A 57275-nucleotide genomic window follows, 5' to 3' on the forward strand; every position below is an offset into this window, starting at 1 on the left:
TCCCTCGACCGCCACCCAGTTCGTGTTCACCGATCCCAACGTCGTCGTGCCCGAACCCTCCGCCCGGGATTACACTGTCTATGCCGGCTATGACGACACCGCGCCGGCGGCGGTGGACAAGAAGTCCGGCAAGAAAAAGAAGCGCGCTCCGGCGACGAACTAAGCGCCTGGGCGCCGTCGCTGCTGCGACGGTGCCGGTCAACTCTTTGAAAGATCCAAACGATCCGATCGTAATCCTGCAGGCGTGCGCCTGCGGCAGGTCGCGTCTGCGCTTTAATCTCGATCCATTCCGCCAGCGCACTTGACTCATCCATATCCCGGCGGTTATACGTCAATCAATAGCTCGCAGGTTATTGATCTCGATGCCGGACGCCCACGATACTTTGTTCAGAACGCTTGCCGACCCGACCCGGCGGGCCATCTTCGAGCGCTTGTGCCGCCAAGGTGAGCAGACCGTGGGGGCGCTGACGGCGCAGTCCGGGGTCTCGCAACCGGCGGTGTCGAAGCATCTCGGCGTCCTGAAGCTGGCCGGCCTGGTGCGTGACCGCCACGCCGGACGCCAGACCCACTACAGCGCGCAGCCCGAGGCACTTGGTCCGCTGACCAACTGGACAGTTCAAATGACAGGATTCTGGGAGAGCCGCTTCGATGATCTCGAGAACCTGCTGAAAAGGATGGACCAGTGAGCAATCCCGAGCTGCGCACCGTCGTCGTCGAACGTGAAATATCCTGGCCGGCGGAGAAGATCTGGCGCGCGTTGACGCAGCCGCATCTGATGGAGGATTGGCTCATGAAGAATGATTTCAAGCCTGTCGTCGGCCACAGCTTCAATCTTCGCGGCGACTGGGGCGGCGTGCTCGACTGCGAGGTGCTGGCCATCGAGCAAAACAGGACGCTGTCCTACAGCTGGGATTTTGCGCATGAGGATGCCGCCTACAATCTGAAGAGCGTGGTGACGTTCACGCTCACACCCACGAGCTCGGGAACCCATCTGCGCGTCGAGCAGTCGGGCTTCCATCCGAGCCAGAAGCAGGCCTATGGCGGCGCCAGGGCCGGGTGGCAGCAATTCCTCACCAAGCTGGAGCAGGTCCTGGCGAAGCCGGATTGAAGCCTGCCGGTACCATGCCCTGATCGCGGGGCACCGAATGCAAAAAGGAGGAAATCGATGAAGATCAAGCTGACCAGCGTCTATGTGGACAACCAGGACAACGCACTGCGCTTCTACACCGACGTGCTGGGCTTTGCTGTGAAGGCCGACTTCAGCAATGGGGCTTTTCGTTGGCTGACCGTCATCTCACCCGATGAGCCCGAGGGAGCCGAGCTACAGCTGGCGCTCAACGACAACCCGGCAGCCAAGGCCTACCAGCAGGCCATCTTCAAGCAGGGGCAGCCCGCGCTCATGCTGTTCACCGACGACGTCAAGGGTGATTACGAGCGCATCAAGGGACGCGGCGGTGCGTTCGCCATGGCGCCGACAGAAGTGACCGGCTCGACCATCGCCCAGCTCAACGACAGCTGCGGCAATCTCATCCAGATCACCCAACTGGCGCGTTGGTAGGCGCTGGTTTCAAGAGGAAGTTGCAATGAACTTGAGCAAATGGATACGTCAAACCCATCGTTGGCTGTCGATCATCTTCACGCTGACCGTGGCAGCCAATTTCATCACCATGGCGTTCGGGCAACCTCCGGCCTGGGTGGTCTATTCGCCGCTGCTGCCGCTATTCCTGCTGCTGTTCAGCGGCCTCTACATGTTCGTGCTGCCTTACGTCGCGAGATCGCGTGGCGAGCAGGGCGCGCAAGGGTAGGACATGGCCAAGGCGCCGGGAAAATCGAAGGTCGCAAAACCGGCCCCAGACAAGCCGGAAAAGCCGGTCCTGCTTTCGGGCGGCAACCCGCAGATCCCTAAGGTCTATGGGGACGCTCCGGTGCAGGCATATATTGCCGCCATGCCGGGCTGGAAAAGCGATGTCGGGCGCCGGATCGACGCACTTATCGTCAGCGCCTTCCCCGGCGTCTGCAAGGCGGTGAAGTGGAACTCACCGTTCTATGGCATCGAGGGCGACGGTTGGTTCCTCAGCCTGCATTGCTTCACCAGATACGTCAAAGTCGCCTTCTTTCGCGGCACGTCGCTCGATCCTGTGCCTCCCGGCGGTTCCAGGCAAAAGGAAGTGCGCTATCTCGACATCCATGAAGGCGAAGAGATCGACGAAGCCCGCTTCGCCTCCTGGGTGAAGCAGGCCAGCCGATTGCCCGGCGAGAAGATGTGAACGGAGGCAGACCATGAAGATCAGCATGTCGAGCAAGGACGAGGGAGGCGCCTCTGCCTCCGAGCGGATAGATGCCCGAATCCGGGAGCTGGACGATTGGCGGGGCAAGACGTTGGCCAGCCTGCGCAAGACCATCCTCGACGCCGACCCGGAAATCATCGAGGAGTGGAAGTGGATGGGCAGCCCGGTATGGTCACGAGACGGCATGATCGCCGTCGGCAACGCTCACAAGGACAAGGTGAAGCTGACCTTTTCTCACGGTGCCAGCCTGCCGGATCCCGACAGGCTGTTCAACAACGGGCTCAACGGCAAGGTGTGGCGCGCCATCGATGTGTCGGAGGGCGACGAGATCGATGCGGATGCGCTGAAAGCGCTCGTCCGCGCCGCGATTGCCTACAACAGGGCTAAGAAGAAACCGGCTAAGTCGGCCAAAGCCAAGGACTGATCGGTTCAGGCGTCCGACCACTCCGACAGAGCGGCAATCACACTTTTCAGTTCGGCCCAGCGGCGGATGACGGTTTCGGCGCCGGCTTCGGTCAGCACATCGGCATGGCTGGGATAGCTGTGCGCGGCGCCGGTGAAGCCGATCACGCGCATGCCAGCGGCCCTGGCGCCGGTGACGCCGTGCACCGAATCCTCGATGACGAAGGTGTTTGCCGGATTGGCGTTGAGTTGCTGCGCCGCGATCAGGAACACATCCGGCGCGGGCTTGGTTTTCTTGCTTGGTATTTCCAGCGCTGAAAAAATCCGGCCGGCGAAGAACGGCAGCAGGCCCACTTTCTCGAGCATGAACTCGATCCGCTCCAAGCGTGAGTTCGAGCAGACGCAGCGCGGCGCGGTAACCGCGGCGACCGCCTCGCGCACGCCGTCGATGGCGCGCACGTCGCTGCGCAGTTTGCGGTCGACCAGCTCTTCGGCCCGGTCGATCATCGAGGCCTGGAACGGGATGGCGGATTTTTGCTCGACCCGCATCATGATGTCCTTGAAGGTCAGTCCGGCATAGGTTTCGGCGTATTCCTCAGCCGAGATTTCATATCCGGCCAAGGTCAGCAATTCGGCTTCGACGCGGGCTGCGATGATTTCGGAATCGACGAGCACGCCGTCGCAATCGAAGATGACAAGATCTGGCTGGGGCATGGCAATCCGAACGAGGGAGGGTGATGGAGGCCCGGCAAGGCTCAAGCGGCGCGACATACACCAACGGGCCGGGCTGCGCAAATTGACGACGTCAGGGCTGCCTGGACCGTTGCGTCCTTCACCGAATATTTACGCTGATCGGTAACCATAACGGGGAGTAAACAGTAACGCGTGCCTTGGGTGTAAAAATGTCTGCCGTGCGTCTTCTCGCCGACCTCTCCCACGCCCCCCAGCAATCCGAGTGGCTGGACACGATCCTCAAGGGCGATTGTGTCGCCGCGCTCGACCGGCTGCCGGAAAAATCCATCGACGTCATCTTCGCCGATCCGCCTTACAATCTGCAGCTCGACGGCGATTTGCACCGGCCCGACCAGTCCAAGGTCGACGCCGTCGACGATGACTGGGACCAGTTCGAGAGTTTCGAGGCCTATGACGCCTTCACCCGCGCCTGGCTCCTGGCGGCACGCCGCGTGCTGAAGCCGAATGGCACCATCTGGGTCATCGGCTCCTACCACAACATCTTCCGCGTCGGCGCCAAGATGCAGGATCTCGGCTTCTGGATTCTCAATGATGTCGTCTGGCGCAAGACCAACCCTATGCCGAATTTCCGCGGTCGCCGCTTCCAGAACGCGCATGAGACCATGATCTGGGCCTCGCGCGACCAGAAGGGCAAGGGCTATACCTTCAATTACGAAGCCATGAAGGCATCGAACGACGACATCCAGATGCGCTCCGACTGGCTGTTCCCGATCTGCACTGGCGGCGAGCGGCTGAAGAACGACAATGGCGACAAGCTGCATCCGACGCAGAAGCCGGAAGCGCTGCTCGCCCGCATCATGATGGCCTCGACCAAGCCGCGCGACATCGTGCTCGACCCGTTTTTCGGCTCCGGCACCACCGGCGCCGTGGCCAAGCGGCTTGGCCGTCACTTCGTCGGCATCGAGCGCGAACAGGCCTATATCGACGCCGCCAACGAGCGCATCGATGCGGTGCGGCCGCTGGAAAGCGCCGATCTCGCCGTGCTCACCGGCAAGCGCGCCGAGCCGCGCGTCGCCTTTGTCAGCCTCATCGATACCGGGCTTATGCAGCCCGGCGCCACGCTTTACGATGCCAAGAAGCGCTGGTCGGCCAAGGTACGCGCCGACGGCACGGTGGCGATCGGCGACAGCGCCGGCTCGATCCACAAGATCGGCGCCGAAGTGCAGGGCCTGGACGCCTGCAATGGCTGGACCTTCTGGCACTATGAGCGCTCGGGCGGCCTGACCCCGATCGACGAACTGCGCCGGATTGCCAGGCTTGGCATGGAGCGGGCAGGGGCTTGATCTCAGGTCGTAGAGCGCTACCTTCCGGCCTCTGCGCGGCTCACACCGCGATGCCATACCGCTCAAGGTCCGCCTTGAGCGTTTTTGCATCTGTGAACAGCACAGCATTCCAGCCAGCCGCCCTGGCTCCGTCGACATTCCTGGGGCTGTCGTCGATGAACAGCGTGGCGGAGGGCTCCAGGCCGAACGCGACCACGTGATGGTCGTAGATGGCGCGGTCGGGCTTGATCTCACGGATATCGGCCGACACGGTCACGCCGCGCGGGCGGCTAAGGAAATCGAAGCGCAGTCTTGCCTCGGCAAGCGTGTCGGCGGCGAAGTTCGTCAGCATGGTCACGTCGCGGCCGCTCTCGATCAGGCCGAGCATGATGGCGACGCTGTCCTCATAGGCATGCGGCACCATGTCGTTCCAATAGCGCCGGAAATTGCGAATGTTTTCAGCATGATCCGGGTAATCCGCGATCAGCAGCGCTTCCGCCTCTTCCCACGTCCGGCCACGATCCTGCTCGATGTTCCAGTCATGCGTGCAGACATTGTCGAAGAACCACTTGCGCTCTTCGGCATCGGGAATGAGGCGGCTGAACGGAATGTTCGGATCGTAGTGGAGCAAGACGCGGCCGATGTCGAACACGATATGGCGGATTTCAGTCATTTCTGGCCTTTCAAAGCGAATGCTAGTCAATTGGGCGGTGTTTTTTGGTTGCGCCCGGTATCGCTGCTTCGATGACCTTTTTCATGACGGTCGGCAGCGCTTCTCCGGAAATGTCATGGGCCAGCGACCAGAAATGCCCTTCCGGCGCATCACTTTTCACTTGAGCGTGAAAAACTTCGAGCTCGAGCGCGAAATGGGTGAAGACATGCGCGATCTCTCCAGCGCGCCGCCAGTCGGCAGGGAAGGGCGCTGCCTCCGAAGTGGTTGCACCGTCGATCCGCGCTGTCCAACCTGTGGTCGGCACCTCGGTCATGCCGCCGAGCAGGCCCTTGTCAGGCCGCTTGCGCAACAGGATGGCGCCGTCGCCGCGCTCGGCGACGAAGGCGGCACCCCGCCTGAGTGGTTTGTCGACCTTGGGCAGGCGGACCGGAAAGCGCTCGGGGTCGCCGGACAGGATGGCGCTGCAATCCTCGCGCACCGGGCACAGCATGCAGCGCGGCCGTCTTGGCGTGCAGATCGTGGCGCCAAGGTCCATCATTGCCTGGGCGAAGTCGCCCGGCCTTGTCTGCGGAACCAGTCTTGCGACGAGCGCGCGGATTTCAGGCTTTGCCTCGCTGAGCCGCGTTGCGATCGAATAGAGCCGCGAGATGACACGTTCGACATTGCCGTCGACGACCGCCGCCGGACGGTCGAAGGCGATCGCCGCGATCGCCGCCGCCGTATAGGCGCCGATCCCCGGCAATTCCCTCAATCCCGTTTCGTTGTCGGGAAAACGGCCGCCCTGGCTCGCAACCAGATCGGCGCAGGCCTTGAGGTTGCGCGCCCGTGAATAATAGCCGAGCCCGGCCCAGGCCTTCATCACATCCTCGGCCGGCGCAGCCGCCAGCGCCTTCACATCAGGCCATTTCTCGACAAAGGCGCGAAAATAGGATTTTACCGCTTCGACCGTGGTCTGCTGCAGCATCACTTCCGAAAGCCAGATGCGATAGGGGTCCGGCCGTGCACCGCCGGCCGCGGCGTGCGGCGTGATCCGCCACGGCAGTTCGCGATGGTGCGCGTCGTACCAGGCAAGCAGACGCGCGGCGATCTCTCCCGATAGAGTTGGTCCGGATGCGGCCTTGCGGGTCTGTTCGTGCAGTGCCATTGATCGCGGGCTGGCTCTAGGCTGGTGAGGAGCGTGGCTGGAGAACGTACATGGCAGGGAGAACGCCTTACGGCAATCCCGTTCCGGTGAGCGATCTCGCGACCGCGATCCTCGACCCCGTGCTGCGCAAGCGGGCCGGCATTTCGATCGGGCTGGTGCAGTCATGGGAAGAGATCGCCGGCCCCAGGCTCGCCGGCCATTCGCGCCCCGAAAAAATCCAGTGGCCGCGCCGCATGCATGAAGACGATCCGTTCGAGCCGGCGGTGCTGGTCATCGCCTGCGAGGGCATGGCCGCGCTGCACCTACAGCACGAGACCGGCGAGATCATCAACCGCGTCAATGCCTTTCTCGGCTTCAACGCGATCGGCAGGATCCGGATCGTGCAAAAGCCGGTGCTGAGGGACAAAGCCCGGCCGAAACCGACGCCGAGAGCACTGACTTCTGTCGAAAAGGCCAAATTGTCCGATACCGTCGGCAAGATCGAGGATGAAGGCTTGCGCGCCTCGCTGGAGCGTCTTGGCGCCACAATTCTTGGCCAAAGGAAGCGGCCAAGGTAATCAACCGGTAATCAGTCGGTCATGAACGCGTCATCTATCTCGCGCATTCGTGATCCTGCATGTAGAGTTTGGCGATTGGAATGGGGACGGCGATGCCTTAATTCCCGCCAACTCTCGCCTTTTCTAGCCCTTGCGTTGCAAAATCAAACCACAGTCAGGTGATTCGCATGAACCGTAGCTTGTCCCGCAGAAACCTCCTGTCTTCGCTGGCCGTCATTCCGGCAGTGGCTATGCTCGCCGCATGCAGCGATTCAGGCGAGGATGCCAAAGCAGCGGATGTGAAGCCTGCGGCTCCCGCGGTGCCTGCTTCGACGCCTGCCACTCCGGCCGCCGTCAAGGTCCCGGAGTCTTCCGGCAATGTCGACATGGCCGAACTGCTGAAGCCCGGCGCTTTGCCCGACAAGCAGCTCGGCAAGGATGACGCCAAGGTCACCATCGTCGAATATGCTTCGATGACCTGCCCGCATTGTGCGCATTTCGCGGCGACCACCTTCCCTGAGTTGAAGACCAAATACATCGACACCGGCAAGGCGCGTTACATCCTGCGCGAATTCCCGTTCGATCCGAGCGCCGAGGCCGGTTTCATGCTGGCGCGCTGTTCGAAGGACAATTATTTCCCGATGGTCGACGTGCTGTTCAAGCAGCAGGCCAACTGGGTCGGCGTCAACAATACCAAGGATGCGCTGCTGCAGATCTCCAAGCTCGCCGGTTTTACACAGGAGTCCTTCGAGGCCTGCTTGACGGACCAGAAACTTCTGGACGATGTGAGATCGGTCCAGAAGCGCGGCGCCGATGAATTCAAGGTCGACTCGACACCGACCTTCTTCATCAACGGGAAAACCTACAAAGGTGCGATGTCGATTGAGGAAATATCGGCCATCATCGACCCTCTGCTCTGACGTCCAGGCGGCGCCGGAGCGACTGCGCTTCGGCGTCAGCGCACCTTTGTGCCTTCCAGGCAGGCGCGAATGAAGTTTTCGCGCCTTCGCCTCCTCGGCTTCAAGTCCTTCGTCGAACCCGGCGAGTTCGTCATCGAACGCGGCCTGACCGGCATTGTCGGGCCGAATGGCTGCGGCAAGTCGAACCTTGTCGAGGCGATGCGCTGGGTGATGGGCGAAAGCTCATACAAGAACATGCGCGCGTCCGGCATGGACGACGTGATCTTTTCCGGCTCGGGAACGCGCCCGGCCCGCAACACCGCCGAAGTCACGCTGTTCCTCGACAATAGCGACCGGACCGCGCCCGCCGCCTTCAACGACGCCGATGAATTGCAAGTGTCGCGCCGCATCGAGCGCGAAGCCGGCTCGCTCTACCGCATCAACGGCAAGGAAGCCCGCGCCAAGGACGTGCAGCTTCTGTTCGCCGACCAGTCGACCGGCGCGCGCTCGCCATCCATGGTCGGACAGGGCCGCATCGGCGAACTGATCCAGGCCAAGCCGCAGGCGCGCCGCGCGCTGCTCGAAGAAGCCGCCGGCATTTCCGGCCTGCACACGCGCCGTCACGAGGCCGAGCTTCGGCTGAAGGCGGCCGAACAAAATCTGGAACGGCTGGACGATGTCGTCGGCGAACTGGAGAGCCAGATCGAAAGCCTTAAGCGCCAGGCGCGCCAGGCATCGCGCTTCAAGAACCTGTCGGCCGATATCCGCAAGGCGGAAGCCACGCTCTTGCATCTGCGCTGGACTTTGGCCAAAACCCAGGAGGGCGATGCGCGTTCGGCATTGGCGGTTGCCACAGCTCTGGTCGGCGACCGCGCCGCCGCCCAGATGGCTGCCGCCCGTGAGCAAGGCATCGGCGCCCACCGGCTGCCCGATCTGCGCGATGCCGAGGCCGCCGCGGCTGCCGCCTTCCAGCGCCTGTCGATCGCCAAGGCTCAGATCGAGGAGGAGGCTGGCCGCATCCGCGCCCGCCAGGCCGAACTGGAGCGCCGGCTGCAGCAGCTCGACGGCGACATCGCCCGCGAGGAGCGCATGGTCCGCGACAATGCGGATATTCTTGAGCGCCTGCGCGAGGAAGAAGCCACGCTCAACTCCGAAAATGCCGGCGCCGCCGAGCGCGAGGCCACGACGCGGGCCGCTTTCGAGCAGGCCGGCACAACGCTCTCGCAGAGCGAAGCCAAGCTCGCTGCGCTGACCGCCGAACGCGCCGAGGCCGCCGCCGCGCGCAATCAGATCGAACGAACGCTGCGCGAAAACGCCGAACGCCGCGATCGCTTTGCCCGCCAGCTGGCCGATGTCGACCGCGAATTGTCCGAGATTGTGTCGAAGGTTGCGGGCTTGCCCGATCCCGCCGAGAAGCGCGCTCTGGTCGAGGACGCGCTCGCCCGGTTGGAGGAGGCCGAGGCCGGCGCCATTGCTGCCGAACAGGCGGTCGCCGAGGCGCGCGCCACCGAGAGTGCCGCCCGTCCGCCGCTGCAGGATGCCAGGGCCGAACTCGCCGGCATCGAGACCGAAGCCCGCACGCTGGCCAAGATCCTCAATGCCGCCAGCGGCGATCTTTTCCCGTCGGTGCTGGAGCAACTCAGCGTCGAACGCGGCTATGAGACGGCCCTCGGTGCTGCGCTTGGCGAGGATCTCGACGTGCCGCTCGACCGCAGCGCGCCGGTGCATTGGGGCGAAAGCCAGGTTCAACCAGGCGATGCGGCTTTGCCGGAAGGCCTCAAGAGCCTCGCCAGCGTGGTGCGCGCGCCTTCGCAGCTTGGCCGCCGGTTGGCGCAGATCGGCATCGTCGATGCGGCGGACGGCAAACGCCTGCAGACGATGCTTGCCCCCGGCCAGCGGCTGGTCAGCCGTGACGGCGCGCTGTGGCGTTGGGATGGCTTGACCGCCAGCGCCGATGCACCGACCGCGGCCGCGCAGAGGCTGGCGCAGAAGAACCGGCTGGCCGAGCTTGATGCCGAGGCGGTGCAGGCGACGCAGATGATGCGTGAGGCAGAGGCTGCCCTTGCCCAGGCCGAACAGGCGCTGCGTGAGGCGAGCGAGGCCGAACGCAACGCCCGCCAGGCCGGGCGCGATGCCCAGCACGGACTGGACGCCGCCCGCAGCGCGCTGGCCGGGGCCGAAAAGGCCGGTGGCGAGCTGGCAAGCCGCCGCGCCGCCCTGGACGAGGCGCGCGCGCGAATCGTCGACAGCCATGAAGAAACGGCCGCCGCCTTCGCCGAGGCCGAAATGCTGCTGCAGGACGCCCCCGATCTCGGCGACCTGCAATTGCAGCTTGAACAATCCGCCGCCAATGTAAGCCGCGATCGCGCAACCTTGGCCGACGCGCGCGCCGTCCATGAAGGCCTGCGCCGCGAAGCCGAAGCGCGCACGCGCCGGCTCGACGCCATCGGCGCCGAGCGCAGCAACTGGCTGCAGCGGGCCGAAAACGCCTCGACCCAGATCGCCTCGCTCGGCGAGCGCAGGGCTGAAGCGGAGGCCGAGCGCGAGACGTTGGCCGACGCCCCCGATGAGATCGACGCCAGGCGCCGCGCGCTGCTGTCGCAGCTCACCGAGGCCGAGACCTTGCGCAAGGCAGCCGCCGACCGCTTGCAGGAGGCCGAGACCAAGCAGGCCGAGCTGGACAAGGCCGCCACCGCGGCGATCCAGTCGCTGGCCGATTCCCGCGAAACCCGCGTCCGCGCCGAAGAGCGATTGACCGCCGCCGACGAGCGCCGGCTCGAGGTCGAGGCGCGCATCCAGGAAACGCTGAACACGCCGCCGCATCTGGTCATCCGCCATACCGGCCTGGAAGTCGACAGCCCGATGCCGGAAATGGCCGACATCGAGCGCCAGCTCGACCGGCTGAAGGTCGAGCGCGAAAGGCTCGGTGCCGTCAATTTGCGCGCCGAGGAAGAGCAGAAGGAATTGTCGGACCGGCTGGAGGCCATCGTTTCCGAGCGCGAGGACATCATCGAGGCGATCCGCAAACTGAGGCAAGCGATCCAGAGCCTGAACCGCGAAGGCCGCGAACGGCTGCTTGCCGCTTTCGAGGTGGTCAACGGCCATTTCCAGCGGCTGTTCTCGCATCTGTTCGGTGGCGGCACGGCCGAACTGCAGCTGATCGAATCCGACGACCCGCTCGAAGCCGGGCTCGAAATCCTGGCCCGTCCGCCCGGCAAGAAGCCGCAGACCATGACGCTGCTGTCCGGCGGCGAGCAGGCGCTGACGGCGATGTCGCTTATCTTTGCGGTGTTCCTGACCAATCCGGCGCCGATCTGCGTGCTCGACGAAGTCGACGCGCCGCTCGACGATCACAATGTCGAGCGCTTCTGCAATTTGATGGACGAAATGGCCGCGACCACCGAGACGCGCTTCGTCATCATCACCCACAACCCGATCACCATGGCGCGCATGAACCGCCTGTTCGGCGTGACCATGGCCGAGCAGGGCGTCAGCCAATTGGTCTCGGTCGATCTGCAGGCCGCCGAGGCGATGCGCGAGGCGAGCTGACGCAGCATGCTTTGTTGATTTCGTCGGCGATGGCCTCGATCCGACTGTTGCAACAGGGCCGTCGCCCCTGCGACCTGCTTGCGACGCGCATTCTGTAAGGTTCGAAGAGAAGGAATTTAAGCGTCACCTGAGAGCGAACGCCAAAGCCCACATGCAAAGCGCCCGGCCAACGCGAAAGCGATGCCTATAAGGCACAGATGGCAATAGGCTCCGACCGCAATTCAGCTGCCACGTTTATCGGAAGCCAAGGAAGCTCAGTATCGCAATCACGATAACGACTGCTCCGATGAGCCAGATTATGTTGTTCACCGTATCTCTCCCGAATTAGTTGCTGGGAGTGAACTCGTAAGAGCCTACTAATGTTCCCGCATTTTTCTGCGTCGAAACAAAATGGCGGCCATCGCTTCGTCGATTGCCAGACCAAGGTCCGAACACGGTATGACTGAAGTCCTGACGTCGGAGCCATAGGCCTGAAGGCGGGCAACCTATGCCCTCCCGATACATTGGAACCGGGCTGCCGAGCATGAGTCCCTTCATCGGTGGTCAATCGGGTGCCCGCCATTCCTGAGAGGTTAGCGGGCACCCGATTGTCGTGACACCGCCAAGCGGTGTTCGTTCAACAGAGAGGCTGACAGTGACCTTTGTCCAGAGATCAGTGCGTGACGGCGCAACCCGACCCGCAAACGACAACGACAGTCCTGCGGAAGTTTCTTCCGTTCTTGACCTCATACCATCGGCTGACGACGACAAGGTCGCTGAGCTTGTCAGGCGAACAGAGCGCCTGGCAATCGCAGTGGTTATCGGAATCGCGGTTCTGCTGATCTTGGCGCCGGTGGTTTACCTTGCACTTTCTTACGGGATCTGAGACGGCCCGACCTATGGGATCTGAAATGGCCTGATTGGTCTCGTAAATCTCACAAATTTGTGCCGACGGTCTTCCTCGCAAGACGGGTGTTTTCCGTCACAGATCAGGAGATCGAACGCGACGACATAGAAGGGTCCTGTGCAGCGCTCCTTTGTCGAGTGGCGTAACCCTGGTGGTCGGCTTGAAAGAGCGCCTTTACCAGAAGTTGCCAACAGGAGCTGCTGTCGCAACTTCTTCTTTCGATACGCCGTGTTGCACGGGAGCAGCCGTCACTGATCGCGCCCGTGGACCGACGACGCTACTCGGAACCAAAGGGATGGGACGCGGTTATCCCCGCGAAGGGATAATTAGCAGGTGGAGATATTATAATGAAAACAATGATCGTGAGCGCCTTGGCGCTGTTCATTGCCATGCCGACGATAGCTCCGGCAGCCGAAGCTGACGTGGTCATCACGACCCACCATCGACATCATCACAGGAGCGTAAAGGTCATCAATGACCAGGGTCAACGCCTTCATCACCGCAGACACGGCACGGTTGCCTTCTACGACCACGGCCGCAGACATCATCGCCGGGATACGGTCATCGTGACCGGCTCGATCGAGCGGAGCCATCATCGCTATTATCGACATCATCGGCATCATCCCGTCGTCATCCAGGACGACAACGATTACTGATCCTCTCCGCACGGCCCCGGCTCTGTCAACGGAGTCGGGGTCGCGTGGGAGTCAGATAGCTCCTGACGGCAGCCATCGATAAGGTCGGTAAATCATTGATTCCAAAGGCATGTGATTTGGCTGGGGCGCCAGGATTCGAACCTGGGAATGTCGGTACCAAAAACCGATGCCTTACCACTTGGCGACGCCCCAGCAAGCGAGCTTTGCCCGTTGCGCGCGGCCTTATAGGACGAGCGGCACGAAAGCTCAATGCCGAGTTGGCCACTGTGCAAAACTGATCCACCGCTTGGCGCGGGGACGCGCTATTCGCCCCAGACCGCCAACTCGTTGCCAGCGGGATCGGTGAAATGGAACCGCCTGCCGCCCGGGAACGAGAATATCGGCTTGACGATCGTGCCGCCGGCGCTTTCGACAACGTCGAGCGTTGCTTCCAGATCCTGCGAATAGAGCACCGGCAATGGTTTCGCCGGCGCCTCCGCTGCATCGGCCTGGAAGCCGCCATCGAGCCCTTCGCCGAAGGCCGAATAGGTCGGCCCGTAATCGGTGAACGACCACGAGAAGGCGGCGCTGTAGAAAGCCTTGACGCTGTCCAGCGTCGCGCCGGTCGCGGGCAGTTCGAGATAGTCGAGTTTTCCGTTGAGTTTCATCACGCTGCTCCCAACTTGTTCCCTATATGTTCTATATCCTGGGCAGCGATCCGGCAAGTCTTTTCGACGCAGCTTTTGCTTAATCGATTGTAGTCGCCGGGCTTCGCTGCCACACCTTGCCTTTCGCACTGCAGCATAATAACGCTCGGGTCGGAACGCGGGGGAACCGGGTCTTGGCCCCGGTGTTCTATCTTCCGAGGACTTGGAGGGCGAGCATGACCAAATGGGTCTACACCTTCGGCGATGGCGCCGCGGAGGGACGTGCGGGCGACCGCAACCTTCTCGGCGGCAAAGGCGCCAATCTGGCCGAGATGTGCAGTCTTGGCCTGCCCGTGCCGCCGGGCTTCACCCTCACCACCGAAGTCTGCAACGCCTATTACGCCAACGGCAACAGCTATCCGGCCGCGTTGCAGGCCGATGTCGTCAAGGCGCTGGACCATATCGGGCAGCTGACGGGGCGCCGTTTCGGCGATCCGTCGAAGCTGCTTCTGGTCTCGGTCCGCTCCGGGGCCAGGGCCTCGATGCCGGGCATGATGGACACCGTGCTCAATCTCGGCCTCAATGACGAGACGGTCGAGGCGTTGGCAGCCGATTCCGGCGATGCCCGCTTTGCCTATGACAGCTACCGCCGCTTCATTCAGATGTATTCCGATGTCGTCATGGGTCTCGACCACGAAGTGTTCGAGGAAATCCTGGAGGACCAGAAGGCGAGCCTCGGCCACGAGCTCGACACCGAACTGACAGCGCAGGAATGGCAGAGCGTCATCGCCCTTTACAAGGCCAAGGTCGAGGAGGAACTCGACAAGCCGTTTCCGCAGGACCCGCACGAGCAGCTGTGGGGGGCGATCGGCGCGGTATTTTCCAGCTGGATGAACAACCGCGCCATCACCTACCGGCGCCTACACGACATCCCGGAAAGCTGGGGCACGGCGGTCAATGTCCAGGCCATGGTATTCGGCAACATGGGCGAGACGTCGGCCACCGGCGTCGCCTTCACGCGCAACCCCTCGACCGGCGAAAAGATGCTCTATGGCGAATTCCTGGTGAACGCGCAGGGCGAGGATGTCGTAGCCGGCATCCGCACGCCGCAAAACATCACCGAGGCGGCGCGCATCGCCGCCGGCTCCGACAAGCCGTCGCTGCAGAAACTGATGCCGGACGCGTTCCGGTCCTTCGTCGACATCTCCGACCGCCTGGAACAGCACTACCGCGACATGCAGGATCTCGAATTCACCATCGAGCGCGGCAAATTGTGGATGCTGCAGACGCGTTCCGGCAAGCGCACCGCCAAGGCGGCGCTGAAGATTGCCGTCGAAATGGCGCGCGACAAGCTGATCACGACGGAGGAGGCGGTCGCCCGCATCGATCCCGCCTCGCTCGATCAGCTGTTGCATCCGACCATCGACCCCAAGGCCGCGCGCGATGTCATCGGCGTCGGCCTGCCGGCTTCTCCGGGCGCCGCGACCGGCGAGATCGTCTTCTCGTCCGCCGATGCCGAGGATCTGAAGACGCAAGGTCGCAAGGCAATCCTGGTGCGCATCGAAACCAGCCCCGAAGACATTCACGGCATGCATGCTTCAGAAGGCATCCTGACCACGCGCGGCGGCATGACCAGCCACGCCGCCGTAGTCGCGCGCGGCATGGGCAAGCCTTGCGTTTCCGGCGCCGGCTCGCTGCGTGTCGACTACAAGGCCGGCACGCTGATGTCGATGGGCCAGACCTTCCGCAAGGGCGACATCATCACCATCGATGGTAGCAACGGCCAGGTGCTGAAGGGCGCCGTGTCGATGCTGCAGCCGGAACTGTCGGGCGATTTCGCCGCCATCATGGAATGGGCCGATGCGGTGCGCCGCATGAAGGTGCGCACCAATGCCGAGACGCCGCTCGATGCGCGCATGGCGCGCTCCTTCGGCGCCGAAGGCATCGGCCTCTGCCGCACCGAGCACATGTTCTTCGACGGCGAGCGTATCGTCGCCATGCGCGAGATGATCCTGGCCGATACCGAGAAGGACCGCCGCACCGCGCTTGCCAAGCTGTTGCCGATGCAGCGCTCGGATTTCCTCGAACTGTTCGAGATCATGGCCGGCCTGCCGGTGACGATCCGGCTGCTCGATCCGCCGCTGCACGAATTCCTGCCCAAGACGGAAGCGGAGGTGGCGGAGGTCGCCGCCGCCATGAACGTCTCGCTCGACAAGCTCAGGCAGCGCACCGAAGCCCTGCATGAGTTCAACCCGATGCTCGGCCATCGCGGCTGCCGCCTCGCCGTCTCCTATCCCGAGATTGCCGAGATGCAGGCGCGCGCCATTTTCGAGGCAGCCGTCGAGGCCGGCAAGAAAGCCGGCGCGCTGGTCGTTCCCGAGATCATGGTGCCGCTGGTCGGCCTGGTGAAGGAGCTCGACTACGTCAAGGCGCGCATCGATGCGGTCGCCAAGGCTGTCATGGACGAGACCGGCGTCAAGATCGACTATCTCACCGGCACGATGATCGAGCTTCCGCGCGCGGCGATCCGCGCCCACGTCATCGCTGCTACGGCCGAGTTCTTCTCCTTCGGCACCAACGATCTCACCCAGACCACTTTCGGCATCTCGCGCGACGATGCGGCGTCCTTCCTCGAGACCTATCGGCAGAAAGGCATCATCGAGCAGGACCCGTTCGTCTCGCTCGACATCGAGGGCGTCGGCGAACTGGTGCGCATGGCTGCGCAAAAGGGCAGGGCGACACGGCCCGACATCAAGCTCGGCATATGCGGTGAACATGGCGGCGATCCGGCCTCGATCCGCTTCTGCGAAGAGGTCGGCCTCGACTATGTCTCGTGCTCGCCCTACCGGGTGCCGATCGCAAGATTGGCCGCAGCCCAAGCCGCGGTGCAGATTGCCAAAACAGCAGTGCCGCGCCCCAAAAAGAGCGCCGCGGCATCCTGATTTCGACACAGTCCTTTCGGTATCGATGAAACGGCCACCCCTGGGTGGCCGTTTGGCGCTAAGCTTACGATTTTGTAAGCAAATTCACGCTGATGTGCGCGCCCCAACACGCAATCCCGACATCGTTTCTTCCCAATTTCACGGCCCCCCAACCCGCCCGGTGCCGAGAAAAAGATGTTACAGATTTCGCCCAGACCCTTCCGCTCGATCCTGATTATCCAGACCAAGTTCATCGGCGATATTGTTCTGTCCTCCACGCTCGCCAAGAACCTGCAGCTCGAATATCCCGGTGTCAGGATCGTCTTTCTCTGCGAGGCGCGCCTCGCCAGTTTCGTCACCGCGCACGGCATCGCCGCCGAGGTCGTCAGCTTCCGCCGCGCCGCCATGCGCGGCACCCCGCTGGAGCGTGGACGCGAACTCTATTCGATGATCAGCCAGCTGCGCCAATTCCGTTTCGACCTGACCATCGACCTCACCGATTCAAAGACATCGCGGCTCATCGTCAGGTTCCTCAACGCCAGCACCCGCATCGGCTACAATCCTCCGGAAAGGCCGCTGCGCTGGCATGAGCGCCAGCCCGCCAATGTCTTTGCCGAGCCGTTCGGTTTTGGCGAACGTCACTATCTCTACCGCTACCTTTCGCCGCTCGAGCCGCTCGGCGTCGGCCTGCGCGTGCGGGTGTTGTCGATTCGGCCATTGCCGATGGAGACGGCGAGGGCCCAGGCATTGCTGGACAAACACCATTTGCGGCCAAACGGCTTTATCGCGGTGCATGCCGGCGCAAGTTTTCACGGCCGGCGCTGGCAGCATGAACGCTTTGCCGCCGTGATCGACACGATTTCGCGCGAAACCGGACTGGATTTCGTACTCGTCGGCGGCCCTGACGAGCGCAAGCCGGCCGAGCAGATCCTCGCCAGTGCCGCGTCGATCATCAACCTCGTCGGCGCGCTGTCGCTGGAAACGCTGCTGGCGGTGTTGCAGCAGGCGCGGCTGTTTGTCGGCAATGAGAGCGGCCCCATGCACATGGCAGCAGCGGCCGGAACGCCGGTTGTCGGCCTGTTCGGCCTGACCAGCCCGACCGTCTGGGGACCGGTCGGCGTGCCCAGTCTCGCCTTGCAGCCATCCATGCCGTGCAATTGCGTGGCGGGCAGCCTGTGCAATCCGCTCGATCCCAGCAAGGCCTGCTGTGTCTGGCGCCTCGAGGTCGAACCGGTCGTCGCGGCCGTGCGCGAAGTCCTGTCACGCACGCATGTGGAACTGGAACACGCCGTCTGACGGTGCGCGGCGGTCACATTGTCGGGATATCAGCTTTCTCACGGCCACTATCCCGATTTCCGCCTTGTTGCGGGTCCTGGGATGCGGCTATGACAGCGCCGATTCTCAGACAAGACAGGCATCCCTTGCAAAAGCTGTTTTGCGCCTTGGCGCTATCTATCGTGGCCGTGTCCTCGGCCCAGGCCGCGCCGCTTGTCGAGCCGGCGCTGCATCTGAAGGCTGAGGACGGTAGCAGTGTCGGCCGCGTCGCGCTTACGCTCGACGCCTGCGGCGGCCAGACCGATACGAGGATCCTGTCGGCGCTGGTGGAGAACCGGATTCCGGCGACGATCTTCGTCACCGGTATCTGGCTGAAGCGCAACGCCGCCGCCGTCGAGATCATGCGCGCGCATCCGGACCTGTTCGAACTGGAAAACCATGGCGGCCGTCACATCCCGGCCGTCGACACGCCGCGCAAGATCTATGGCATCCGCAGCGCCGGCAGCCCGGAAGCGGTGCAGGCCGAAGTCGAATCGGGCGCTGCCGCTCTCGCTGGCACCGGCGAGCCGGCGCCGAAATGGTTTCGCGGCGCGACCGCCGAATACAGCCCGTCGGCTATCGCCATGATCCGCAAGCTTGGCTTCAAGGTCGCCGGCTTTTCGATCAACGGCGATGGCGGCTCGTTGCTCGGCGCAACAGAAACTGCCCGGCGCATCGCCGCCGCCAAGGATGGCGATGTCATCATCGCCCACATCAACCAGCCGACCCACGCCGCCGGCGAGGGCGTCGTGCAAGGTCTGCTCGCGCTGAAGGCCAAGGGGCTGACGTTCGTGCGGCTGGATGACGCCGACGGTGTCGGCAACGACGGGACGACTGATTAGGATCAGGCGGCGGCAGGCAGTTTCACCGCCTTTGGACTGACGTCGCCGACGTTTGAGATTAGCCGAGGCCTCTGAGCTTCGTCATCCCAGGATGAAACAGGAGCGAAGCTCCGTCGCGAAGACCCTGGGATGACGAAGCGAGCAACGGCGGCTTGAGTCGCTTGCTCAGGCCGGTGCTGCTTCGATCGTCACCCTGTCGGGATAGAAGGCGCCGTGGTCGCGAATCTCAGCCATTTCGTCGAACGGCTGCTCATAGCCCCACATTGCGTCCTTGCCGGTCTCGCCGGCCGGCAGCACGCTCCAGTAGCTGGCGTCGCCCTTGTAGGGGCAGTGGGTCGACAGGGTGGTTTTGCCGAGCTGGGTGAAGTCGATGTCTTCGAAGGGGATGTAGAATGCCTGGCGGTAGGGCGGTTCGGACAGAAGCTTCGCCCGCGTCGATGAGGCGATCACCGTATCGCCGGCACGCACGACCACGGTACCGCGATAGGGTTCGACGGTGATGACCTTGCCGGGATTGCTCTGAAAGCCGGGGGCGGGGTTGGCGATCTGGTCCATGCGGGGTTCTCCTTGTTCGATTGGGAGCACAGTCCGATTGAGAGAGTGCGGGGTTGCTTCCCATGTCCCTAAAATGTGTCTGGAGAACTCGTTGCGCAAGCCTTCGCCAGTAGGCCAGAGCTGGCCTTCCGATCACTAAAAACGATCCCGCGTGGAATGCTAGGCTGCGGTCTTGAACACGTCCATTAGGCCGGCATAGGCCGCGGCAATACCGGCTACCGGGTTGGTGCTTCTTGACGTCGTCTCGACCTTCAGCGGGCCGCCGCCGGTCGGCAAGGTGAGCAGCAGGAACTGGCGATTGCCGCCGTCGCCGATCGATGCGGCGGCGACATGCTGGCCTTCGCCTTCGTTCTGGACGCACATTTTGAACAGCAGCGTGCCGCCGACCGCTTCCAGGGCGCCGCCGACCACCTCGACAAATTCGTCTTCGGAGACCTTTTTGGCCTCCGGCACGAGATCGGCCAGACTTGCGGCAAGCGTGTCTTCAAGCTCTTTGTCGTCGAGTTGAATATCGTCCAACTGCACGTCTTGGGCCTCGCTGTCAGCCAGCTGCCTGTCGTCGATCTGCCTGTCGTCGAGCTGCGTGTCCATGCGAACCTCTTTCAGTCGCCAATCCGCACCCCTACCCCGTTAACGAACCTTAACGTCGACGATGGCCGGATTGTGGCGGTTTTCCCCGCCTTTCGATCACTGCTTGCTTCAGCCGTTAACGGTTGGAGACGTCATGGCTGGACAATCCGTCCGTTCGTCCCACAATGGAACAAAAGACGGGAAAAACGAGGAAGCAATGGGAGGAACCAGATGCTCGGACTGATGCAGGAATGGCCGCTGCTCTGCCACAAGCTGATCGACAATGCCGAGCGGCAGCACGGGACGCGCGAGATCGTCTCGCGCTCGATCGAAGGTCCTGTCGTTCGCACCACCTATGCTGAAATTCATCGCCGCGCGCTCAAGGTCGCTCAACGGTTGGAGCGCGATGGCTTTGTGCTCGGCGACCGCATCGCGACCCTGGCCTGGAACACGGCGCGCCACATAGAGGCCTGGTACGGCATCATGGGCATCGGCGCCATCTACCATACGCTTAACCCGCGTTTGTTCCCCGAGCAGATCGTCTGGATCATGAACAATGCGCAGGATAGAGGGATCTTCGTCGACCTGACCTTCATGCCGCTGCTGGAAAAGATCGCCGGCGCGGTCAAATCGCTGAAAAAGGTGATCGTCCTGACCGACAAGGCGCATCTGCCTGAAACGACGCTGCCGAATGTGGTTGCCTATGAGGACTGGTTGAACGAGGCCGATGGCGACTTCGCCTGGAAGGTTTTCGGCGAAAACACCGCAGCCGGCATGTGCTACACCTCCGGCACGACGGGCGATCCCAAAGGCGTGCTCTACAGCCACCGCTCGAATGTGCTGCATGCCATGATCGCCGCCATGCCCGACGCAATGGGCCTCTCCGCGCGGGACACGATCCTCCCCGTCGTGCCGATGTTTCATGCCAATGCCTGGGGCCTTGGCCAGAGCGCGCCGATGATCGGCGCCAAGCTGGTCATGCCCGGTTGCAAGATGGACGGCGCCTCGATCTACGAGCTGCTCGACACCGAGAAGGTGACCTTCAGCGCCGCCGTGCCGACCGTCTGGATGATGCTGCTGCAGCATCTGGAAGAGACCGGCAAGAAGCTTCCCTATCTCAGCAAAGTCGTCATCGGCGGCTCGTCCTGCCCGCGCGCCATCATCAGGAAATTCCAGGACAATTACGGTGTCGAAGTCATCCATGCCTGGGGCATGACCGAAATGTCGCCGCTCGGCACGCTGTGCACCATGAAGCCGCAGTATCAAGCGCTCGAGGGCGAGGACCGGCTCGATATCCAGGGCAAGCAGGGCTACCCGCCCTTCGGGGTCGAGATGAAGGTGACGGATGACGACGACAAGGAACTGCCTTGGGACGGCAAGACCTTCGGCCGGCTGAAGGTGCGCGGTCCAGCCGTCGCCAGCGCCTATTATGGCGGCGTCGGAGCCGAGCAGTTCGACAAGGACGGCTGGTTCGACACTGGCGATGTCGCCCATATCGATTCCGGCGGCTACATGCAGATCACCGATCGCGCCAAGGACGTCATCAAGTCGGGCGGCGAGTGGATATCGACCATCGACCTGGAGAACCTCGCCGTCGGCCATCCCGATGTCGCCGAGGCCGCGGCGATCGGCGTCCATCATTCGAAATGGGGCGAACGGCCCTTGCTGGTCGTGGTCGCCAAACCCGGCAAGGAGCCGAGCAAGGCGGACATACTGGCGTTCATGGACGGCAAGGTGGCGAAATGGTGGATGCCCGACGACGTCGCTTTCATCAGCGAAATCCCGCACACCGCCACCGGCAAGATCCAGAAGATCACCTTGCGCAAGCAGTTCAGCGACTACCGCCTGCCGACGGATTGACCGGGACCGTGCGTTTCCTTGACCTTCAAGCTACCGGCGGCAAAAACGTTAGGGCAGGGGATGTTCAATTTGAGCATCCTTTGCTCTAAGCGTCTGTGCGGGTTGGGGCGGTGCTGAAGACAATGGAAATTGACGAGCGGCAGACATCGAAGGCGGCCGGCTGGTCGCGGCGCACGGGCGCTTTTGCCCTGGTCCTGCTGCTCACCGTGCTGGCCGGCCATCATTTCGAACTGGTCGAAACGCCGGCCTTCCTGTGGGTGCTGGCGATCGTCGCCTTGCTTGCCGCGTTCGCTTTGCTGTTTGCCGGCCTCGCTTTGTCCCGGCTGTGGCATTTCGGTGACCGTGGCGGCCGCGACCTCTCGGTCGGCGCCCTGCTGGCGCTGCTGGTGCTGACGCCCTACGGCTTTGCCACCTATTTGGCGGCGACCACGCCGCCCCTGAGGGACATCACGACGGACCTCGACAATCCGCCAGTGCTCGACACCAGCGACCGCACCAAGGACATGAACGTGCTCGCGCTGCCAACGCCGGGCGAAGCGCGCCTGCAGGCCGACGCCTATCCGCTGGTCACCGGGCATAGCTACAATCTGCCTTTCGAAACCGTCGTCGACGCCGTTGAAACCGTGCTCGACCGCCGCGATTGGCAACTTACCGCGCCATACCCAGTGACCGACGGTCAAGACGAGGTGACGATATCGGCCGTGGCCCGGAGCTTCGTCGTGGGCCTGCCCGCCGACGTCGCCATCCGGGTCAGCAATGATGGCGACACCATCGTCGTCGACATGCGCTCGGCCTCCCGCTACGGCCGCTACGACCTCGGCGACAATGCCGCCCGTATCGTCGGGTTCCTCGCCGAACTTGATCAGGAAGTTGCGGGCCAGGTGGGTGCGGCGCCGGCTGAGTAGTTCTACCCCACCGGCACAAAAACGCCGTCGATGGCCGGGTCACCCTGGGTAGCAACCAGGCCGCGCGCCACCAGGTCCTCGAGATGGGCAAGCACCGACAGGCCGGCGGCGCCATGCAGGCGCGGGTCGGTGTCCCTGTAGATCGCCTTGACCATGTCCGGGATTGTCCGGTCGCCGCCCCGGATCCGTTCGAGGATCGCCCGTTCGCGCATCTTGCGGTGAGTCTTCAGCCCGCGCATGAAGCTGCGCGGCGCATTCACCGGGCCGCCATGGCCGGGCAGCAGCAGGCGGTCGCCGCGCGCGATCAATTTATCCAGCGAGGCCATGTAGTCGGCCATCGCGCCGTCCGGCGGCGCCACGATCGACGTCGCCCACGCCATCACATGGTCGGCCGAAAACAGGATGCCGGTGCCTTCGAGCGCAAATGCCGCGTGATTGGCGGTGTGGCCCGGCGTCAGCACCGTCCGGATCGTCCAGCCATCGCCCTCGACCAGCGCATTGTCGGGCAGCGCGATCTCCGGGACGAAAACCGTGTCGGCGCTGGCGTCGAGCGGGTTGATCTCGCCGATCCGCAGCGGCCTTGCCGGGCGGTGCGGGCCTTCGGCCAGTACAATAGCGCCGGTGTGCGCTTTCAGCCGGGCGGCCAGCGGAGAATGGTCGCGATGCGTGTGGCTGACGAAGATATGGCTGACCGGCCGGTTTGCGATCACCTTGAGCAGCGTCTGGAAATGCGCCTCGTCATCGGGGCCGGGATCGATCACCGCCAGCGTATCGCGCCCGACGATGTAGCTGTTGGTGCCGTGAAAGGTGAACGGGCTGGGGTTTTTGGCGGTGACGCGCAAGACGTCCGGCGCAACGGTGACGCCCTCGCCATAGGCCGGATCGAAGCTGGTGTCGAATTTGAGCGCCATGGCGGTGTCGTTGAATCTCTGTTCAGGAAGACGGCAAAACTGATTGCCGCATAACACGGAAGCCAATATAGAAAAACGCAAGGCCGCGATCTGCGGCAATCCGGATTGGGGAAGACCATGGCACTTGCAACGACGATGCGTCCGCTTGTTTCTCTCGCTTTGCCCCAGGAGGGCGCGCAGCGCCTGGCAACCCAGCTTTTGCTCGCGATCGCCGGAACGCTGCTTTTGACCCTGTCGGCCAAGACGAAAGTCGTGCTCGGGCCGGTCGACATCTCGATGCAGACGCTGGCCGTCCTGCTGATCGCCACCGCATTTGGCCTGCGGCTTGGCGTCGCTACCCTGCTTCTCTACATGGCCGAAGGCGCCATGGGCTTCCCGGTCTTCCAAAGCACGCCTGAAAAGGGCATCGGCATCGCCTACATGATCGGCGGCACCGGCGGTTATCTCGCCGGCTTCGTCGTCATGGCGGCCATTGTCGGCTGGGCCGCCGACCGCGGCTGGGACCGCCACCCGGTCAAGTTGTTCAACGCCATGCTGGTCGCCGAAATCGTCATGATGGCCATGGGCTTTGCCTGGCTGGCCACCCTCATCGGCGCGGAAAAGGCGTGGCAGTTCGGCGTTTTGCCGTTCGTCCTCGGCGACCTGATCAAGGTTGCGCTCGCCGCCAGCCTGGTGCCGGCGGTATGGTCGCTGCTGCCCAAGCAGCCCTGAAACCGGACAAATGAATGAGCCGGCGGGTCCAAGGCCCGCCGGCTTTTTGTTGTCGCGCGTCCGCCAGCCGATGGCGCAAGCCGGTTGCCAAATCGCCACGCCCATTTGCATCGTCAGCTTGTGGCTGGTAGATCAAATTGCCGCGAGACGGCAGATGCAGAGCAATTCTGGCGCCGATCCACGGCCGAGATTGAATTGACAAGCCATTGCGCGAAACCTAAGCACGAGCAACTTGATTTCAGGGCGGGGGCCGACAATTCAAGGAGAGCTTGTGAAAGGAATAATCCTTGCGGGAGGCAGCGGGACGCGTCTTTATCCCCTAACATTAGCGATCTCTAAGCAAGTCCTGCCGATATACGACAAGCCGATGATTTTTTATCCGCTGAGCGTCTTGATGCTCGCCGGTATCCGCCAGATTTTGATCATTTCGACACCTCGCGACTTGCCGGTGTTTCGGGAGTTGCTGGGCGACGGTTCGGAATTCGGGGTCGAATTCTCCTATGCCGAGCAGGCGCAGCCCAACGGGCTTGCCGAGGCCTTCATCATCGGCCGCGACTTCATCGGCAAGGATAATGTGTCGATGATTCTCGGCGACAACATCTATTTCGGCGAGGGCCTGTCGCAGCTCTGCCGCACTGCTGCGCAGCGCCAAAGCGGCGCGTCGGTGTTCGCCTACCATGTCGAGGACCCGCAGCGCTACGGCGTGGTGTCGTTCGACAAGCTCAGCGGCACGGCTTTGACGATCGAGGAGAAGCCGCCGGAGCCGAAGTCCAACTGGGCGGTCACCGGCCTCTATTTCTACGACAATGAGGTCGTCGACATCGCGTCGACGATCAAGCCCTCGGCGCGTGGCGAACTCGAGATCACGGCGGTCAACAACGTCTATCTCGAGCGCGGGAAATTGCACGTGCATCAGCTCGGCCGCGGCTATGCCTGGCTCGACACCGGCACGCATGACAGCCTGCATGAAGCCTCTTCCTTCGTGCGCACGATCGAGCACCGCCAGGGGATCAAGGTCGCCTGTCCTGAAGAAATCGCTTTCGAGCAGGGCTGGCTGACCGCCGACAAGGTGCTTGAGCGCGCCACGCGACTGGGCAAGAACGAATACGCCGCCTATCTGCGCCGGCGTGTCACCGAGCTGACGGAGACATAGGGTGCTGGAAGTCAGGCAGCTCGGTTTGGACGGCGTGCTGGAAATCGTGCCGAAGCGGCACGGCGATGCGCGCGGTTATTTCATCGAAACCTGGAATGCCGAGGCCTTTGCCGAGGCCGGCATCGATCTGCGTTTCGTCCAGGACAATCATTCCTATTCGGCTGCCGCAGGTGTCGTGCGGGGGCTTCACTATCAACTGCCTCCACGCGCGCAGGACAAGCTGCTGCGTGTAATCAGAGGCCGCATTCTCGACGTGGCGGTCGACATCCGCCGCAGCTCGAAAACCTTCGGAAAATGGGTCGCGCTCGAAATATCGGCCGAGAGAGGCAACCAGATCCTCGTGCCGAAGGGTTTCGCGCACGGTTTCGTCACGCTCGTGCCGGACACCGAGGTTCTGTATAAGGTCACCGACACCTATTCGCCGGCGCATGATCGATCGATCCGTTTCGACGATCCTGATATCGGCATCGATTGGCCGTCGCCGGTCGGCGCCTTCGAGCTCTCGGCCAAGGACCTCAAGGCGTCGGCGCTTGCTGAGGCCGAGGTGTTCGCATGACGCGCGACGATGTGAGGAGAGCGCCATGAATTTTCTGGTGACAGGCGGTGCCGGCTTCATCGGCTCGGCCGTGTGCCGGCATTTGTGCGCCAATCCGGCCTACCATGTGACCAATCTCGACAAGCTCACCTATGCCGGCAATCTGGCCTCGCTGCGCACCATCGAGAATGCACACAACTACAAATTTGCGCAGGCCGACATCTGTGACGAGCGGGCGGTTCTCGACATCCTCCACCGCGACGAGATCGACGTCGTCATGAACCTCGCCGCCGAAAGCCATGTCGACCGCTCGATCGACGGACCCGGCGCCTTCATCGAGACCAACATCGTCGGTACCTACCGGGTGCTGAATTCGGCGCTCGAATATTGGCGCGGCCTTGACGAGGACAGGAAGGCGCGCTTCCGCTTCCACCATGTCTCGACCGACGAGGTGTTCGGCGATCTGCCCTTCGATGGCGGCATGTTCGTGGAGGAGACGCCTTACGCGCCATCCTCGCCCTATTCCGCCTCCAAGGCCGCATCCGACCATCTGGTGCGGGCCTGGCACGAGACGTACGGCCTGCCGGTCGTGCTCTCCAACTGTTCGAACAATTACGGGCCTTATCACTTCCCCGAAAAGCTGATCCCGCTGGTCATCCTCAACGCGCTCGACGAAAAGCCGCTGCCGGTCTACGGCGCTGGCGCCAATGTGCGCGACTGGCTGTTCGTCGAGGATCACGCCCGTGCTCTGGAACTGGTCGCCACAAAGGGCCAGCCCGGCGAAAGTTACAATGTCGGCGGCAATTCCGAGCGTACCAACCTTGGCGTCGTCGAGACGATCTGCGGCCTGCTCGACATCAGGCGTCCGCGCAGCGGCGGCAGGAGCTACCGCGATTTGATCAGCTTCGTCACCGATCGGCCCGGCCACGACCGCCGCTATGCAATCGATGCCTCCAAGATCGGCCGGGATCTCGGTTGGGCGCCGGCGGAGAGTTTCGACAGCGGCCTTGCAAGGACCGTCGACTGGTTCCTCGACAACAAATGGTGGTGGGGACCGATCCGCGAGCAGCGCTACGCCGGCGAGCGGCTGGGGCAAGTCCGGTCGCGCGGCCAGGTTGAAGGCAGGAAGGGCGCGGCGTGAGGCTGGTTGTCACCGGACGCGAGGGTCAGGTCGCTGCCAGCCTGCTGGAGGCCGGGCAGAGGCGCGATGGCATCGAGGTCGTCACCCTCGGCCGCCCAGTGCTCGATCTGGCGCGGCCCGATACGGTGTTCGACGCACTCGCGGCAGCGCGGCCGGATATTGTGGTGTCGGCTGCCGCCTACACCGCGGTCGACCAGGCCGAGGACGAGCCCGATCTTGCCTTCGCTGTGAACGCCGTCGGCGCCGGCAAGGTCGCCGAGGCGGCCGCGAAGCTCGGCGTGCCCGTAATCCATCTGTCGACCGACTACGTCTTCGATGGCACCAAGGACGGCGCCTATGTCGAGACCGACGCCACCGCACCGCTCGGCGTCTACGGCGCCTCCAAGCTTGCCGGCGAGCTGGCCGTGGCCGCCGTCAATCCGCGCCATCTGATCCTGCGCACGGCCTGGGCTTATAGCCCGTTCGGCAAGAATTTCGTCAGGATCATCCTTGGGCTCGCCGCCAACCGCGACGAGATCGCGGTGGTTGCCGACCAATGGGGAAATCCGACCTCCGCTTTTGATTTAGCTGACGCGATCCTGGTTTCGTCGGCGGTCCTGCATGGCGACAGAAGTTTTGCTCGCTTTGGCGTGTATCATCTCGTGGGAACCGGTGACACTAACCGGAGTGGCTTCGCGCATCATATCCTGGCTACGAGTCGAGCGCTTGACGGGCCCTACGCTGCGGTGAAGGAGATATCCACGCGTGACTACCCGACCAAGGCGCTGCGCCCGCGAAATTCTCGGTTATCGACGGCGGAGTTCGAAGGCACATTCAACTGGACGGCACCGGATTGGCACGGTTCCACCGTAGACGTCGTATCCCGTCTTTTGATCGCGGAGACGAAATGCACGCCAACCCTATGAACCAGCAGGCGCTACCGGAGCACATTTGATGTCAGTTCAGCTATTTGTACCGAATTTCCGTATTGAAGAATGCCTGTCGGAAATCCGTGAGTGCCTTGAAAAAGGATGGACAGGTCTTGGCTTCAAGACTGCGGAGTTTGAAACGGCGTGGAAGAACTATACCGGCATTCCGCATGCCCACTTCCTGAATTCCAACACGGTTGGACTTCACCTGGCTTTTGAGCTTTTCAAATCCAAGCACGGATGGAGCGACGACGACGAGGTTATCACGACGCCGCTGACTTTCGTTTCGACCAATCACGCCATCCTTCAGACAGGCCTCAAGCCGGTGTTCGCAGACGTTGATGAATACCTCTGCCTCGACCCCGAAAGCGTGCTCAAGCGGATCACGGACAAGACAAAAGCGCTGATCTTTGTCGGCATGGGAGGCAATACGGGCCGCTATCAGGAGATACTGGAGATTTGTCGCGCGCATGACATCAAGCTGGTGCTCGATGCGGCTCATATGTCAGGCACACGGGTCAACGGAACGCACATTGGCGGTGATGCCGATGCGACGATATTCAGTTTTCAGGCCGTCAAAAATCTTCCCACAGCCGATTCTGGAATGATCTGCTTCAAGGAGGCAGAGGATGACGAGCGAGTTCGTAAGCTGACTTGGTTGGGGATCAACAAGGATACATATGCTCGCACGGCCGCTCAGGGCGCCTACAAATGGATGTATGACGTCGAGGAGCTTGGCTACAAGTATCACGGCAACTCCATCATGGCCGCGATTGCTATCGTGCAGCTGAAATATCTTGATGTCGACAACGCGTTCCGGCGTCAGCTGGCATTTTGGTACCGTCACCATCTTGAGGGTCACAACCACGTCAATGTAGTGCCGACCGTGGATAGTTGTGAGTCTGCCCAGCATCTTCTCCAGATACGCGTTCAGAACCGCGATAATCTGATGCTTGCCCTTAACGAGCACGGTGTCTATCCCGGCGTTCACTATCGTGACAACACCGACTACCGGATGTACGCCTTCGCGGCAGGTACCTGTCCAAATGCTTCGGCGGCAAGCAAGGAAATCATATCGTTGCCGCTGCATCTTCGCATGAGCAAGACGGATGTGGACTTGGTTTCCGAACTGGTTCTCAAATACGCCCAATGAAACCGCAAATCGCCCCTTTCGGAGACGGCACGGTTATCTTGAGGCTCGTGGAGGAGCGGGATCTCGAGACAATCCTTGCCTGGCGCAATCGTGACGACGCACGCGTCTGGTTCAACACATCCGACAGGATCAACCTTGCCGCGCATATCGCCTGGTACAAAAGCTACCTCAAAAAGAAAAATGATTTTTTCTTTCTGGTGGAAGCGAATGGCCACCCGGTCGGCCAGTGCGCCATTTACGATATCGATGAGAATACCCGGAGCGCGGAAGTTGGCCGATTTCTAGTCGCGCCAGAAATGGCTGGCAAAGGCTATATCGGCCGCTCATGCGCGGAAATCGTCCGCTTCGGCACGCAATTCCTGAACCTCTCCTATCTCTTCCTTGAGGTTATGGAGCAAAATACAAAAGCCATTCGCCTTTACATACGCGAGGGGTTTATTGAGGAAGGCCGTTCCGATGGCTTGATCCGCATGGGCTTGGGTCGAGGTAGAACTCCATGACCGCGAGGCGCAATTTCATGCTAACGCCTCCGCGCCGGGCTATGTGAGCTCGACATGGCCAGGATCCTAATGATCATAGAGGCAAAAATTGCCACTACATATTTGCTTGAGCAAATCATGGAGGCCTGTCGGGCTCATGGCGTCGATCACGAAGTAAAATTCATGACCGAACTTCAGGTAGGTGACTTTTCACCAAATACAATTCCAATGTTTGTAAGGTGCGCCGACTCACAGGCTTCGGCATGGGCAAAACTACTCTCTGATGCGGGCAGGCCATATGTGTACTATATCGATGATAATTTTTGGAGAATTGTTGGAGACAATCCTCTCGCATTGTATTATCGGCATCCAACTGTCAGGAAATCGTTGGAGTTTATGGTTTCTCATGCTGAGACCGTTATCGTAAACTCCCCCGAACTGGCTAGGTTCGTATCAAGTTTTAATGCCCGCGTGACGGTTCTGCCGTCGTTTTTCGATTTTTCACTCATTGACGGCCCGTCTTCGGTTTCTACTGACGAAATCCGAATCGGCTTTGCGGGAAGCCCTTCGCGGGTTGCTGATTTGAGTTTGATATCGCCGCTTATTCAGCCGATCCTGGAGAGATTTCCAAAAACGGTATTCGAGTTCGCCGGTGTCCTTCCATGGGGAGTCAAGGCCGGCGCACGAGTTCGGTTTTTTCCGCACACTGGCGACTACGGCGCCTACATCAAATTCCAGACTTCGAGAAATTGGGCGATTGGCTTGGCACCTCTGATCGACCATGAAGCAAACCGCAGCAAGACAGATAACAAGTATCGTGAGTATGGCGCCCTTCGTATAGCCGGGATATACTCAAACATTACTCCATACAAAGACGTCGTAAGGGATGCACAAACAGGACTTCTCGTTGACAATACCGAGAAAGCGTGGCTGGATGCGATATCAATGCTGGTTAAGTTGCCGGAAAAACGAAATGAATTGATTGGTGTCGCATTTGATGACGCTAAGAAACGATATAATTTAAGTACGGTCTCCCAGAATTGGGCTGACGTATTCATTCAAATGGATGGCCGTCGTCCGAAAAATGTAAAAAAGCTTAATTTGAGAAAAGTTAGGTGGGGGAAATTATGGGGGAGATTCGAAAGGTATAGAGTACACTTTATGGTGAACTATCGAGATGGAGGGTGTTTTCTTATCACCCAGAAAATAATTCGAAAAATACTGGTTCGTGCCTAGTGCTTTATGTCAATCGCATGGGGCGCTCATTTGACAGGTTATCCGGCCACATGATCTTTTGCGAATTGGCAACGCGCCCATGGGCTTGCCGTCTCCATCTGCAGCATCTCGCCGGTCACGGTCGGGGAGCACTGCAACGCGATGCTGAAATCACCCTCCATGGCGGCGCGACTCAAGCGAAACGGCAAACTCGGTACTGCTCATGAAACACAGCTATTCAAGTGCGGACAAGAACAGGCTGCTCCGTGACGTCTTGCGCTCGCTTCTGCTTCATCGCGTCTGGTTTTTTATCGGCGTGCAAGACATCAAGCGTCGCTATCACCGTTCGTTCATCGGTCCGCTGTGGATTCTGCTCAACCTTGGACTCTATGTGGGGGCTATAGGTTTCGTTTACGGCGTCATGTTCGGGCAGGATCTGGGGGCCTTTCTTCCTTACCTGATGCTGGGTTTCGTTATCTGGGGGTTGATTTCCGCCTCCATCATCGATGCTGGCATGGTTTTCATAAATGCGGAGGGCTATATCAAGCAGTTCTCATACCCAAAGCAAATATACATTATGAGGACTTTAGTAAGTAGCAGTATGAATTTTGTAATTGGCCTGTTCGCTATCGGAATATTGCAGATTGCGCTTGGTATTTTTGAAGTTACCGGATGGCTTACGGCTGTTCCTGGTCTATTTATGTTATATATTGCCCTGATTGGTCATATCACGATATTCTCCTACCTAGGTGTTGCTTTTCGAGATCTTCCGCATGCCTTATCTGGTGTTTTGCAGGTCCTGTTCTATCTGACGCCGATCGTGGTTCCTGCCAGTGTTCTGAAGGATCACGGCCTGGAGCTCGTCTATATGATTAACCCCATCTACCATTTGATCGATATCGTGCGCCATCCAATTCTGTATACAAGCTTCGCTCCGCTTTTTTCATACGAATTTGTGGCTGCCTATATTCTGATCTTGTACGGGATTGCTTGGTGCGTGGCTTCGCGGTTGGACAAAAAAGTGGTGTTCCTCCTTTGACGCAGAACTTCATACGACTGCATAACGCCGGCGTAATTTTCACCGGCGATATGAATACCGATGGGCTGATAGGCTGGTTGACCAGGAGACGCAGCGCGGGAGCGGCTCCCGGCGCCTATGCGGTTGAGGCCCTCAAGAATGTCACTGTTGCTATCGAGCAGGGCGAGAGGGTGGGGCTTATCGGCCTGAATGGGGCGGGGAAGAGCACGCTGTTGAAGGTGATGGCCGGCATCTACGCGCCGACCAGCGGAGTCGTCGAAACCGAAGGGCATGTTTGCCCGATGTTCGAGTTCGCAACCGGTTTCGAGATGAATCAAACCGGCCGGGACAACATCCGCATCCGCGGCTTGCTGCTTGGCATGACGCCCGATGAGATCGAGGCGAAGCTGCCGGAGATTGAGGAGTTTACGGAGCTTGGCGAGTTCCTGGGATATCCCGTTCGGACATATTCCGCGGGTATGTTCATTCGCCTCGCATTTGCTGTTTCAACGAGCATAAACCCGGAAATATTGCTTATAGATGAGGTGATGGGCGCTGGAGATATTCGTTTTGCGAAGAAGGCAAAACGTCGTATGTTTGAATTTATGGAACAGGGTAAGATTCTTGTTTTCTCATCTCATAACTTTGATTTGTTGAAGAGTTTTTGCGCAAGAACTATCTGGATAGATAAGGGAATAATTGTTATGGATGGCGACACATCAGAGGTGATATCTGGATACGAGGCCTCGCAGCGATAAACTGTCTGCCTTGCGGCGGAGTAGAGCGGAGATCGACGTCACGTCGGCTTGTACGCGGAGCTCAATAGATATTTGAATTCGGAGGAAATATGAGATTCGGTGATTGTGGCCACGATCTTTCCATTAGCCACATCGACAGAAGGCGGTCGGTACCAGAAGTGACGGCGATCCTTCCTACTTTTGCGCGTGCTAACGGGTCCTTGCGGCTTTCAATTGAGAGCGTGCTTTCGCAAAGCTATGGCGATTTCGAGCTGATCATTGTGGATGACGGTTCGCGCGATGGAACTGCCGATGTGCTGAGTGAGTACCAGCTTGCCGATCCACGGGTCATCATACATTCGTACAAGCACAACAGTGGTCTTCCAGCCTTGCGCGTCAATCAGGCCGCGCTTCACGGTCGCGGCAAGTACATTGCCTATCAGTTTGATGATGATCTTTGGACGGAGGACAGCTTAAAGGTGCGTATGGCTTGGCTTGGGCGTCAAGCTGTTCCAAGCGTCGCCTATGGTAGCTGCGACGCCTATCGTGCGACGGACAAAGGCGATGTCTTTCTGCGGGTGCTTGGGCAGGAGTTCAATTATGGACTCCTGCTGCATGGCAACTATATCGCAAACAACTCAGTAATTCACCATGCTGCTCTTTTTGAAAGGCATGGCATGTACGACCCTCACGTGGCGGCCAGGCGATACTCGGACTACGATCTCTGGCTTCGTTTCGGAAGAAGTGCTCCCTTTCAATGGGTGGATGCGACGTGTTCGATCGTTCGCGCCGACATGGAGAACTCGCTTGGCCGGGATGTGCGGTCAGATTTTACCCGCACCTTGAAATACCTGCAGCTTGCGCGAGACAATCAGCTGAAGCCTGACAATATTGCTGGCTATGATCTGATTGGCGCCGAACATTGGAGGAACAGATTCTCGAAGTCCGAGATACAGAGGTACTATAGAGAAGAGGCTCTGCCGTTTGTTTCGAGATATAATGACTACTGTAGCCCCTCAGAGCTGGCCGTTGCCGCATCCGGGGCTATGCAGCACAAGCGTATACTGGTGACGAAGCCTGATTACAGCACGTCTGTGGATGTGGCCGTTCGTAATTTTGAGAACCTTGAAAATCAAAGAGGCTTTAGCAGTACCTTCGTAAGGGAGCGAGATGTACGGCACTTCGACACGTCGGACACGGACATCGCCATCCTATACCGTACTGTGGGTCCCGCAGAGCAACTGTTGGCTGGTAAGGGGCGAAGGGGCATTCCGTGTGCCTATTTGATGGACGACAACATGCTTCGCTTCCATGAAGTGGGGGCAGAACATTCCTCTATCGCGCCTGGTACGCCTGGATACCGAAGCATAGTGACGCAGATATCCGCAGCCGATGCTGTTATCGGGTACAGCGATGAAATTATTGACGATTTTGGAGAGTATAATCGCCATAGGATTAGACTTCAATCCAATATACGTCGTCGTTATATTGAAAAACGAGAATACGGGAGGTCTGGAAAATTTCGAATAGCGATTTTTAGCAATAAATTTCGAGGTGTTATTATCGCAAAAATCTGGGCTGGGCTACAACGTGTGGCGTCAGATTATAAGGATGACGTCGAATTTCACTTCTGGGGAATCGATCCGCGTGATTTCCCTGCTCTGGAGTGCGATGTCTATTTCAAGCCGTTCACCCATTCATATGACAGCTATCTTGCTGAACTAAGCAGCACTTATTTCGATATTTCGCTCACGCCTCTTGAGGGTGAGACACGTGCTGAACGGAGTAAGAGCCCTGTCAAATTGTTAGAATCGGTCACGGCAGGTGCGATTAGCGTAATGAGTAATGTGGCGCCGTATAGCCGCTTGCCCGATTCGGTTTGTGTCAAGGTGAGCAATCGACCTGATGACTGGGCAAACGCGATTGAAGGTCTGATCAAGATGAAGGCCGAGCAACGCGACAAAATATTGGAGAAGGTTCGTAGATATGTAGAAACCCATTATACCACGGAAAATCAATACTACGATTTTTATGGTGCGCTCGCCGCGACAGCACTTCATTCGCGTTTGAAGGATAAGGCAATTCTCTATGGCTTTCATGAGGCCGCGCTGGGAGGAGCAACCCTTCATTTGCTGCGGCATGCGGCGCTGGTATCTTCTTTCGGTTTCGACGTTGTGGGTTTGGTTCCGCAGGACGAGAGGTTTGGACCAGAATTTGCTCGTCTTTGGTGCGCGGCAACGAAGGATGCTCCGCTGTTGGAGGAGAACTGGCAGAACGGAATGAATGGTGTCGATGCGTCGAAAATCCGGTCGCTTCATGAGAGAGATCGGGAGGGTGCCCAACGCATTGGCGAAAGATTAGCTGGGCTTAATATAGGACTTCTTCACTTCGCAACCTGGCAGCCAGCTATGACGGCGCTTGGATTCGAACTTGGGGTTCCAGTTGTCGCTAGCGTTCATCAATACTATGAGGGCGCCAATACGACGGGCTTCGCCCATGCAATTCATTGCTCCTCGGCGACACATGGGGAGCGGTGGAAGAAAGAGTCTGGGGTCGCCGTGCGCCGTATCGTCTGCCCCGTCGAAGATATCTATCTCTCGCTATTCCAAGCACAGGAGGTTCGGAACTTTTCCATACGAGATCCGCTGCAGATAGTGGTTTCGGGAACGTTGCAGCCTCGCAAGAATCAACTCGCCGCCATCAACGCGGCCGTGCTTCTGCGAAAGGCTGGGCACAACGTTACTGTCCACGTGATCGGTTACGATGACCTTCATGTTGAGTACGCCAAGGAGTGCCGCGATTATGTGGCGGAACAAGGTCTGGAAAACCACGTCATCTTTCATGGGTTCGTTTCCGATCCGGAACGCTTCTACGCAGGCTGCGACGTGTTGCTCATTTCCGCCCTGGACGAATCTATGCCGCAGACGATGCTTCAGGCTATGGCGTCTGGTGTCGCTGTTATCTCGCCCAGTGTTGGCGGCGTATCCGAATTGATCAAGCATCGTTACAACGGGTTGATTGCCAAGGATACGTCCCCCGAGGAACTGGCGAATGCTGTTATGGAGTTTCTTGGATATCCAGTTGTGCGGCGATCTGAGATGTTAAGAAGTGCTTATCGGACGATAAGCGTCCTGGGACGTTCAAGCTATGTCCGTGCCGAATTGATGGATCTCTATGGGGCAGCCTTCAGCAAGGCGGCGTCCGAGAAGTCGATCGAGGCGGTCGCTGATGTCTCGATGGCTCGACCGGACGTGCTCCCAGAGAGATTTGAGCCCGCTGTGGTTTCCACAATTGCCAGGCTCCATTCGGAGGTTGAAGCTCAACATTTCTCACGTCCACTCAGGCTTGCGAGAGCCGTTAACTGGCGGACGAGCGAAATGTGGGACATGGTTTCTTCCGTTTTCGCTCCGCTTGACCTTTTCAGCCGCCAGCACTTCGGCCGCATGCGACGTGATGAACTGCGTCTGAGCGAGGATCTCTCGAGCATATCTTATAGAGAATATACCGTTCGTTTCGCGCTTACCTCCCTATCGGTTGTCCATCTTGGCATCGTGCCACTTATTCGGACGCAGGCAGGGCTCATAGGCATAGAGATCGTGTCCAGCAATGATAAGATTATGGGTTCCGTGACCCGCTCACTCGCCGATATTGAAGAGGGCCTCCCCGCAAGATTTTCGTTTGACACGCCTGTTCGTGATCTTCAGGCGGGGTGGCGGCTCAGAGTTTTCGTGCGCGAAGCGGACGTACCGGTCACCATCTATGAGGTGGTGCGGCCACCGGTGATCTACGGCGCACTAAAGCGTTTTCCCTTCGCTAGATTCGAGTAGCTACGGTCGCTGCGTCTAAAGCGAGTGACGGAGGTTGCACGATTTGGATGAGCGCGCAGCGTGATGTGCATACAATCCGTGACCAGTGGAGCGCATTAGCCAATTCGCGCTTAGCAATTGTCAAGAATGGCGCGTGACAATGTATGCTTGGCCCCCGGAGCGAAGGCTAACGGTCTCAATTTCGCCTAGGTCCCTTGGCCCTATGGCACGGATAATTTTCCGAATAAAAGCATCTGAATATCGTCGGTGTAAAAACTGAACGCCGCCAATCGTCTCGTAATTTTCCTCTATTTCCTGTTCGTCGCTTGGCCAAGTTGTGAAGATGCAGGTCTTCCGCGTGACACGAAGCAATTCAGCTACGAACTGGTCTATCTCAGGAATGTGGCCGAGCACCTCAAAACACAGAACCACATCGAATTCCTCCTTTCCGAAAGCAAGATCATAACCATCACCTAAAATAAATTCGCCTTCTGGGAAATTGCCTATCGCTTTCTCCAGCATTTTTATAGATGAGTCGATACCAATATATCTGGAATCGCTAAGTATACTATTGGTGAGTTTTTCGTAAATGAGGCCGGTCCCGCAGCCAACTTCGAGAATGGAAGGTGCATGGGAATCAACATGATGCGATACTATGTGGACTAGCTCTTCGCGATGAGCATCTTCGGTTGGGCAATTCTGCCAGATCGACTGAATTTCATCTGCAATTCCATCAACATCCCAATTGTCCCAAGCTCGAACCATGGGTCACTTCCTCTGATTTGAGTGTCTGGTCGACGATACCAGCAGCCTCCGCTAGCCAGTAATCTAGGATTTATCAGGGCACGGCTTCCCACATGGACGCCGGTCGCATGGAATGCGGATTGTCTCCGGCCGGCTTGGCATATAGTATCTGGCTGTTGGCTCGCCTCCAGCCTTTGGTTGCGCCTCCTGTCGCGCGATATGCGCCACAGGCGGGTTGGGCATGACATCTCGAAATCTCGACCGTTCCATCGCCGGTATTATAGCGATCGAGGGCTGACGTATCCACGGGCTGGCTTGAGATCACTCCTCAAAAGGGTGGCTGTTTGAGCGCCCGATTCATCAACCGGACGTGCCATCCAAAAAATATCTGGCGGTAACCGCAACTCCGCGCTATGCGATATTGGGCAGCGGGGGCTGGGGATTGGCACTCTAATCAAGTGGTGGATGGCGGGTTTCCGTCGCTTTTGCACCAACGTTAGTGTCCATGTCCTTGCGCCTGGAGTTCAGTACTACCCAATGACATCCTATGTAGAGGTCGTGTCCGGACTTCGGCCGAAGATGCGGCGCGCCATTATAATGATCCAGGACCTGGTCATGGTCCTGGTCGCGGTGGCGCTGAGTCTGGGGCTTTCGCAGTCGAGACTTTCATTCGACGCGCTCTCCACGGCCGGCCTGGCGTGCTGGGCAAGTATTGTTTTTCTCAGCCACATGCTGTTTCGCTATTGCGGCCTCTACAACACCGTGTGGCGTTTCGCCTCCACGCCGGACTTCTTCAACATCCTGAAGAGCTGCGCCATCCTGACCGTCACGCTCTATGTCGTCTCGCTGGCGGTTCGATCGTTTCAGCCGGTGACCGGCCTCAACGAGCGCCAGTTCATCGTCTTTTTTCTCGTCTCCTTCACCATCATATCGGCGCCTCGGCTCTATTACCGGTTCCTGCGCGACGGGGCGAGCTGGCGAATCCTGAGCCGCAACGCAAACAATGCGGCGATCAAACAAGCGCTGTTCGTCGGCAGGCTTGGCGAAGCAGACGTCATCATCCGCTTCACCCGCACGGCCGAGCCGGCCGAATATTCCATCGCCGGCATCATGGCCATCGAGAACGGCGCGCCGTTGGGCACGCAGATTCAGGGCGTTCCGGTGGTGGCCGTGCGGCCCCGCCTGGTCGAGGTCCTCGAAGAATATGCAAGAGGCACCAAAAGCCTCGACATGCTGATTTTCGGCAATGGCACTGAACGCGAGATCGAGGAATATTCGGAACTGGTCCGTGTCGCCCGTCACAGCGGCATCGCCGTCGTCCAGTTCTCCGGCGTTTCGGAGCTCGGCCAGGGCGGAAAGCTGGTACTCGACGCTGTCGAGATGGAAACCATCCTGCGCCGCTCCACAGTTGCTTCCGATATGGAGCGGATCGGCGGCTTTATCGGTGGCAAGCGCGTCCTGGTCACCGGCGGCGCCGGTTCAATCGGTCGCATCCTGGTCAAGCGGTCGCTGGAACTTGGCGCCGAGGCGGTTCTGGTCGCCGATATCTCGGAGTTCGGTATTTTCCAGCTCGACCAGCAGGTTGACGAAAAGGACCATGTCCGGCTCAAGAGCCGCATCGTCGATGTCACAGACCGGCGCCAGATCACCCGCGTCGTCAGCGATTTCAAGCCCGACATCATCTTCCATGCCGCCGCGCTCAAACATGTGCCGCTGCTCGAGGAAAATTGGGAATCGGCGATCCAGACCAACATTTTGGGCACCCTCGTCTGCGCCGAGGTTGCCGCCAAATGCGGGGTGCCGCAGTTCCTGCTGATTTCCAGCGACAAGGCGGTCGATCCGACCTCGGTGCTCGGCATGACGAAACGCGCCGCCGAGCAGATCGTCTCTTCGCTGCACGAAACGCACGCCACCGGGCCTAGCGGCCGTCGCTCCGGCACCAAGTTCATCGCCGTGCGGTTCGGCAATGTCTTCGGCTCCAATGGCTCGGTCGCCACCATCTTCCAGGCGCAGATCGAGGCCGGCGGTCCGGTCACCATCACCGATCGCCGCATGACCCGCTACTTCATGACGGTGGCCGAAGCCGTCGACCTCGTCATCATGTCGGCGGCCGACGCCGAGCGGCGCCAGGGCAAGGACGACTACGCCATCTACATGCTCGACATGGGCAAGCCGGTGCCGATCCTCGAAGTCGCTGAAACCATGATCCGCATGGCCGGCAAAAGCCCCTACACCGACATTCCGATCCGTTTCACCGGGATCAGGCCGGGCGAGAAGCTTCACGAGGTGCTGCATGGCGGCAATGAGGAGATCGTCGCGCTGGATATCCCCAAGATCTTCGGCCTCAGGACCGATGTCGTGGGATGGCCCAAGGTCCAGGCGGCGCTGACATCGCTGCAGGCGGCCATGCGCGATCAGGACAAGGCCTCGGCGCTCGCCGTCATGGCCGCCCTCTATCAGGCGGAAGAGCCTCCAAGTGACGCACGCCGGGAAACCGTTGCGAAAACAGTCGGGCAAGCTGGTTAGAGCAATTCCAGGAAAAGTGTGGAGCGGTTTTCCCGTCCGGGATTGCGTCAAAACAAAGAGCCTGTCCTGATCGACCGGGATTGGCTATTGAAACCGATCCGATGGCCGTTCCCAGGCGTTTGCAGATGATTTTGAACCAGTGAGCAGACAAGATCAGCGCGTGGCCGTGCTGCTGGGCACGAAAGATGGCGCGGCTTTCCTTGACGAGCAGCTCGCGTCGCTGGCTGCGCAATCGCATCCTGTTGTCGACCTATGGGTTTCCGACGACGGTTCGACAGACGGCACTTCGGCCATTATCGGCGCCTGGCAGAGCCGCTGGTCCAAGGGCCGGTTGACCCTGTCGAATGGTCCTCGCCAAGGCTTTGCCGCCAATTTCCGCGGGATGATCATCGATCCGCGCATCGAGGCCGACTACTACGCCTTCTGCGACCAGGACGACATCTGGGAGCCGGACAGGTTGGAGAGCGCCATTGCCTGGATGCAAGGGCACGATGCCGGAACGCCGCTGCTGTTTTGCTCCAGGACCGCGACCATGTCCGAAGCCGGAGCAGCGCAAGGGTATTCGCCGCTGTTCCAGCATCCACCCGCATTTCGCAATGCGCTTGTGCAAAGCATTGCCGGCGGCAACACGATGATGATCAACCGCGCCGCGCGAAAGTTGCTGGCAAAGGCATCGGCAAGGACCGAGTTCGTCAGCCATGACTGGTGGACCTATCTGATCGTCACGGCTGCCGGCGGCATTGTTCGCTATGACCCGCGACCGCTGGTGCGCTACCGCCAGCATGAGGCAAACCTGGTCGGCGCCAACGTGTCGTGGAAGGCGAGGCTGTCGCGGCTGGGGCGCCTCTTCAGGGGCGAGTTCGCCGTCTGGACCGATCACAATCTGAGCGGCCTGGCGGTCAATCGCGACATCCTCACGAGGGATGCCGCCGCCTGTCTCGGCCTGTTCATCAGGGCGCGAAAGGGCGGTATCTTGCGACGCCTGCGCCTTCTCCGGAAAAGCGGCGTCTACCGGCAGACGCTGGCTGGTACACTTGGGCTCTATCTGGCCTTCATCTGGCGGCGGATCTAGAGCATGCTGAGATGGCCATGAGGGGACCCAAGCGAGCTTTCGATCTCGTCGCGGCGGCGGTTCTGTTGCCGCTAACCTCGCCCGTCACCCTGCTTGCCATACTGGCAATCAGGCTGTCGTCGCCCGGACCGGCACTCCTCTCCCAAACTCGCGTCGGCCAGCACGGGGTGCTGTTTCGCTGCCACAAGTTGAGGACGATGGTTGTGGGAACGCCGTCTCTGCCCTCGCATCAGGCGCCGGCAAACTCCGTCACCGCCGCCGGTAAGGTGCTGCGAAAATTCAAGATCGACGAGCTGCCGCAGCTCTGGAACGTGCTCAAGGGCGAGATGAGCCTGGTCGGACCGCGGCCGTGCTTGCCCACGCAAACGGAATTGATCGAACGCCGCAGGCAATTGGGTGTGCTTGCCGCACTTCCGGGCATTACCGGGCTGGCACAGATGAAAGGCATCGACATGTCGGATCCGAAACTCTGCGCCGAAACGGATGCCGAATATCTCAGGGGGGCCTCGATCGGACTCGACGTCAAAATCCTGCTTGGCACAATCTACCGGACCTGACGGGCCTGTCGTGCAAGTTCCTCAATCCGGCCGAGCGTGTCGGTTTCCGGCATCCAGCCTTCCGAGATCAGCAGTGACGGGTCGCAAATCTGTGTCGCCATGGAAGCGTCGTACGCTGCTTTTCCGCCAAGCAGTGTGGCGAACAGCCTGAATGGCCAGGCCGGCACAGGAACGAGCCGGGTCGGAACGTCGTATCCGTGCCTGAATGCAGTCAAGATTTCGAACATCGCAACGGGGGAAGCATCGCCCAGGACATAGGTCGGGCGCGGTGGCGTGGGATGAGTCAAAAGATGCGCCACGGCGCCAGCCACCGCGTCGCGCGATATCAGCGAACGAACTGCGGTGAAAGCGCCTAAGGGCAATGGTAAGGCAATGGCGGCAGCCCGCATCATTCCACGCAGGTTTCCCTTCATGCCTTCGCCATAGACCGGCGGCAGGCGCAGCGCCGTGGCATCGGAGGGCCTGGACGCATAGGCTTCCAGTGTCTTGATCTCGCCTTCGCGTTTCGAGCGCCCGTAGGCGCATTGCGGGGCAGGGAGCGTCGCCTCGCTGATCGTTCCGCTGAAACCGGGACCGGCTACTGCCCGGATCGACGACAGATAGATGAAGCGCCCGCTTGTCCGCGAGGCGGCCGCGCGCGCCAGCTGCGCGGTCAGTGTCGCGTTGGCTGCCATGAAGTCGGCTTCGCTCGCCTTGCGGTCATTGTTGAGCGCCGCACAGTGGACGACATGGGTGATATCTCGCATCAGCGCCTGGTATGCCTGAGCCGGTGCGTCGAAGTCCGGCAACAAAACCGCATCGCTCACGGGATCGAGCCGTTCCGGGTGGCGCGATGCCATGCGCACCCCGAACCCGGCTTCGCGCAGCTGGTTGACGACCTGCCTGCCGATGAAACCCGTCGCGCCTGTGACCAGCACTTTCACGGCCGGCTTGCCTGGGGCGCCGGGGCCTGTTGTTCCGGCAGCATTTGTTGCCGGCCCGATGCAAGATATGTCCCGGACACCAGAAACACCATCAGTGTGGCATCGAGGATGTCGTGGCCGACCAGGATGCCGGTCAGGCCGCCGATGAGGTAGGTGATCGCAGTGACGACAATCATCGTGGCGCCGAACCGCTCGATCGCGTCCGTGCTGGTGCGCAGCACGATGGCCGCGTTTCTCGCGGCAACGAAGAACACAGCCGCGAGCGTTACGGCTCCAAGCAGCCCGGCCTCCACCAATGCAGTCAGGAAGCCATTGTGAAAATGGCTGAAGCCCGTGGACGGCATGTGGAACTGATTGTGGAATCCATCCTTTATCAGCTCACGGCTTGCAGCAATGCCGTGACCGAAAATCGGCATGTCGTGGAAGGCGCTCAGCCCAATCTGCCAAAGTGCTGCGCGCAAGCCGAGCGCGGTCGTGTGGTCGCCCTTCGTGGCGAGCGCATCCCAGTCGCTGAACAGGAAGGCCGCGCGCTCGGAAATGATGGGGAGACCAATGACCGCGATGACGATGCCGATCGCGCCCGCAATCAGCAAAAGCCGAATGGCGTTTCTGTTGTTGAGCTTGCGACGGTTGATCAGCAGGACCGCGATGCCGGCCACCAGCATCGCCAGCCAGATGATCCGCGACCCCGAATAGACAATGTCGACCGCGCCGGCCAGTGTCGCGCAGGCCAGCAACGCCCTGTTCTTTTCGACACCCGATAAGGCGCCTGCCAGGCACATCATCATGCTGAGGCAGGCGACGGTCGCGAACACGATCGGATTGCCGGCGCCGCCTTCGGCCCGTATGCCCAGCCCGTGATATTGCACGACGGCCAGCAGCAGGGCGCCAAAACAGGCGGCGGCGCTCGCCAGCACGACGATGCGCGTCAGCGTGGTTTTCTCGGTGATGCTCCAGGTCGCGTATGAGACCGGGAAAAACAGGAAGGTGATCAGCCCTGCCAGATGCGGCGCATCCCTGGCGATCGAATTGTTGACGATGGAGGCGAGCACGCTGGCTGCGCAATAGGCATAGATGGCCACCGTCATCGCGGTCATCGGCCGGTCGATGTTGAAACGCCGTCTTTTCAGCGCAAGCAGAAGCACCGACCACAGGCCGCCGCCATTGAACAAAAAGCTGACCGCCGATCCCAGTACCGGCGGGAAAAAGAAGCACAAAATGGAGAAGGTGACGTTGATCCGTGACGGCGAAACGTGCTGCTTGATGGCGGAGATCGGGGTCAATGCTCTGGTTCACAATGCGCTGGGTCGCGTGGCGACGGACAATGTTTGGCGGCGGCATTTGCGGCATGCCGCCCGGCGCAGGTTCAGGAGCCGGTATAGCGGCTGGGTGCGGTTTTCGAAAGTGCGACGAGGTCGGGCCGGCGTTTCTTTCGGTCCAGGCAAGATTTTTCCCGGCCTTTGAATGCTATCGCTCCGTCGGGCAGGAATTTTCGGATTCTAGGCTTTTCATGGAAAATTCGTTGCCGATCGGTGTGGCCGCCGGCCTTTCCAGCGTTGTTATATCAGGTGGCGATCTGCTAGAACGCCGGCACGAACCGATAGTGTCCAGCAGTGAAGCTTGAACCGGGCGGCTGAAAAGGACGCCCGATCCATCTGATGCAAGGTCTGGATTGCACGAGAGAACGCTCACAGTCCATGAACATCGCGCTTACGCACCTGCAGCGGCTCGAGGCCGAGTCCATCCACATCTTCCGTGAGGTTGCCGCCTCCTTCTCCAAGCCGGTGATGCTCTATTCCGTCGGCAAGGATTCCTCCGTGCTGATGCATCTGGCAATGAAGGCCTTCTATCCGGCCAAGCCGCCTTTCCCCTTCCTGCATGTCGACACCACCTGGAAGTTCCGCGAGATGATCGCCTTTCGCGACCAGATGGCGCAGAAGCTCGGCTTCGACCTGCTGGTCCACGTCAATGAAGACGGCGTGCGCGACGGTATCAACCCCTTTGACCATGGCTCGAACACCCACACCCATGTCATGAAGACGGTGGCGTTGCGCCAGGCGCTCGACAAATACGGCTTTGACGCTGCCTTCGGCGGGGCTCGGCGCGACGAGGAGAAGTCGCGCGCCAAGGAGCGCATCTTTTCCTTCCGCAACGCCCAGCATGTCTGGGACCCGAAGAACCAGCGGCCGGAGATGTGGAAGATCTTCAACACCCGCATCGCGCCGGGCGAATCGATCCGCGTGTTTCCGCTGTCGAACTGGACCGAGCTCGATATCTGGCAGTACATTCTGCAGGAAAACATCCCGATCGTGCCGCTCTATTTCGCCAAGGAGCGGCCGGTGGTCGAACGCGACGGCATGCTGATCATGAAGGATGACGGTCGCATGCAATTGCGCCCCGGTGAGACGATGGAGAACCGTCTGGTGCGTTTCCGCACGCTCGGCTGTTATCCGCTGACCGGCGCCATCGAATCCGACGCCGACACGCTCGAAGCCATCGTCGGCGAGATGCTGACGGCGCGCACCTCCGAGCGCCAGGGCCGCCTCATCGACCGCGATGAAGCCGGCTCGATGGAAAAGAAGAAGCGCGAGGGATATTTCTGAGCATGCGCCATATCCTGGCCAAGAGCCTCGCTCCCACCGACGGCGTGCGCGAATACATGGCGGCGCAGGAGAAGAAGTCGCTGCTGCGCTTCCTCACCTGCGGCTCGGTCGACGACGGCAAGTCGACGCTGATCGGCCGTCTTCTGTCCGACACAAAGCAGATCTTCGAGGACCAGCTCGCCGCACTCGAGCGCGATTCCCGCAAGCACGGCACCACTGGCGACGACATCGACTTCGCGCTTCTGGTCGACGGCCTCGAGGCCGAGCGCGAGCAAGGCATCACCATCGACGTCGCCTACCGCTTCTTCGCCACGCCCAAGCGCAAGTTCATCGTCGCCGACACCCCCGGCCATGAACAGTACACCCGCAACATGGCGACCGGCGCATCGACTGCCGATCTCGCCATCGTGCTGATCGATGCGCGCCAGGGTGTGCTGCGCCAGACCCGGCGCCACTCGATCATCGCTTCGCTGCTCGGCATCCGCCATATCGTGCTTGCCGTCAACAAGATCGACCTCGTCGATTTCGACCAGGCGGTGTTCGACCGTATCGTCGAGGATTACCGGCAGTTCTCGCACGAGCTCGGCTTCCAGACGATCGTGCCGATCCCGATGTCGGCCCGCTATGGGGACAATGTCACCAGCCGCTCCGGCAAGACGGCGTGGTATTCCGGCCCGTCGCTGATCGAGCATCTCGAAACCATATCGGTCGACGAGGCCGCGGTCGAACTGCCGTTCCGGTTTCCGGTGCAGTATGTCAACCGGCCCAATCTCGACTTCCGCGGCTTTGCCGGCACCATCGCGTCCGGCTCCGTCGCGCAGGGCGACGAGGTGGTGGTCGCCAAATCCGGCAAGGCCTCGCGGGTCAAGCGCATCGTCGCGCAAGGCGGCGATCTTGCCCAGGCGGTGGCCGGCCAGGCCATCACCCTTGTGCTCGATGACGAGGTCGAGGTCTCCAGAGGCAACATGCTGGTGTCGCCGGCGGCACGGCCGCAGGTCGCCGACCAGTTCGCCGCCAACATCGTCTGGTTCGACGAGGCAGCGCTGCTGCCGGGACGCTCCTATATACTGCGCACCGAGACCGACCAGACCAGCGCCACCGTCACCGACCTGAAATACCGCGTCAACATCAACGACTTCGCTCGCGAGGCGGCGAAGTCGCTCGAGATGAACGAAGTCGGCATCTGCAATATCTCGACCCGGGCGCCGATCGCCTTCGACACCTTCGCCGACAACCGCGATACCGGCGCCTTCATCCTGATCGACCGCATCACCAATGCCACGGTCGGCGCCGGCATGATCCTGCATTCCTTGCGCCGCGCCGAAAACATCCATTGGCAGTCGCTCGATGTCGGCAAGCGCGGCCGCTCCGACCTCAAGAGCCAGCGCCCCGCCGTATTCTGGTTCACCGGTCTTTCCGGCTCGGGCAAGTCGACCATCGCCAATCTGCTTGAGAAGAAGCTGTTCGCTTCGGGGCGTCACACCTACATTCTCGACGGCGACAATGTCCGCCACGGCCTCAACCGCGATCTCGGCTTCACCGACGCCGATCGGGTCGAAAACATCCGCCGTGTCGCCGAAGTGGCAAAGCTGATGGCCGATGCCGGGCTGATCGTCATCGTCTCCTTCATTTCCCCCTTCAGCGCCGAGCGGCGCATGGCCAGGGAGTTGATGGCCGACGGCGAGTTCGTCGAAGTGTTCGTCGATACGCCGTTCGAGGAATGCGCCCGACGCGACCCGAAAGGCCTTTACGCACGGGCGCTGAATGGCGAGATCAAGAACTTCACCGGCGTCGATTCCCCGTATGAAGCTCCCGAAAATCCCGAAATCCATCTCAAGACACTCGGCAAGACGGCCGAGGAGATGGTAGAGGCTCTGGAACACTGGCTGAATGAGCGCGACATTGCCGAAGACCAATATGACAGCGGCGGCGGCATCTGACGACGAAGTGATGCTCGACGTGTTCGAGCGCCTGGCGCTCGAAGCCGGACGCGAGGTGATGCGGGTCTTCAAGGCCGGCTGCGCGGTCGACAGCAAGTCGGACTCCTCGCCGGTCACGGAAGCCGACCGCGAGAGCGAGACGATCATCCTCGCCGGCCTGCGTGCGGCCTATCCCGATGTTCCCTGCGTGGCCGAGGAAGAGGTCGCCGAAGGCATTGTGCCGCCCGATCTGGATGGCGCCTTCTTCCTGATCGATCCGCTCGATGGAACGAAGGAATTCGTCAACCGCCGGACCGATTTCACCGTCAACATCGCGCTTGTCCGGCACGGCGTGCCGGAGATCGGCGTCGTCTTCGCACCGTGCAGCGGGCGGTTCTTCTCTGGACGGCCGGGCTGGGCCGAAGCAATCGAGGTCGATGGCGACTTCCGTATCGTCGGCCGCCGGCGGATTTCGGTCAGGAGGGCGGTCACGCCGCTGGCGGTCGTTGCCAGCCGCTCGCACAACACCCCGGAGACCGAAGCCTTCATCAAGGATCTCGGCGCCGCCGAGATCGTCTCGGTCGGCTCATCGCTGAAATTCTGCCTGCTCGCCGCAGCCGAAGCCGACATCTATCCGCGCTTCGGCCGCACCATGGAATGGGACACGGCGGCCGGCGACGCCGTACTGCGCGCCGCCGGCGGCATGACGCGCACGCTGGACGGCGAGCCGCTCACCTATGGCAAGCGCAAACAGAGCGACGACGAGGATTTCGCCAACCCGCATTTTATTGCGAGCGGGAAGGCGGCGGACGCGGCGTAACTTACGCCGCCGCTACATGCGCCGAGTTCGAGCCAATGTAGTTGCGGATCGTCTCGATGATGCGGTCCTGGTCGGCTTCGCTGAGATAGGGATGCATCGGCAGGCACAGGATGCGCTTCGGCAGTTCCTCCGAAACCGCAAGCCCGGTCGGCGTGCGCGGATAGTCGCGATAGGCGACCTGCTCGTGCAGCGGCTTCACATAATAGATCACCGAAGGGATGCCCTTTTCGCCGAGATGCGCCCTCAACCCTTCGCGCTTCGGCGTCTCGATGGCGTATTGCGCCCAGGCCGAGCGGCCACCGCCCAGATTGCGTGACGCCTTGACGATGTCGCCGAGACCTTCGGCGTAGCGCTTGGCCACCACCTGGCGGGCGACCATCTCGTCTTCGAGGATGGCGAGTTTCTCGATCAGGATCGCCGCCTGGATCGTGTCGAGGCGTGAATTGATGCCGACGCGGACATTGTCATACTGCGTCTCGCCCTTACCGTGGAACGCAAACGAGCGCAGCTGGTCGGCCAGCGCGTCGTCATTGGTGAACATCGCGCCGCCATCGCCGTAGCAGCCCAGCGGCTTGGCCGGATAAAAGCTGGTCGAGCCGACATGGCCGAAGGCGCCGCACATTGTGCCGTCGGCCGAACCGCCGATCGACTGCGCCGCATCCTCGATCACCAGCAGCCCTTCGCGCCTGGCAATCGCCATGATCGCCTCGTAGTTGGCGGCAAGCCCAAATAAGTCGACGGGAATGATCGCCTTCGGCTTCAGCCGGCCTTCCTTCTTGATCATGGCGATCGCCGCCTCGAGGCTGGCTATGTCGATGTTATAGGTCTCGGCCTCGACATCGACGAACACTGGTTCGGCCTTGGCAAGCGCCACCACTTCCGCCGTCGCGGCAAAGGTGAAGCTCGGCACGAACACCGCGTCGCCGGGGCCGATACCGGCGGCAAACAGCGGCAACAGCAGCGCGTCGGTGCCGTTGGCGCAGGCCACGACATGCTTGGTGCCGATATAGGCTGCGAGCTTGTTTTCGAATTCGGTGACTTGCGGTCCGAGGATATAGCGGCCTTCCTCGACGACATTGTCGATCGCGGCCTTCAGCCGGTCGCGGATACGTTCGCGCTGCGCGCCAAGATCGATGAACTGCATGTCGGCCTCAAAACGGTGTGGTGCGGGCTGCCCCGGGGACAATGACACGCACAGAAACAACAACTTAACCGGGCCGCTGGTACCAGAGTTGGGCCGGTCTAGAAAGCCGGACCGGCCGCGGGACGGGTTGTCTAGGTGTCGCAGCCTGTTACTTCAGGCTTTCCCTGCATTGCCGCAAGATGCCGGAAATCCGGGCTTCGCCGCCTATTAATCCGGCTGATCAGTCCGTCTTTCCGGCTCGCGGAAACATAAAGTGATCGGCTGCTTGCAGCGGCTGGCGGCGGACTAAGCGTGGATCAGGCGATTTCGTGCCGCCAGGGCGGGTTGGCGCCGGCCCGCGACACGGTCACCGCCGCCGCTTTGGCGCCGAGCGCCAGCGCCTGACGGATGGCGTCCTCCGAAAGGCCGCCGATCCCGGCCTTGGTGAGCAGGCCTTGCTCGTGCAGCGAGGCCAGAATGCCGGCATTGAAAGTGTCGCCGGCGCCGACCGTGTCGACCACCTCCACCTTATGCGGCATCACCGTGACCTTGTGTTCCCTGCTGTAGCCGACGGCACCTTCGCTGCCGTGGGTAACGACGATCAGCTTCGGGCCGCGATCCAGCCAGTTGCGGATGACGTCCTCATGCGAGCCGGCCTCGCCGAACCAGTGCAGATCCTCATCCGATAGCTTCACGATGTCGGCCATCGCCATCATCGAGCGGATGCGCCGGAGGTGCTTGGCTTTGTCGGGGATGAAGTTCGGCCGGATGTTGGGGTCGAGCATCATTACGCGGCGTTCGTGCTCGCGTTTCATGAATTCTTCGTAGGCAGCACCCGCCGGGTCCGAAATCAGGCTGATGGCGCCAAACAGCATGGCTTCGATCTCGGCGCCCAGTTTCGGCAGATCCTCTGTCGTCAGCATGCGCCCGGCGGTGTTTTCGTCGTAGAAAGTGTAGGTCGCCTGGCCGTTGGTGAGCCGCACGAAGGCGAGCGTGGTCGGGCGAGGGGAGGTGTGCGCATAGGTGGAGCTGACCTTGCTTGCGCCGAGCGCCTCGCGGAACTGGCCGCCGAACAGATCCGACGACAGGCCGGAAAAGAAGCCGGCGGGCGCGCCGAGGCGGCCAAGCGCGATCGCCGTGTTGAACACCGCGCCGCCGACATAGGGCGCAAAGGCCGGCTCGCCCTGTGTCGTGGTGCGCGGCAGCATGTCGATCAGGGCTTCGCCGCAGCAGAGGATCATGATTTCTTGTTCTCCGGCGGATAGATCACGCCCTTGCGGATGATGATGTTGGCGTAGAGCCGGGGTTCGCTGGTCCCGACGATCGCATATGCCGACCGGACGCGTGCATAGAAGTCGGCGCCCGCCAGCGCAACCACCTTGCGGCCCGGCGCGCGCCTGGTGCAGATCGTTTCGATTTCATGGTGGACCGGATCGGCGACCGAGGGATCGCCTTTTACCGAGGCACGAAACAGCGCTTCCGGCACGAAGTCGTCCACCGGCAGCACGCTCAAAATGGCGTCAAGCACCGGTATGAGGTGAAGACCGTCGGCGCGGATCAGCCGGTTTGCCTGTTCTTCCGCCGGATAGTTGCCGTCGACGAGCGCGATCTCGTCGCCATGGCCCATGGCGCGCAATGTCGCCAGAAGCTCCGGACCGAGCAGCGACGGAATACCGATCAGCATTCAGATGCTCCTGGAAATCGTGGTCGAACCGATGAGGAAGCGTTCGGACAGCGGCAGGCTGGCGCCGCCCAGCGCGCGGGCATGGATGCCGACGGTGCCTTCGCGCACCACCGGAAGCTTCAGCCCTTCGCCATCGATCGTACCGATCGCCTGCCTGATCGCATCGACGAGCCGGCGCCGGACAGCGAGCGGCATCCAGCCGTCGATCACCGCGGCCTCGAAATCGATCACCGAGGACGCCGATACGATGGCATAGGCCAGCGCCTGAGCGGCATTGGCGATCCAGTCGTCGAGCTCGTGACCGATCTCGCCCCAATCCTCAGGCGACGTCCACAGATGCGAAGCCTCGACGCCGCGTGCGTTAAGCGCCTTTTCCAGCATGGCGATCGAGGCGACGTCGATGAGCTGCGTCGGCTTGCCGTCCGGCCCCGGCACCGGCATCGAACCCAGCGCCCCGGCATTTCCGGTTGGCCCGCCGAACAGCCGGCCGTTGAGCACGATGCCGCCGCCGGCAAAGGCGCCGATATAGAAATAGACGAAGTCGCGCGCCCCGCCGGTCTGGCCGAACACCAGTTCGGCGCCGCAGGCGGAGGTGGCGTCATTCTGCAGATAGACCGGGAATTCGCACTGCGCCTGGATGTCGGCACGGATGTCGCGATGGCGCCATTCGTCCATGATGTCGCGCGGCGCGCCGGCGGTGTCGGCCCAGTTCCACAGTTCGAACGGCATGGCGATGCCGAGCCCGGCAATGCGCTTGTCCTGCGCAGGTGTCAGTTCGGCGCGCATCGTCTTCATGCCTTCGGTGACGAACTCAACCGTCTCGCGCGGCGCCGGATAGCGGTAGGAGTGCTGCAGCATGGAACGCACAGTTCCGAGGAAATCGATCAGCACCAGTTCGGCGCTGCGGCGGCCGATCTTGAGGCCGATGAAGAAGGCGCCTTCGGGGTTCAGCGCCATCGGGATGGAGGGCTGGCCGATCTTGCCGCGCAACGGCGCCTGGCGCAGCAGCAGGCTGTCTTCCTCCAGTTCGCGCATGATGACCGAGACAGTCTGCGCTGAAAGCCCGGTCATGCGCGCAATGTCTGATTTGGCCAAGCTGCCGTGCTGGCGAACCAACGACAGCACCAGCCGCTCATTGTGGTCGCGCATGCCGCTCTGGTTGGTGCCACGGTGGAGACGGCTGGCGGCCGCCTCGGGCGAACCGTGCCTCGCAATGCCGGTCTCCACCCTTGTTCCTTCCCTTGGTTTATTCTTACTGCTTTTGCGGCAGAATGAGTGAACCGCGCAAAGCTGTCAATAATAAATAAGAGTGATTTAATTATTGACAGGCGGCTCCCGCTGGTGTCATTTGAGGGCGCGTCCACACTGGGAGAACTTCAGTGGATGCGCTCAAGATGCCGGTTGGCGGCATCCGCATGGTTCCATGGGAGGAAGATCGTGACCAAAGCTTTATTGAAGTCCACCGTGTTCGCCGCGGCGGGCCTCGGCCTGATGGCGTTTGCTTCGACAGCATCGGCCGCCGGCGTCGGCGCCTGCCTGATCACCAAGACCGACACCAACCCCTTCTTCGTCAAGATGAAGGAGGGCGCGACCGCCAAGGCCAAGGAACTTGGCGTCGACCTCAAGACCTATGCCGGCAAGATCGACGGCGACAGCGAGAGCCAGGTGGCGGCGATCGAAAGCTGCATCGCCGACGGCGCCAAGGGCATCCTGATCACCGCGTCCGACACCAAGGGCATCGTGCCGACGGTGAAGAAGGCGCGTGACGCCGGCCTGCTGGTGATCGCGCTCGATACCCCGCTGGACCCGATCGATGCCGCCGACGCGACCTTCGCGACGGACAATCTGGAAGCCGGCAAGCTGATCGGCGCCTGGGCAGCCGCGACCCTCGGCGACAAGGCCAAGGACGCCAAGATCGGTTTCCTCGACCTGACCCCCTCACAGCCGACCGTGGATGTGCTGCGCGACCAGGGCTTCATGATGGGCTTCGGCATCGACGTGAAGGATCCCAACAAGATCGGCGATGAGGACGATGCCCGCATCGTCGGCCACGACGTCACCAACGGCAATGAAGAAGGCGGCCGCAAGGCGATGGAAAACCTTCTGCAGAAGGACAACTCCATCACCGTCATCCACACCATCAACGAGCCCGCCGCTGTCGGCGCCTACCAGGCGCTCAAGGCGGTCGGTCTCGAAAGCCAGGTGCTGATCGTCTCGGTCGATGGCGGCTGCCCCGGCGTGAAGTCGGTGACCGAAGGCGTCATTGGCGCCACCTCGCAGCAATACCCGCTGCAGATGGCGGCACTCGGCATCGAGGCGATCGCCGCCTTCGCCAAGGACGGCGCCAAGCCGAAGCCGACCGAAGGCAAGAACTTCTTCGACACCGGCGTCAACCTCGTCACCGACAAGCCGGCCAATGGCGTGAAGTCGATCGACACCAAGGAAGGCCTCGCCAAGTGCTGGGGCTGATGGCTGCCTGACAGCCAGCGGCAAGCTGACGGCCGGGGGCTTGATCCCCGGCCGCTTCGGGTGGACGATGCGTCACGCGAATAATCCCGGCAGCAGACCGGACAGGCGCGAGCGGGTATCGGCATGGAGCTGAAGCCCAGGGGAGGAAACATGGCTCAAGCACAGGAATTCGAGAAGGTTCTCTCGAGCAGCGACACAAGCGTTGCCGCCTTTGACGAGCACAAATCGGCCGTCAAGCGCATCCAGCATTTCCTGCACTCCACGCCGGCGGCGGTGCCGCTGATTGTGCTGGTCCTGTCGATCGTAATTTTCGGCATCGCCATTGGCGGGCGTTTCTTCTCATCCTATACGCTGACGCTGATCCTGCAGCAGATCGCCATCGTCGGCATCCTCGGTGCCGCGCAGACACTGGTCATCCTGACCGCCGGCATCGACCTGTCGATCGGCGTGATCATGGTGATTTCGGCCGTGATCATGGGCAATTGCGCGGTCAGCTACGGCATGCCGGCCGTGCTCGCAGTGCCCATCGGGCTTGCCGCCGGCGCAGCCTGCGGCCTGCTTAACGGTTTGCTGGTCGCCTACATGAAGCTGCCGCCGTTCATCGTCACGCTCGGCACCTGGAACATCGTCATGGCGACCAACTTCATCTATTCGGCCAACGAGACGATCCGCGATACCGACGTCGACGCCCAGGCGCCGCTGCTGCATCTCTTTGCCCTGAGTTTCAAGATCGGCACGGCGGTGCTGACACTGGGCGTCATCGCCACGGTCGTGCTCGTTTTGATCCTCTGGTACGTGCTCAATCACACCGCCTGGGGCCGCCATGTCTACGCCGTTGGTGATGATCAGGAGGCGGCGAAGCTGTCTGGCATCCAGACCAAGAAGGTGTTGATGACGGTCTACACCCTTGCCGGGTTGATCGCAGCTTTCGCTGCCTGGGTTTCCATCGGCCGCAACGGCTCGATCTCACCGTCAGCCGCCGTCACTGACTACAACCTGCAGGCGATAACTGCGACGGTGATCGGCGGCATTTCACTGTTCGGCGGGCGCGGCTCAATTCTGGGCACGCTTTTCGGCGCGATGATCGTCGGTGTCGTCTCGATGGGCCTCAACATGCTGGGCGCCGATCCGCAATGGAAGGTGCTGCTCACCGGTGTGCTGATCATCGGCGCCGTGGCGATCGACCAATGGATCAGAAAGGTTTCGGCATGACCGTGGAACCCATCCTCACCGCGCGCGGCCTGATCAAGCGCTATGGCCGTGTCACCGCCCTCGACAATGCCGACTTCGACCTCTACCCCGGCGAAATCCTGGCCGTCATCGGAGACAATGGCGCCGGCAAATCATCGCTGATCAAGGCGATTTCCGGCGCCGCCGTGCCCGACGAAGGCGAGATCCGTCTTGAAGGCAAGGCTGTCGCTTTTAAATCGCCCATGGAGGCGCGCGAGGCGGGCATCGAGACGGTCTACCAAAACCTGGCTTTATCGCCGGCCCTGTCGATCGCCGACAACATGTTCCTCGGCCGCGAGATCCGCAAACCCGGCTTCCTCGGCGACTGGCTTCGCATGCTGGACCGGCCGGCAATGGAAAAGCGCGCCCGCGACAAGCTGACCGAGCTTGGCCTGATGACCATCCAGAACATCAGCCAGGCGGTGGAGACGCTGTCGGGTGGCCAGCGTCAGGGCGTGGCGGTGGCGCGCGCCGCCGCTTTCGGCAGCCGTGTGGTGATCATGGATGAGCCGACCGCGGCACTCGGCGTCAAGGAGAGCCGCCGCGTGCTGGAACTGATCCTCGACGTCAAGAAACGAGGCCTGCCGATCGTGCTGATCTCGCACAACATGCCGCATGTCTTCGAGGTTGCCGACCGCATCCATATCCATCGGCTGGGTCGCCGCCTCTGCGTCATCGATCCCAAGCAATATACCATGTCCGACGCCGTCGCCTTCATGACGGGAGCGAAGGTTCCGCCGGAGGCTGCACTCGCTGCCTGATCCGCTCGACGGATAAATTGCCGCAGGGGAACTGGCGGCATGCTGGTCTAAATCGATTGAACGTATGTTGCGATGCACTAGGATAGGCTGGGACTGAGAGCGAAAGCCGGTATGATCGCAGCACGATCACGAGAGGCAGTATGACGCGAACAATGACAGCCAAAGCCCCCGATCTCGAAATACCCGATCCCAAGACGCTGGCCGACGAAGTCTTGCTGGCTCTCAAATACCGGGTCGGCAAAGGCACCTCCGTTGCCACGCAATATGATTGGCTGACAGCCTCGATCAAGGTCGTGCGCGACCGCATCGTCGATCATTGGATGCAGGCGACGCAGGAGGCCTACGCCCAGCAGGAAAAGCGCGTCTATTACCTGTCGCTCGAATTCCTCATCGGCCGGCTTATGCGCGATGCCTTCTCCAATCTCGGCCTGATGGACAATATGCGAGAAGCGCTCAAGTCGCTGGGCGTCGACCTCGACCTCATCGCCGGGCTCGAACCGGATGCAGCGCTCGGCAATGGCGGTCTTGGCCGGCTCGCCGCCTGCTTCATGGAAAGCATGGCGACCGTCGACATTCCCGCGCATGGCTACGGCATCCGCTACGCCAACGGCATGTTCCGCCAGGAGATCCATGATGGCTGGCAGGTCGAACTGCCCGAAACCTGGCTCGACCACGGCAACCCTTGGGAGTTCGAGCGGCGGGAGCGTGCCTTCGAGGTCGGCTTCGGCGGCTCGGTGGAATCGATCACCTCCAAGGATGGCCGGCTGGAACGTCACGTCTGGAAGCCGACCGAGCATGTCCAGGCCGTCGCCTACGACACCCCGGTGGTTGGCTGGCGCGCCAACCGCGTCAACACGCTGCGGCTTTGGTCGGGCATGCCGGTCGATCCGATCCTGCTCGACAAGTTCAACGCCGGCGACCACATCGGCGCGCTGGCCGAAAGCAACAAGGCCGATGCCTTGTCGCGCGTGCTTTACCCCGCCGATTCCCACAAGGCCGGCCAGGAACTGCGGCTGCGGCAGGAATATTTCTTCTCCACCGCGTCGCTGCAGGACATCGTCCAGCGCCATCTCAGCCAGTATGGCGATCTCGCCTCGCTGCCCGACAAGGCAGCGATCCACCTCAATGACACCCATCCGGCGATCGCCGTGCCAGAGCTGATGCGCCTGCTGATGGACGTCCATGGCATGGATTTCGACCAGGCCTGGGACATCACCAAGCGCACCTTCGGCTACACCAACCACACGCTGCTGCCAGAAGCGCTGGAAAGCTGGCCGGTGCCGCTGTTCGAACGGCTTTTGCCGCGCCACATGCAGATCGTCTACGCCATCAATGCGCAGGTTTTGCTTGAGGCCCGCGCCACCAACCAGTTCTCCAATGAGCAGATCAGCCGCATCTCGCTGATCCAGGAAAATGGCGACCGCCGCGTGCGCATGGGTAACCTGGCCTTTGTCGGCTCGCACTCGATCAATGGCGTGTCGGCGTTGCACACCGAACTGATGAAGGAGACGGTGTTTGCCGATCTCCACAAGCTCTATCCCGATCGCATCAACAACAAGACCAACGGCATCACGCCACGGCGCTGGCTGATCCAGTGCAATCCAGGCCTCACCGCGCTCGCCCGCGCGGCGATCGGGGACCGTTTCCTCGACGACATCGACGCCATCAAGGGGCTCGAAGCCTTTGCCGGCGACGCCGCCTTCCGCGACAAGTTCGCCGCCGTCAAGCGCTCCAACAAGGTCAAGCTCGCCAATCTGGTCGCCGACCGGCTCGGCATCAAGCTCGACCCGTCGGCGCTGTTCGACATCCAGGTCAAGCGCATCCACGAATACAAGCGCCAACTGCTCAACATCCTGGAAGCGATCGCGCTCTACGACCAGATCCGCTCGCATCCCGAGCAGGACTGGATGCCGCGCGTCAAATTCTTCGGCGGCAAGGCGGCGCCCAGCTACCACAATGCCAAGCTGATCATCAAACTGGCCAACGACGTCGCCAAGGTCATCAACAGCGACCCGTCGGTGCGCGGTCTGCTGAAAGTGGTGTTCGTGCCGAACTACAATGTCAGCCTGGCCGAGGTGATGATGCCGGCAGCCGACCTGTCCGAGCAGATTTCGACTGCCGGCATGGAGGCGTCGGGCACCGGCAACATGAAGTTCGCGCTGAACGGCGCCTTGACCATAGGCACGCTCGACGGCGCCAATGTCGAGATCAAGGAATGCGTCGGCGACGACAACATCTTCATCTTCGGCCTGAGCACGGCGGAAGTCGCCGAGCGGCGCAGCAATGGCTACAACCCGCGCGCCGTGATCGAGGGCTCCCCTGAATTGGCGCAGGCTGTTGCCGCAGTATCGTCGGGCGTGTTCTCGCCCGACCAGCCGGATCGCTACCGCGAGCTGGTCGACGGTCTCTACAACAGCGACTGGTTCATGGTGGCGG

Annotated in this window: 52 protein-coding genes and 1 tRNA gene (2 of these 53 running past the window's edge); 38 read left to right on the plus strand and 15 right to left on the minus strand. The window is 61.1% G+C overall.

All coding sequences use genetic code 11. The annotated features are described in order from the left end of the window. From AC3CCE_RS27435 to AC3CCE_RS27465, 7 genes are all read left to right on the plus strand, one after another. Positions 1–163 carry the 3' portion of a hypothetical protein gene (locus AC3CCE_RS27435; RefSeq protein WP_352626074.1) on the plus strand. The gene continues 569 nt to the left of window position 1, outside the view, so the window shows 163 of its 732 coding nt (coding positions 570–732); its start codon lies beyond the left edge, outside the window; its stop codon occupies positions 161–163. 199 nt (positions 164–362) lie between these two features. Beyond that, complete coding sequence (locus AC3CCE_RS27440) at positions 363–686, plus strand: ArsR/SmtB family transcription factor (protein WP_023698528.1); 324 nt, start codon at positions 363–365, stop codon at positions 684–686. Beyond that, positions 683–1108: an SRPBCC family protein gene (locus AC3CCE_RS27445; protein ID WP_023687161.1), complete on the plus strand. Its 426-nt coding sequence runs from the start codon at positions 683–685 to the stop codon at positions 1106–1108. The genes AC3CCE_RS27440 and AC3CCE_RS27445 overlap by 4 nt, the downstream gene beginning before the upstream one ends. Positions 1109–1165: 57 nt before the next feature. Further along, positions 1166–1558, plus strand: coding sequence for a VOC family protein (locus AC3CCE_RS27450; protein WP_023687162.1), 393 nt, complete (start codon positions 1166–1168; stop codon positions 1556–1558). 25 nt (positions 1559–1583) lie between these two features. After that, positions 1584–1805, plus strand: a complete 222-nt coding sequence (locus tag AC3CCE_RS27455) for a hypothetical protein (protein ID WP_023668396.1) — start codon at positions 1584–1586, stop codon at positions 1803–1805. A gap of 3 nt (positions 1806–1808) precedes the next feature. Beyond that, entirely contained in the window at positions 1809–2267 is a 459-nt protein-coding gene (locus tag AC3CCE_RS27460) for a DUF1801 domain-containing protein (protein WP_023687163.1), read from the plus strand. A gap of 13 nt (positions 2268–2280) precedes the next feature. Beyond that, complete coding sequence (locus tag AC3CCE_RS27465; RefSeq protein ID WP_352498439.1) at positions 2281–2712, plus strand: DUF1801 domain-containing protein; 432 nt, start codon at positions 2281–2283, stop codon at positions 2710–2712. Between the two features lie 5 nt (positions 2713–2717). On the opposite strand, the gene AC3CCE_RS27470 is transcribed toward AC3CCE_RS27465, so the two are convergent. Beyond that, positions 2718–3404 carry an HAD family hydrolase gene (locus AC3CCE_RS27470; protein ID WP_352626075.1) on the minus strand — a complete coding sequence of 229 codons (687 nt, stop codon included), beginning with the start codon at positions 3402–3404 and terminating at the stop codon, positions 2718–2720. Positions 3405–3592: 188 nt separating this feature from the next. Here AC3CCE_RS27470 and AC3CCE_RS27475 point away from each other — a divergent pair, with 188 nt between their 5' ends. Next, positions 3593–4726, plus strand: a complete 1134-nt coding sequence (locus tag AC3CCE_RS27475) for a site-specific DNA-methyltransferase (RefSeq protein WP_023698534.1) — start codon at positions 3593–3595, stop codon at positions 4724–4726. Between the two features lie 40 nt (positions 4727–4766). Here the strand turns inward: AC3CCE_RS27475 and AC3CCE_RS27480 are convergent, their stop codons facing one another. Next, positions 4767–5378, minus strand: coding sequence for an HAD family hydrolase (locus AC3CCE_RS27480; protein WP_023706678.1), 612 nt, complete (start codon positions 5376–5378; stop codon positions 4767–4769). 22 nt (positions 5379–5400) lie between these two features. Continuing rightward, positions 5401–6522, minus strand: a complete 1122-nt coding sequence (gene mutY / locus AC3CCE_RS27485) for an A/G-specific adenine glycosylase (RefSeq protein ID WP_023668390.1) — start codon at positions 6520–6522, stop codon at positions 5401–5403. A 50-nt stretch (positions 6523–6572) separates the two neighbouring features. Between mutY and AC3CCE_RS27490 the strand changes: the two genes are divergently transcribed. From AC3CCE_RS27490 to AC3CCE_RS27505, 4 genes are all read left to right on the plus strand, one after another. Next, entirely contained in the window at positions 6573–7079 is a 507-nt protein-coding gene (locus AC3CCE_RS27490; RefSeq protein ID WP_023687168.1) for a DUF721 domain-containing protein, read from the plus strand. 167 nt (positions 7080–7246) lie between these two features. Continuing rightward, positions 7247–7978, plus strand: coding sequence for a DsbA family protein (locus AC3CCE_RS27495; protein ID WP_023687169.1), 732 nt, complete (start codon positions 7247–7249; stop codon positions 7976–7978). 69 nt (positions 7979–8047) lie between these two features. Beyond that, entirely contained in the window at positions 8048–11506 is a 3459-nt protein-coding gene (smc, locus tag AC3CCE_RS27500; RefSeq protein WP_352626076.1) for a chromosome segregation protein SMC, read from the plus strand. A gap of 1233 nt (positions 11507–12739) precedes the next feature. Continuing rightward, the gene (locus tag AC3CCE_RS27505; protein ID WP_023670691.1) at positions 12740–13048 is read left to right on the plus strand and encodes a hypothetical protein; all 309 of its coding nucleotides are present in this window, start codon (positions 12740–12742) and stop codon (positions 13046–13048) included. Positions 13049–13165: 117 nt separating this feature from the next. Here AC3CCE_RS27505 and AC3CCE_RS27510 read toward each other — a convergent pair. Both AC3CCE_RS27510 and AC3CCE_RS27515 read right to left on the minus strand, forming a co-directional pair. Next, positions 13166–13240, minus strand: a tRNA-Gln gene (locus AC3CCE_RS27510). Between the two features lie 110 nt (positions 13241–13350). Next, positions 13351–13695, minus strand: a complete 345-nt coding sequence (locus AC3CCE_RS27515; RefSeq protein ID WP_023670692.1) for a VOC family protein — start codon at positions 13693–13695, stop codon at positions 13351–13353. 215 nt (positions 13696–13910) lie between these two features. Here AC3CCE_RS27515 and ppdK point away from each other — a divergent pair, with 215 nt between their 5' ends. From ppdK to AC3CCE_RS27530, 3 genes are all read left to right on the plus strand, one after another. Next, entirely contained in the window at positions 13911–16616 is a 2706-nt protein-coding gene (gene ppdK / locus AC3CCE_RS27520) for a pyruvate, phosphate dikinase (RefSeq protein ID WP_023670693.1), read from the plus strand. Positions 16617–16790: 174 nt separating this feature from the next. After that, on the plus strand, positions 16791–17891 hold the full coding sequence (locus AC3CCE_RS27525; RefSeq protein ID WP_352626077.1) for a glycosyltransferase family 9 protein: 1101 nt from the start codon (positions 16791–16793) through the stop codon (positions 17889–17891). 89 nt (positions 17892–17980) lie between these two features. Next, a complete protein-coding gene (locus tag AC3CCE_RS27530; RefSeq protein ID WP_352626078.1) occupies positions 17981–18751 on the plus strand; it encodes a polysaccharide deacetylase family protein in 771 nt (256 codons plus the stop codon). A gap of 165 nt (positions 18752–18916) precedes the next feature. Here the strand turns inward: AC3CCE_RS27530 and AC3CCE_RS27535 are convergent, their stop codons facing one another. Together AC3CCE_RS27535 and AC3CCE_RS27540 are read right to left on the minus strand one after the other, a co-directional pair. After that, positions 18917–19306, minus strand: coding sequence for a DUF427 domain-containing protein (locus AC3CCE_RS27535; protein WP_023731365.1), 390 nt, complete (start codon positions 19304–19306; stop codon positions 18917–18919). A 159-nt stretch (positions 19307–19465) separates the two neighbouring features. Beyond that, positions 19466–19897 carry a hypothetical protein gene (locus tag AC3CCE_RS27540; protein ID WP_352597358.1) on the minus strand — a complete coding sequence of 144 codons (432 nt, stop codon included), beginning with the start codon at positions 19895–19897 and terminating at the stop codon, positions 19466–19468. A gap of 210 nt (positions 19898–20107) precedes the next feature. Here AC3CCE_RS27540 and AC3CCE_RS27545 point away from each other — a divergent pair, with 210 nt between their 5' ends. Together AC3CCE_RS27545 and AC3CCE_RS27550 are read left to right on the plus strand one after the other, a co-directional pair. Next, positions 20108–21736 (plus strand): fatty-acid--CoA ligase, encoded by a 1629-nt coding sequence (locus AC3CCE_RS27545; RefSeq protein ID WP_352626079.1) that lies wholly within the window; start codon positions 20108–20110, stop codon positions 21734–21736. Between the two features lie 122 nt (positions 21737–21858). Next, positions 21859–22641 (plus strand): DUF1499 domain-containing protein, encoded by a 783-nt coding sequence (locus AC3CCE_RS27550; RefSeq protein WP_023684603.1) that lies wholly within the window; start codon positions 21859–21861, stop codon positions 22639–22641. Positions 22642–22643: 2 nt separating this feature from the next. Here the strand turns inward: AC3CCE_RS27550 and AC3CCE_RS27555 are convergent, their stop codons facing one another. After that, on the minus strand, positions 22644–23552 hold the full coding sequence (locus tag AC3CCE_RS27555) for an MBL fold metallo-hydrolase (RefSeq protein ID WP_352626080.1): 909 nt from the start codon (positions 23550–23552) through the stop codon (positions 22644–22646). A 117-nt stretch (positions 23553–23669) separates the two neighbouring features. Here AC3CCE_RS27555 and AC3CCE_RS27560 point away from each other — a divergent pair, with 117 nt between their 5' ends. The 11 genes from AC3CCE_RS27560 (at position 23670) to AC3CCE_RS27610 (ending at position 36429) form a co-directional block, all read left to right on the plus strand. Beyond that, positions 23670–24263, plus strand: coding sequence for a biotin transporter BioY (locus AC3CCE_RS27560; protein ID WP_352512872.1), 594 nt, complete (start codon positions 23670–23672; stop codon positions 24261–24263). 271 nt (positions 24264–24534) lie between these two features. Then, entirely contained in the window at positions 24535–25416 is an 882-nt protein-coding gene (rfbA, locus tag AC3CCE_RS27565) for a glucose-1-phosphate thymidylyltransferase RfbA (RefSeq protein WP_023731361.1), read from the plus strand. 1 nt (position 25417) lies between these two features. Then, a complete protein-coding gene (gene rfbC / locus AC3CCE_RS27570) occupies positions 25418–25972 on the plus strand; it encodes a dTDP-4-dehydrorhamnose 3,5-epimerase (protein ID WP_352512870.1) in 555 nt (184 codons plus the stop codon). A gap of 25 nt (positions 25973–25997) precedes the next feature. Beyond that, entirely contained in the window at positions 25998–27092 is a 1095-nt protein-coding gene (rfbB, locus tag AC3CCE_RS27575; protein ID WP_023670704.1) for a dTDP-glucose 4,6-dehydratase, read from the plus strand. Further along, positions 27089–27997: a dTDP-4-dehydrorhamnose reductase gene (rfbD, locus tag AC3CCE_RS27580; protein ID WP_023731359.1), complete on the plus strand. Its 909-nt coding sequence runs from the start codon at positions 27089–27091 to the stop codon at positions 27995–27997. Before rfbB ends, rfbD begins: the two co-directional genes overlap by 4 nt. 28 nt (positions 27998–28025) lie before the next feature. After that, positions 28026–29153: a DegT/DnrJ/EryC1/StrS family aminotransferase gene (locus AC3CCE_RS27585; protein ID WP_352512866.1), complete on the plus strand. Its 1128-nt coding sequence runs from the start codon at positions 28026–28028 to the stop codon at positions 29151–29153. Beyond that, positions 29150–29653, plus strand: coding sequence for a GNAT family N-acetyltransferase (locus tag AC3CCE_RS27590; RefSeq protein WP_023731357.1), 504 nt, complete (start codon positions 29150–29152; stop codon positions 29651–29653). Before AC3CCE_RS27585 ends, AC3CCE_RS27590 begins: the two co-directional genes overlap by 4 nt. A 54-nt stretch (positions 29654–29707) precedes the next feature. Continuing rightward, a complete protein-coding gene (locus tag AC3CCE_RS27595) occupies positions 29708–30868 on the plus strand; it encodes a glycosyltransferase family protein (RefSeq protein ID WP_084569974.1) in 1161 nt (386 codons plus the stop codon). 202 nt (positions 30869–31070) lie between these two features. Further along, on the plus strand, positions 31071–31886 hold the full coding sequence (locus tag AC3CCE_RS27600; protein ID WP_352512863.1) for an ABC transporter permease: 816 nt from the start codon (positions 31071–31073) through the stop codon (positions 31884–31886). Continuing rightward, positions 31841–32623, plus strand: a complete 783-nt coding sequence (locus AC3CCE_RS27605) for an ABC transporter ATP-binding protein (RefSeq protein ID WP_352512861.1) — start codon at positions 31841–31843, stop codon at positions 32621–32623. Before AC3CCE_RS27600 ends, AC3CCE_RS27605 begins: the two co-directional genes overlap by 46 nt. A gap of 89 nt (positions 32624–32712) precedes the next feature. Then, on the plus strand, positions 32713–36429 hold the full coding sequence (locus AC3CCE_RS27610) for a glycosyltransferase (protein WP_352626081.1): 3717 nt from the start codon (positions 32713–32715) through the stop codon (positions 36427–36429). Positions 36430–36549: 120 nt separating this feature from the next. Here AC3CCE_RS27610 and AC3CCE_RS27615 read toward each other — a convergent pair whose 3' ends face one another. Then, the gene (locus AC3CCE_RS27615; protein WP_352512858.1) at positions 36550–37173 is read right to left on the minus strand and encodes a class I SAM-dependent methyltransferase; all 624 of its coding nucleotides are present in this window, start codon (positions 37171–37173) and stop codon (positions 36550–36552) included. Positions 37174–37689: 516 nt separating this feature from the next. Here AC3CCE_RS27615 and AC3CCE_RS27620 point away from each other — a divergent pair. From AC3CCE_RS27620 to AC3CCE_RS27630, 3 genes are all read left to right on the plus strand, one after another. After that, positions 37690–39678, plus strand: coding sequence for an SDR family NAD(P)-dependent oxidoreductase (locus AC3CCE_RS27620; RefSeq protein ID WP_352512856.1), 1989 nt, complete (start codon positions 37690–37692; stop codon positions 39676–39678). A gap of 139 nt (positions 39679–39817) precedes the next feature. Further along, positions 39818–40750: a glycosyltransferase family 2 protein gene (locus AC3CCE_RS27625; RefSeq protein WP_352512854.1), complete on the plus strand. Its 933-nt coding sequence runs from the start codon at positions 39818–39820 to the stop codon at positions 40748–40750. A 17-nt stretch (positions 40751–40767) separates the two neighbouring features. After that, positions 40768–41307: a sugar transferase gene (locus AC3CCE_RS27630; RefSeq protein WP_352498444.1), complete on the plus strand. Its 540-nt coding sequence runs from the start codon at positions 40768–40770 to the stop codon at positions 41305–41307. Here AC3CCE_RS27630 and AC3CCE_RS27635 read toward each other — a convergent pair. Next, positions 41295–42230 carry an NAD-dependent epimerase/dehydratase family protein gene (locus AC3CCE_RS27635; protein WP_352512852.1) on the minus strand — a complete coding sequence of 312 codons (936 nt, stop codon included), beginning with the start codon at positions 42228–42230 and terminating at the stop codon, positions 41295–41297. The two genes, AC3CCE_RS27630 and AC3CCE_RS27635, sit on opposite strands and share 13 nt — an antisense overlap. Further along, complete coding sequence (locus AC3CCE_RS27640) at positions 42227–43513, minus strand: O-antigen ligase family protein (RefSeq protein WP_352512850.1); 1287 nt, start codon at positions 43511–43513, stop codon at positions 42227–42229. Before AC3CCE_RS27640 ends, AC3CCE_RS27635 begins: the two co-directional genes overlap by 4 nt. Before the next feature lie 414 nt (positions 43514–43927). Here AC3CCE_RS27640 and cysD point away from each other — a divergent pair, with 414 nt between their 5' ends. From cysD to cysQ, 3 genes are read left to right on the plus strand one after another with little or no spacing between them, the layout of a single operon-like run. Beyond that, positions 43928–44833 (plus strand): sulfate adenylyltransferase subunit CysD, encoded by a 906-nt coding sequence (cysD, locus tag AC3CCE_RS27645; RefSeq protein WP_352512848.1) that lies wholly within the window; start codon positions 43928–43930, stop codon positions 44831–44833. Between the two features lie 2 nt (positions 44834–44835). After that, entirely contained in the window at positions 44836–46773 is a 1938-nt protein-coding gene (gene cysN / locus AC3CCE_RS27650; protein WP_352626082.1) for a sulfate adenylyltransferase subunit CysN, read from the plus strand. 10 nt (positions 46774–46783) lie between these two features. Next, the gene (gene cysQ, locus AC3CCE_RS27655) at positions 46784–47572 is read left to right on the plus strand and encodes a 3'(2'),5'-bisphosphate nucleotidase CysQ (protein WP_352459697.1); all 789 of its coding nucleotides are present in this window, start codon (positions 46784–46786) and stop codon (positions 47570–47572) included. Position 47573: 1 nt separating this feature from the next. Here the strand turns inward: cysQ and AC3CCE_RS27660 are convergent, their stop codons facing one another. The 4 genes from AC3CCE_RS27660 to AC3CCE_RS27675 all read right to left on the minus strand — a co-directional run bounded on the left by AC3CCE_RS27660 (position 47574) and on the right by AC3CCE_RS27675 (position 51606). Then, positions 47574–48716, minus strand: coding sequence for a DegT/DnrJ/EryC1/StrS family aminotransferase (locus AC3CCE_RS27660; protein ID WP_352512846.1), 1143 nt, complete (start codon positions 48714–48716; stop codon positions 47574–47576). 296 nt (positions 48717–49012) lie between these two features. Further along, entirely contained in the window at positions 49013–49936 is a 924-nt protein-coding gene (locus tag AC3CCE_RS27665; RefSeq protein WP_023684582.1) for a carbohydrate kinase family protein, read from the minus strand. After that, the gene (locus tag AC3CCE_RS27670; RefSeq protein WP_023684581.1) at positions 49933–50379 is read right to left on the minus strand and encodes an RbsD/FucU family protein; all 447 of its coding nucleotides are present in this window, start codon (positions 50377–50379) and stop codon (positions 49933–49935) included. The genes AC3CCE_RS27665 and AC3CCE_RS27670 overlap by 4 nt, the downstream gene beginning before the upstream one ends. After that, positions 50380–51606 carry an ROK family transcriptional regulator gene (locus tag AC3CCE_RS27675; protein ID WP_023702241.1) on the minus strand — a complete coding sequence of 409 codons (1227 nt, stop codon included), beginning with the start codon at positions 51604–51606 and terminating at the stop codon, positions 50380–50382. A gap of 264 nt (positions 51607–51870) precedes the next feature. On the opposite strand from AC3CCE_RS27675, the gene AC3CCE_RS27680 reads away from it, so the two are divergent. The 4 genes from AC3CCE_RS27680 to AC3CCE_RS27695 form a co-directional block, all read left to right on the plus strand. Then, positions 51871–52848, plus strand: coding sequence for a sugar ABC transporter substrate-binding protein (locus AC3CCE_RS27680; RefSeq protein ID WP_081725578.1), 978 nt, complete (start codon positions 51871–51873; stop codon positions 52846–52848). A gap of 150 nt (positions 52849–52998) precedes the next feature. Further along, positions 52999–54060 (plus strand): ABC transporter permease, encoded by a 1062-nt coding sequence (locus AC3CCE_RS27685; RefSeq protein WP_023670725.1) that lies wholly within the window; start codon positions 52999–53001, stop codon positions 54058–54060. Then, positions 54057–54839 carry an ATP-binding cassette domain-containing protein gene (locus tag AC3CCE_RS27690; RefSeq protein ID WP_023670726.1) on the plus strand — a complete coding sequence of 261 codons (783 nt, stop codon included), beginning with the start codon at positions 54057–54059 and terminating at the stop codon, positions 54837–54839. The genes AC3CCE_RS27685 and AC3CCE_RS27690 overlap by 4 nt, the downstream gene beginning before the upstream one ends. Before the next feature lie 140 nt (positions 54840–54979). Beyond that, positions 54980–57275: the 5' portion of a glycogen/starch/alpha-glucan phosphorylase gene (locus tag AC3CCE_RS27695; protein WP_023715698.1), read on the plus strand. 167 nt of this gene lie beyond the right edge of the window; 2296 of the gene's 2463 nt are visible here — the first part of the coding sequence; it begins with the start codon at positions 54980–54982; its stop codon lies off the right edge, out of view.

The organism is Mesorhizobium sp. P160187, from assembly GCF_057766425.1.

Bases quoted from the DNA above. Each gene is read 5' to 3' on its own strand.
- AC3CCE_RS27440 (WP_023698528.1), top strand. From the start codon at position 363: ATGCCGGACGCCCACGATACTTTGTTCAGAACGCTTGCCGACCCGACC.
- AC3CCE_RS27450 (WP_023687162.1), top strand. From the start codon at position 1,166: ATGAAGATCAAGCTGACCAGCGTCTATGTGGACAACCAGGACAACGCA.
- AC3CCE_RS27455 (WP_023668396.1), top strand. From the start codon at position 1,584: ATGAACTTGAGCAAATGGATACGTCAAACCCATCGTTGGCTGTCGATC.
- AC3CCE_RS27460 (WP_023687163.1), top strand. From the start codon at position 1,809: ATGGCCAAGGCGCCGGGAAAATCGAAGGTCGCAAAACCGGCCCCAGAC.
- AC3CCE_RS27465 (WP_352498439.1), top strand. From the start codon at position 2,281: ATGAAGATCAGCATGTCGAGCAAGGACGAGGGAGGCGCCTCTGCCTCC.
- AC3CCE_RS27470 (WP_352626075.1), bottom strand. From the start codon at position 3,404: ATGCCCCAGCCAGATCTTGTCATCTTCGATTGCGACGGCGTGCTCGTC.
- AC3CCE_RS27475 (WP_023698534.1), top strand. From the start codon at position 3,593: ATGTCTGCCGTGCGTCTTCTCGCCGACCTCTCCCACGCCCCCCAGCAA.
- AC3CCE_RS27480 (WP_023706678.1), bottom strand. From the start codon at position 5,378: ATGACTGAAATCCGCCATATCGTGTTCGACATCGGCCGCGTCTTGCTC.
- mutY (WP_023668390.1), bottom strand. From the start codon at position 6,522: ATGGCACTGCACGAACAGACCCGCAAGGCCGCATCCGGACCAACTCTA.
- AC3CCE_RS27490 (WP_023687168.1), top strand. From the start codon at position 6,573: ATGGCAGGGAGAACGCCTTACGGCAATCCCGTTCCGGTGAGCGATCTC.
- AC3CCE_RS27495 (WP_023687169.1), top strand. From the start codon at position 7,247: ATGAACCGTAGCTTGTCCCGCAGAAACCTCCTGTCTTCGCTGGCCGTC.
- smc (WP_352626076.1), top strand. From the start codon at position 8,048: ATGAAGTTTTCGCGCCTTCGCCTCCTCGGCTTCAAGTCCTTCGTCGAA.
- AC3CCE_RS27505 (WP_023670691.1), top strand. From the start codon at position 12,740: ATGAAAACAATGATCGTGAGCGCCTTGGCGCTGTTCATTGCCATGCCG.
- AC3CCE_RS27515 (WP_023670692.1), bottom strand. From the start codon at position 13,695: ATGAAACTCAACGGAAAACTCGACTATCTCGAACTGCCCGCGACCGGC.
- ppdK (WP_023670693.1), top strand. From the start codon at position 13,911: ATGACCAAATGGGTCTACACCTTCGGCGATGGCGCCGCGGAGGGACGT.
- AC3CCE_RS27525 (WP_352626077.1), top strand. From the start codon at position 16,791: ATGTTACAGATTTCGCCCAGACCCTTCCGCTCGATCCTGATTATCCAG.
- AC3CCE_RS27530 (WP_352626078.1), top strand. From the start codon at position 17,981: ATGACAGCGCCGATTCTCAGACAAGACAGGCATCCCTTGCAAAAGCTG.
- AC3CCE_RS27535 (WP_023731365.1), bottom strand. From the start codon at position 19,306: ATGGACCAGATCGCCAACCCCGCCCCCGGCTTTCAGAGCAATCCCGGC.
- AC3CCE_RS27540 (WP_352597358.1), bottom strand. From the start codon at position 19,897: ATGGACACGCAGCTCGACGACAGGCAGATCGACGACAGGCAGCTGGCT.
- AC3CCE_RS27545 (WP_352626079.1), top strand. From the start codon at position 20,108: ATGCTCGGACTGATGCAGGAATGGCCGCTGCTCTGCCACAAGCTGATC.
- AC3CCE_RS27550 (WP_023684603.1), top strand. From the start codon at position 21,859: ATGGAAATTGACGAGCGGCAGACATCGAAGGCGGCCGGCTGGTCGCGG.
- AC3CCE_RS27555 (WP_352626080.1), bottom strand. From the start codon at position 23,552: ATGGCGCTCAAATTCGACACCAGCTTCGATCCGGCCTATGGCGAGGGC.
- AC3CCE_RS27560 (WP_352512872.1), top strand. From the start codon at position 23,670: ATGGCACTTGCAACGACGATGCGTCCGCTTGTTTCTCTCGCTTTGCCC.
- rfbB (WP_023670704.1), top strand. From the start codon at position 25,998: ATGAATTTTCTGGTGACAGGCGGTGCCGGCTTCATCGGCTCGGCCGTG.
- AC3CCE_RS27585 (WP_352512866.1), top strand. From the start codon at position 28,026: ATGTCAGTTCAGCTATTTGTACCGAATTTCCGTATTGAAGAATGCCTG.
- AC3CCE_RS27590 (WP_023731357.1), top strand. From the start codon at position 29,150: ATGAAACCGCAAATCGCCCCTTTCGGAGACGGCACGGTTATCTTGAGG.
- AC3CCE_RS27595 (WP_084569974.1), top strand. From the start codon at position 29,708: ATGGCCAGGATCCTAATGATCATAGAGGCAAAAATTGCCACTACATAT.
- AC3CCE_RS27600 (WP_352512863.1), top strand. From the start codon at position 31,071: ATGAAACACAGCTATTCAAGTGCGGACAAGAACAGGCTGCTCCGTGAC.
- AC3CCE_RS27610 (WP_352626081.1), top strand. From the start codon at position 32,713: ATGAGATTCGGTGATTGTGGCCACGATCTTTCCATTAGCCACATCGAC.
- AC3CCE_RS27615 (WP_352512858.1), bottom strand. From the start codon at position 37,173: ATGGTTCGAGCTTGGGACAATTGGGATGTTGATGGAATTGCAGATGAA.
- AC3CCE_RS27620 (WP_352512856.1), top strand. From the start codon at position 37,690: ATGACATCCTATGTAGAGGTCGTGTCCGGACTTCGGCCGAAGATGCGG.
- AC3CCE_RS27630 (WP_352498444.1), top strand. From the start codon at position 40,768: ATGAGGGGACCCAAGCGAGCTTTCGATCTCGTCGCGGCGGCGGTTCTG.
- cysD (WP_352512848.1), top strand. From the start codon at position 43,928: ATGAACATCGCGCTTACGCACCTGCAGCGGCTCGAGGCCGAGTCCATC.
- cysN (WP_352626082.1), top strand. From the start codon at position 44,836: ATGCGCCATATCCTGGCCAAGAGCCTCGCTCCCACCGACGGCGTGCGC.
- cysQ (WP_352459697.1), top strand. From the start codon at position 46,784: ATGCTCGACGTGTTCGAGCGCCTGGCGCTCGAAGCCGGACGCGAGGTG.
- AC3CCE_RS27660 (WP_352512846.1), bottom strand. From the start codon at position 48,716: ATGCAGTTCATCGATCTTGGCGCGCAGCGCGAACGTATCCGCGACCGG.
- AC3CCE_RS27665 (WP_023684582.1), bottom strand. From the start codon at position 49,936: ATGATCCTCTGCTGCGGCGAAGCCCTGATCGACATGCTGCCGCGCACC.
- AC3CCE_RS27670 (WP_023684581.1), bottom strand. From the start codon at position 50,379: ATGCTGATCGGTATTCCGTCGCTGCTCGGTCCGGAGCTTCTGGCGACA.
- AC3CCE_RS27680 (WP_081725578.1), top strand. From the start codon at position 51,871: ATGGCGTTTGCTTCGACAGCATCGGCCGCCGGCGTCGGCGCCTGCCTG.
- AC3CCE_RS27685 (WP_023670725.1), top strand. From the start codon at position 52,999: ATGGCTCAAGCACAGGAATTCGAGAAGGTTCTCTCGAGCAGCGACACA.
- AC3CCE_RS27690 (WP_023670726.1), top strand. From the start codon at position 54,057: ATGACCGTGGAACCCATCCTCACCGCGCGCGGCCTGATCAAGCGCTAT.